This is a genomic window from Streptomyces sp. NPDC126497, from assembly GCF_040302425.1.
Lineage (GTDB): Bacteria > Actinomycetota > Actinomycetes > Streptomycetales > Streptomycetaceae > Streptomyces.
Window position 1 is genome coordinate 1 of record NZ_JBEORT010000018.1, and the last position, 56,576, is coordinate 56,576.

General features: G+C 73.9%; 49 protein-coding genes and 3 pseudogenes (1 of these 52 running past the window's edge). 25 read left to right on the forward strand and 27 right to left on the reverse strand.

From position 1 onward, the window contains the following. From ABTY20_RS11575 to ABTY20_RS11590, 4 genes are all read left to right on the forward strand, one after another. Positions 1-211: acyl-CoA-like ligand-binding transcription factor (locus tag ABTY20_RS11575; protein ID WP_502991793.1), on the forward strand; the 211-nt coding region annotated here is incomplete at its 5' end. A gap of 173 nt (positions 212-384) precedes the next feature. After that, positions 385-1,953: an MDR family MFS transporter gene (locus tag ABTY20_RS11580; RefSeq protein ID WP_351996843.1), complete on the forward strand. Its 1,569-nt coding sequence runs from the start codon at positions 385-387 to the stop codon at positions 1,951-1,953. A gap of 183 nt (positions 1,954-2,136) precedes the next feature. Beyond that, positions 2,137-3,204, forward strand: a complete 1,068-nt coding sequence (locus ABTY20_RS11585; RefSeq protein WP_351996779.1) for a right-handed parallel beta-helix repeat-containing protein — start codon at positions 2,137-2,139, stop codon at positions 3,202-3,204. 57 nt (positions 3,205-3,261) lie between these two features. After that, positions 3,262-4,290 (forward strand): methyltransferase, encoded by a 1,029-nt coding sequence (locus ABTY20_RS11590; RefSeq protein ID WP_351996780.1) that lies wholly within the window; start codon positions 3,262-3,264, stop codon positions 4,288-4,290. Positions 4,291-4,372: 82 nt separating this feature from the next. Here ABTY20_RS11590 and ABTY20_RS11595 read toward each other — a convergent pair whose 3' ends face one another. The 7 genes from ABTY20_RS11595 to ABTY20_RS11625 form a co-directional block, all read right to left on the reverse strand. Then, positions 4,373-4,708 (reverse strand): TcmI family type II polyketide cyclase, encoded by a 336-nt coding sequence (locus ABTY20_RS11595; RefSeq protein WP_351996781.1) that lies wholly within the window; start codon positions 4,706-4,708, stop codon positions 4,373-4,375. 25 nt (positions 4,709-4,733) lie between these two features. Next, entirely contained in the window at positions 4,734-5,216 is a 483-nt protein-coding gene (locus ABTY20_RS11600) for an SRPBCC family protein (RefSeq protein WP_351996782.1), read from the reverse strand. A gap of 2 nt (positions 5,217-5,218) precedes the next feature. Next, entirely contained in the window at positions 5,219-5,479 is a 261-nt protein-coding gene (locus ABTY20_RS11605) for an acyl carrier protein (RefSeq protein ID WP_351996783.1), read from the reverse strand. A gap of 27 nt (positions 5,480-5,506) precedes the next feature. Continuing rightward, positions 5,507-6,751, reverse strand: coding sequence for a ketosynthase chain-length factor (locus ABTY20_RS11610; protein WP_351996784.1), 1,245 nt, complete (start codon positions 6,749-6,751; stop codon positions 5,507-5,509). Continuing rightward, a complete protein-coding gene (locus ABTY20_RS11615) occupies positions 6,748-8,016 on the reverse strand; it encodes a beta-ketoacyl-[acyl-carrier-protein] synthase family protein (protein ID WP_351996785.1) in 1,269 nt (422 codons plus the stop codon). Before ABTY20_RS11615 ends, ABTY20_RS11610 begins: the two co-directional genes overlap by 4 nt. Continuing rightward, positions 8,013-8,480, reverse strand: coding sequence for a cupin domain-containing protein (locus tag ABTY20_RS11620; RefSeq protein ID WP_351996786.1), 468 nt, complete (start codon positions 8,478-8,480; stop codon positions 8,013-8,015). Before ABTY20_RS11620 ends, ABTY20_RS11615 begins: the two co-directional genes overlap by 4 nt. 71 nt (positions 8,481-8,551) lie before the next feature. After that, positions 8,552-9,676 carry a SchA/CurD-like domain-containing protein gene (locus ABTY20_RS11625; protein WP_351996787.1) on the reverse strand — a complete coding sequence of 375 codons (1,125 nt, stop codon included), beginning with the start codon at positions 9,674-9,676 and terminating at the stop codon, positions 8,552-8,554. A gap of 232 nt (positions 9,677-9,908) precedes the next feature. Here ABTY20_RS11625 and ABTY20_RS11630 point away from each other — a divergent pair, with 232 nt between their 5' ends. After that, complete coding sequence (locus ABTY20_RS11630; RefSeq protein ID WP_351996788.1) at positions 9,909-11,663, forward strand: FAD-dependent oxidoreductase; 1,755 nt, start codon at positions 9,909-9,911, stop codon at positions 11,661-11,663. A gap of 24 nt (positions 11,664-11,687) precedes the next feature. Here the strand turns inward: ABTY20_RS11630 and ABTY20_RS11635 are convergent, their stop codons facing one another. Beyond that, complete coding sequence (locus ABTY20_RS11635) at positions 11,688-12,656, reverse strand: hypothetical protein (protein ID WP_351996789.1); 969 nt, start codon at positions 12,654-12,656, stop codon at positions 11,688-11,690. A gap of 155 nt (positions 12,657-12,811) precedes the next feature. Further along, on the reverse strand, positions 12,812-14,257 hold the full coding sequence (locus ABTY20_RS11640; RefSeq protein ID WP_351996790.1) for a glyceraldehyde-3-phosphate dehydrogenase: 1,446 nt from the start codon (positions 14,255-14,257) through the stop codon (positions 12,812-12,814). 199 nt (positions 14,258-14,456) lie between these two features. On the opposite strand from ABTY20_RS11640, the gene ABTY20_RS11645 reads away from it, so the two are divergent. Next, positions 14,457-14,858, forward strand: a complete 402-nt coding sequence (locus ABTY20_RS11645; protein ID WP_351996791.1) for an SseB family protein — start codon at positions 14,457-14,459, stop codon at positions 14,856-14,858. Between the two features lie 18 nt (positions 14,859-14,876). Here the strand turns inward: ABTY20_RS11645 and ABTY20_RS11650 are convergent, their stop codons facing one another. The 5 genes from ABTY20_RS11650 to ABTY20_RS11670 form a co-directional block, all read right to left on the reverse strand. Further along, the gene (locus ABTY20_RS11650) at positions 14,877-15,266 is read right to left on the reverse strand and encodes a MarR family winged helix-turn-helix transcriptional regulator (RefSeq protein WP_351996792.1); all 390 of its coding nucleotides are present in this window, start codon (positions 15,264-15,266) and stop codon (positions 14,877-14,879) included. A 261-nt stretch (positions 15,267-15,527) separates the two neighbouring features. After that, positions 15,528-16,559, reverse strand: a complete 1,032-nt coding sequence (locus ABTY20_RS11655) for a LacI family DNA-binding transcriptional regulator (RefSeq protein WP_351996793.1) — start codon at positions 16,557-16,559, stop codon at positions 15,528-15,530. Continuing rightward, on the reverse strand, positions 16,556-17,449 hold the full coding sequence (locus tag ABTY20_RS11660; protein WP_351996794.1) for a carbohydrate ABC transporter permease: 894 nt from the start codon (positions 17,447-17,449) through the stop codon (positions 16,556-16,558). Before ABTY20_RS11660 ends, ABTY20_RS11655 begins: the two co-directional genes overlap by 4 nt. Further along, the gene (locus ABTY20_RS11665; RefSeq protein ID WP_351996795.1) at positions 17,446-18,372 is read right to left on the reverse strand and encodes a carbohydrate ABC transporter permease; all 927 of its coding nucleotides are present in this window, start codon (positions 18,370-18,372) and stop codon (positions 17,446-17,448) included. Before ABTY20_RS11665 ends, ABTY20_RS11660 begins: the two co-directional genes overlap by 4 nt. After that, entirely contained in the window at positions 18,369-19,688 is a 1,320-nt protein-coding gene (locus tag ABTY20_RS11670) for an ABC transporter substrate-binding protein (protein WP_351996796.1), read from the reverse strand. Before ABTY20_RS11670 ends, ABTY20_RS11665 begins: the two co-directional genes overlap by 4 nt. A 184-nt stretch (positions 19,689-19,872) precedes the next feature. Between ABTY20_RS11670 and ABTY20_RS11675 the strand changes: the two genes are divergently transcribed. The 8 genes from ABTY20_RS11675 (at position 19,873) to ABTY20_RS11710 (ending at position 27,241) form a co-directional block, all read left to right on the forward strand. Further along, positions 19,873-21,894: a beta-galactosidase gene (locus tag ABTY20_RS11675; protein WP_351996797.1), complete on the forward strand. Its 2,022-nt coding sequence runs from the start codon at positions 19,873-19,875 to the stop codon at positions 21,892-21,894. Between the two features lie 114 nt (positions 21,895-22,008). Continuing rightward, entirely contained in the window at positions 22,009-23,568 is a 1,560-nt protein-coding gene (locus ABTY20_RS11680) for a glycoside hydrolase family 53 protein (RefSeq protein WP_351996798.1), read from the forward strand. A 165-nt stretch (positions 23,569-23,733) separates the two neighbouring features. After that, positions 23,734-23,991, forward strand: coding sequence for a helix-turn-helix domain-containing protein (locus tag ABTY20_RS11685; RefSeq protein ID WP_351996799.1), 258 nt, complete (start codon positions 23,734-23,736; stop codon positions 23,989-23,991). Positions 23,992-24,061: 70 nt separating this feature from the next. Further along, a complete protein-coding gene (crcB, locus tag ABTY20_RS11690) occupies positions 24,062-24,505 on the forward strand; it encodes a fluoride efflux transporter CrcB (RefSeq protein WP_351996800.1) in 444 nt (147 codons plus the stop codon). Next, positions 24,502-24,882, forward strand: a complete 381-nt coding sequence (locus ABTY20_RS11695) for a DUF190 domain-containing protein (RefSeq protein ID WP_351996801.1) — start codon at positions 24,502-24,504, stop codon at positions 24,880-24,882. The genes crcB (ABTY20_RS11690) and ABTY20_RS11695 overlap by 4 nt, the downstream gene beginning before the upstream one ends. Beyond that, the gene (crcB, locus tag ABTY20_RS11700) at positions 24,879-25,253 is read left to right on the forward strand and encodes a fluoride efflux transporter CrcB (RefSeq protein WP_351996802.1); all 375 of its coding nucleotides are present in this window, start codon (positions 24,879-24,881) and stop codon (positions 25,251-25,253) included. Before ABTY20_RS11695 ends, crcB (ABTY20_RS11700) begins: the two co-directional genes overlap by 4 nt. A gap of 243 nt (positions 25,254-25,496) precedes the next feature. Next, the gene (locus ABTY20_RS11705; RefSeq protein ID WP_351996803.1) at positions 25,497-26,225 is read left to right on the forward strand and encodes a FadR/GntR family transcriptional regulator; all 729 of its coding nucleotides are present in this window, start codon (positions 25,497-25,499) and stop codon (positions 26,223-26,225) included. After that, the gene (locus tag ABTY20_RS11710) at positions 26,225-27,241 is read left to right on the forward strand and encodes an asparaginase (RefSeq protein WP_351996804.1); all 1,017 of its coding nucleotides are present in this window, start codon (positions 26,225-26,227) and stop codon (positions 27,239-27,241) included. The genes ABTY20_RS11705 and ABTY20_RS11710 overlap by 1 nt, the downstream gene beginning before the upstream one ends. Positions 27,242-27,295: 54 nt before the next feature. On the opposite strand, the gene ABTY20_RS11715 is transcribed toward ABTY20_RS11710, so the two are convergent. Beyond that, positions 27,296-28,453 carry a D-alanyl-D-alanine carboxypeptidase family protein gene (locus ABTY20_RS11715; protein ID WP_351996805.1) on the reverse strand — a complete coding sequence of 386 codons (1,158 nt, stop codon included), beginning with the start codon at positions 28,451-28,453 and terminating at the stop codon, positions 27,296-27,298. A gap of 304 nt (positions 28,454-28,757) precedes the next feature. Here ABTY20_RS11715 and ABTY20_RS11720 point away from each other — a divergent pair, with 304 nt between their 5' ends. Beyond that, positions 28,758-29,528 carry a class I SAM-dependent methyltransferase gene (locus ABTY20_RS11720; protein ID WP_351996806.1) on the forward strand — a complete coding sequence of 257 codons (771 nt, stop codon included), beginning with the start codon at positions 28,758-28,760 and terminating at the stop codon, positions 29,526-29,528. On the opposite strand, the gene ABTY20_RS11725 is transcribed toward ABTY20_RS11720, so the two are convergent. Both ABTY20_RS11725 and ABTY20_RS11730 read right to left on the reverse strand, forming a co-directional pair. Further along, the gene (locus ABTY20_RS11725; protein ID WP_351996807.1) at positions 29,506-30,249 is read right to left on the reverse strand and encodes a GntR family transcriptional regulator; all 744 of its coding nucleotides are present in this window, start codon (positions 30,247-30,249) and stop codon (positions 29,506-29,508) included. The two genes, ABTY20_RS11720 and ABTY20_RS11725, sit on opposite strands and share 23 nt — an antisense overlap. Positions 30,250-30,370: 121 nt before the next feature. Beyond that, positions 30,371-31,339 carry an acetylxylan esterase gene (locus ABTY20_RS11730; RefSeq protein WP_351996808.1) on the reverse strand — a complete coding sequence of 323 codons (969 nt, stop codon included), beginning with the start codon at positions 31,337-31,339 and terminating at the stop codon, positions 30,371-30,373. 101 nt (positions 31,340-31,440) lie between these two features. On the opposite strand from ABTY20_RS11730, the pseudogene ABTY20_RS11735 reads away from it, so the two are divergent. Beyond that, positions 31,441-32,031 (forward strand): annotated as a pseudogene (locus tag ABTY20_RS11735) (rhodanese-like domain-containing protein); the annotation flags it as partial. Positions 32,032-32,142: 111 nt separating this feature from the next. Here the strand turns inward: ABTY20_RS11735 and ABTY20_RS11740 are convergent. Both ABTY20_RS11740 and ABTY20_RS11745 read right to left on the reverse strand, forming a co-directional pair. Beyond that, entirely contained in the window at positions 32,143-32,862 is a 720-nt protein-coding gene (locus ABTY20_RS11740) for a ferredoxin reductase (RefSeq protein WP_351996844.1), read from the reverse strand. A gap of 70 nt (positions 32,863-32,932) precedes the next feature. Beyond that, complete coding sequence (locus ABTY20_RS11745) at positions 32,933-33,538, reverse strand: sulfite oxidase-like oxidoreductase (protein ID WP_351996809.1); 606 nt, start codon at positions 33,536-33,538, stop codon at positions 32,933-32,935. Between the two features lie 772 nt (positions 33,539-34,310). Between ABTY20_RS11745 and ABTY20_RS11750 the strand changes: the two genes are divergently transcribed. Beyond that, entirely contained in the window at positions 34,311-35,123 is an 813-nt protein-coding gene (locus tag ABTY20_RS11750; protein WP_351996810.1) for a putative protein N(5)-glutamine methyltransferase, read from the forward strand. Positions 35,124-35,129: 6 nt separating this feature from the next. Here the strand turns inward: ABTY20_RS11750 and ABTY20_RS11755 are convergent, their stop codons facing one another. After that, positions 35,130-37,196, reverse strand: a complete 2,067-nt coding sequence (locus ABTY20_RS11755) for a SpoIIE family protein phosphatase (RefSeq protein ID WP_351996811.1) — start codon at positions 37,194-37,196, stop codon at positions 35,130-35,132. Between the two features lie 238 nt (positions 37,197-37,434). On the opposite strand from ABTY20_RS11755, the gene ABTY20_RS11760 reads away from it, so the two are divergent. The 3 genes from ABTY20_RS11760 (at position 37,435) to ABTY20_RS11770 (ending at position 40,531) form a co-directional block, all read left to right on the forward strand. Next, positions 37,435-37,806 (forward strand): hypothetical protein, encoded by a 372-nt coding sequence (locus ABTY20_RS11760; protein WP_351996812.1) that lies wholly within the window; start codon positions 37,435-37,437, stop codon positions 37,804-37,806. A 102-nt stretch (positions 37,807-37,908) separates the two neighbouring features. Beyond that, positions 37,909-39,924 carry an oxidoreductase gene (locus ABTY20_RS11765; protein WP_351996813.1) on the forward strand — a complete coding sequence of 672 codons (2,016 nt, stop codon included), beginning with the start codon at positions 37,909-37,911 and terminating at the stop codon, positions 39,922-39,924. Positions 39,925-39,955: 31 nt separating this feature from the next. Beyond that, entirely contained in the window at positions 39,956-40,531 is a 576-nt protein-coding gene (locus ABTY20_RS11770) for a PadR family transcriptional regulator (RefSeq protein ID WP_351996814.1), read from the forward strand. Between the two features lie 67 nt (positions 40,532-40,598). Here the strand turns inward: ABTY20_RS11770 and ABTY20_RS11775 are convergent, their stop codons facing one another. Then, on the reverse strand, positions 40,599-41,135 hold the full coding sequence (locus tag ABTY20_RS11775) for a hypothetical protein (protein WP_351996815.1): 537 nt from the start codon (positions 41,133-41,135) through the stop codon (positions 40,599-40,601). Between the two features lie 168 nt (positions 41,136-41,303). Continuing rightward, positions 41,304-42,302, reverse strand: a complete 999-nt coding sequence (locus ABTY20_RS11780) for a fibronectin type III domain-containing protein (protein ID WP_502991795.1) — start codon at positions 42,300-42,302, stop codon at positions 41,304-41,306. A gap of 387 nt (positions 42,303-42,689) precedes the next feature. Here ABTY20_RS11780 and ABTY20_RS11785 point away from each other — a divergent pair, with 387 nt between their 5' ends. Further along, positions 42,690-43,520, forward strand: coding sequence for a glycoside hydrolase family 75 protein (locus tag ABTY20_RS11785; RefSeq protein WP_351996845.1), 831 nt, complete (start codon positions 42,690-42,692; stop codon positions 43,518-43,520). A 24-nt stretch (positions 43,521-43,544) separates the two neighbouring features. On the opposite strand, the gene ABTY20_RS11790 is transcribed toward ABTY20_RS11785, so the two are convergent. Genes ABTY20_RS11790 through dhaK form a run of 3 tightly spaced genes read right to left on the reverse strand, consistent with a single transcriptional unit; the run spans position 43,545 to position 45,607 of the window. Next, complete coding sequence (locus ABTY20_RS11790) at positions 43,545-43,955, reverse strand: PTS-dependent dihydroxyacetone kinase phosphotransferase subunit DhaM (RefSeq protein ID WP_351996817.1); 411 nt, start codon at positions 43,953-43,955, stop codon at positions 43,545-43,547. Continuing rightward, complete coding sequence (gene dhaL / locus ABTY20_RS11795; RefSeq protein ID WP_351996818.1) at positions 43,948-44,565, reverse strand: dihydroxyacetone kinase subunit DhaL; 618 nt, start codon at positions 44,563-44,565, stop codon at positions 43,948-43,950. Before dhaL ends, ABTY20_RS11790 begins: the two co-directional genes overlap by 8 nt. Positions 44,566-44,614: 49 nt before the next feature. Then, positions 44,615-45,607 (reverse strand): dihydroxyacetone kinase subunit DhaK, encoded by a 993-nt coding sequence (gene dhaK, locus ABTY20_RS11800; RefSeq protein ID WP_351996819.1) that lies wholly within the window; start codon positions 45,605-45,607, stop codon positions 44,615-44,617. A 407-nt stretch (positions 45,608-46,014) separates the two neighbouring features. Between dhaK and ABTY20_RS11805 the strand changes: the two are divergent. Then, positions 46,015-46,267 (forward strand): annotated as a pseudogene (locus tag ABTY20_RS11805) (Y4yA family PLP-dependent enzyme); the annotation flags it as partial. Between the two features lie 16 nt (positions 46,268-46,283). Here the strand turns inward: ABTY20_RS11805 and ABTY20_RS11810 are convergent. Continuing rightward, a complete protein-coding gene (locus ABTY20_RS11810; RefSeq protein ID WP_351996848.1) occupies positions 46,284-46,541 on the reverse strand; it encodes a hypothetical protein in 258 nt (85 codons plus the stop codon). A gap of 2 nt (positions 46,542-46,543) precedes the next feature. After that, positions 46,544-46,746 (reverse strand): annotated as a pseudogene (locus ABTY20_RS11815) (permease); the annotation flags it as partial. Between the two features lie 417 nt (positions 46,747-47,163). Between ABTY20_RS11815 and ABTY20_RS11820 the strand changes: the two are divergent. The 3 genes from ABTY20_RS11820 to ABTY20_RS11830 form a co-directional block, all read left to right on the forward strand. Continuing rightward, positions 47,164-47,916, forward strand: a complete 753-nt coding sequence (locus ABTY20_RS11820; protein ID WP_351996820.1) for a class I SAM-dependent methyltransferase — start codon at positions 47,164-47,166, stop codon at positions 47,914-47,916. A gap of 98 nt (positions 47,917-48,014) precedes the next feature. Next, the gene (locus ABTY20_RS11825) at positions 48,015-52,076 is read left to right on the forward strand and encodes a non-ribosomal peptide synthetase (protein ID WP_351996821.1); all 4,062 of its coding nucleotides are present in this window, start codon (positions 48,015-48,017) and stop codon (positions 52,074-52,076) included. Then, a protein-coding gene (locus ABTY20_RS11830) for an SDR family NAD(P)-dependent oxidoreductase (RefSeq protein WP_351996822.1) crosses the window boundary here: on the forward strand, positions 52,073-56,576 show its 5' portion. 2,264 nt of this gene lie beyond the right edge of the window; the window shows 4,504 of its 6,768 coding nt (coding positions 1-4,504); its start codon is at positions 52,073-52,075; the stop codon falls past the right edge of the window. The genes ABTY20_RS11825 and ABTY20_RS11830 overlap by 4 nt, the downstream gene beginning before the upstream one ends.

The following is a 56,576-nucleotide window of genomic DNA, read 5'->3' on the forward strand; positions in this document are numbered from 1 at the left end:
GGCCGCCGGGCCCCCGCCCGCCTCCGCGACCGACGAGGAACGGCGCGGCGCGCTCGACCTCTACCCGCGGCTGCTGGCCGCGGTGGCGGGCACGGCGGTGCGCGTCAGCGTGGAGCACTGGTACGCCCGGCAGGAGGAAGCCGCCTTCCCCGACGTCTTCCGGGAGGTGTTCGCCCTCCTCGCCGCCGGCCTCCCCGCACCTTCCGCGTAGGCCCCGCCCCGGCCGCCCGGCCCCCGGCCGCGGCAGCCGCCCCCGCTGTCCGTTCCGCGCCCGTGAGCGCGCCGGCACCCGCCGGCGTCCGCCCGCGCGTGACCGTTCGACCATCACCCGAAAGAGATCCCGTGAGCTCACCCCCGGCGCCCGCCGCCGTGTCCGAAACCTCCATGAACCACCGGCAGATACTCCAGGCCATGTCCGGCCTGATGGCCGGCATGTTCGTCGCGATCCTGGCCGGCACCGTCGTGGCCAACGCGCTCCCCACGATCATCGCCGACCTGGGCGCCAGCCAGTCCTCGTACACCTGGGTCGTCACCTCCGAACTGCTGGCCATGACGGCGACGGTGCCCCTGTGGGGCAAGCTGTCCGACCTCTTCAACAAGAAGTTGCTGCTCCAGCTCTCGCTGGGCATGTTCGTCATCGGCTCGCTGCTGGCGGGCTTCTCCCACGGCGTCGGCCTGCTGATCTTCAGCCGGGTCGTGCAGGGCATCGGCGCCGGCGGTCTGACCGCCCTCGCGCAGGTCGTGATGGCCTCCATCATCCCGCCCCGCCAACTGGGCAAGTACGCCGGCATCTTCGGCGCCGTCTTCGCGGTGGGCACCGTGGCCGGACCGCTGGTCGGCGGTGTGCTGGTCGACACCTCCTGGCTGGGCTGGCGCTGGTGCTTCTTCATCGGCGTGCCCTTCGCCCTGCTCGCCATCGCCCTGCTCCAGCGCACCCTGCGGCTGCCCACCACCCGGCGTGAGGCGCGGATCGACTGGCTCGGCGCCTTCCTGATCGTCGCCGGCGTCTGCGCGCTGCTCATCTGGGTGTCGCTGGCGGGCAACGACTTCGACTGGGTGTCCTGGCAGACCGCCGCGCTCGTGGGCGGCGGCGTGCTGGTGCTGGCCGCCGCGGTCGTCGTCGAGACCCGCGCCCCCGAGCCGGTCATCCCGCTCGGCATCTTCCGCAACCGCACGGTGACGCTGACCACCGTCGCCAGCCTCCTGGTCGGTGTCGCCATGTTCGGCGGGACCGTCTTCCTCTCGCAGTACTTCCAGGTCTCCCTGGGCAAGTCGCCGACCGTCGCCGGTCTGATGAGCCTGCCGATGATCCTGGGCCTGCTGGTGTCGTCCACCGTCGCCGGACAGGTGATCAGCAGCACCGGCAAGTGGAAGCGGTACCTGGTGGCGGGCGCGGTCGTCATGACCGTCGGGCTCGCGCTGCTCTCCACGATCGGCGTCGACACCCCCTTCGCCCTGCTCAGCCTCTACATGGCGGTGCTCGGCGTCGGCGTCGGCATGCTGATGCAGAACCTGGTGCTCGCCGCCCAGAACGACGTGCCCGCCGCCGAACTGGGCGCCGCGACCTCCGTGCTGTCCTTCTTCCGCAGCATGGGCGGCACCATCGGCACCAGCGTGCTCGGCGCGATCCTCGCCAACCGGGTCACCAGCGAGATGACCGAGGGCCTCAAGGACGCGGGCGTCACCGTGCCGGCCGGCGAGGGCTCGGGCGAGAGCAGCGTGCCGGACATGTCCGCCCTGCCCGAGCCGATGCGGGCCGTCGTCGAGCACGCCTACGGCGTCGCCACGGCCGACCTGTTCCTCATCGCCACGCCGTTCGCCTTCCTCGCCCTGATCGCCGTCGTGTTCCTGAAGGAGAAGCCGCTGAAGACCACCAGCGGCATGGAACGCCTCGCCGAGGAGTCCGCCGCCGACGACGCGCCGGACAAGGACCGGGCGACCCCGGTCGCCTGAGCCGCGACCCGGCCGGCAGGACCCGGGAGCAAGGGACGGGGCCGCCCGCCGCACGACGGCGGGCGGCCCCGTCCGGCGTTCCGGAGGACGGGCCCGACGGGTGATCACCCGTCGGGCGGGGGCCCCGGCCCACCTGGGTGATCACCGGTGGCGGGGCCCAACCCCCGCTCATAGCTTCGGCTCATGAACAAACGACACATCGCCCTTCTCGCCTGCACCGCCGCCGCCGTGGCCGCGGGGCTGGGCGCCGCACCGTCGGTCCACCACCCGACCGTGCACCGGGTACAGCCCGGCCAGTCGATCCAGAAGGCCGTGGACGCCGCGGAGCCGGGGGACACCGTCCTCCTGGCCCCCGGCACCTACCGGCAGAGCGTCGTCGTCAAGGTTCCGGACCTGACCCTGCGCGGCCACGGCGCCGGCCGCACCGTGCTGGTGCCCGCCGCGAACGCCGCCGGGAGCAAGAACGCCTGCGCCAGGGCCGGCCACGGCATCTGTGTCACCGGCACCGACAAGAAACCCCTCAAGGACGTCACCGTACGGTCGCTGACGGTACGCGGGTTCGCCAAGAACGGGCTGTGGGCCACCGGCACCGACGGGCTCGAGGTCCGGTACGTGATGGCGGAGAAGAACGGCCAGTGGGGCATCGCCGAGGAACGCTCCGTGCACAGCGTGCTCAGTCACAACGTCGCCCGGAAGAACGGCGACGCCGGACTGTTCGTCGCCAACACCGTGGACACCGAGGAAGGCGCCCGGGACGCGGGGAGGACCGTGATCCGCTACAACCGGACGGCCGACAACCGCGTCGGCGTCACCGTCCGCCGGCTGCGGAACCTGGTCGTCGACCGCAACGAGGCCACCGGCAACTGCGCCGCCGTGTTCGTGGTCGGCGACGAGACCAAGCCGCGCGCCGGCGCCCTGAGCGTCACCCGCAACTACGTCCACGCCAACAACAAGTACTGCCCCAAGACGCCCCGGCTGCCCTTCCTGCAGGGCTCGGGCATCGTCCTCACCGGCGCCGAGAAGACGCTGGTCGCCTACAACCGGGTCGAGGACAACACGGGCACGTCCCCGCTCTCCGGCGGCATCGTGCTCTTCACGAGCCTCGTCGGCGCCCCCAACGAGCGCAACGAGATCCGCGACAACCTGCTCACCGGCAACAGCCCGGCCGACCTGGCCGACCGGGACACCACCGGGAACAACACGTTCAGCCGCAACACCTGCACGCTCTCCGAGCCCGCGGGCATGTGCTGACCCCCCCGCACCACCTCACCCCCCACCGACTGCACGACAGCAGAAGCGAGGCAACGGATGACCACCGTTGATCAGGCTCCCCCGCCGCCCATGCGGCTGCGGGAGCTCGTTTTCGGGGCGGCGTGTGCCGCCGCCGTACGCGCGGCCGTCCGCCTGGGCGTGGCGGACGCGCTGGACGACGCCCCCATGACCGTCGACGACTTGGCGACGGCGGTGAAGACCCAGCCGCACACCCTGCGGCGGCTGCTGCGCGCCCTGTCCTGCCAGGGCGTCTTCACCGAGAACCCCGACGGCACCTTCGAGCACACCGAGATGTCCCGGCTGCTGCGTGAGGACGACCCGCACAGCCTGCGGTACATCGCCCTGTGGTGCACCGAACCGTGGACCTGGAACGTCTGGCCGCACCTCGACGAGGCGGTGCGCTCCGGCCGGAGCGTCTTCGAGGACGTGTACGACCAGGAGTTCTTCACCTACCTCAACGAGTCGGCCCCCGAGTCCGCCCACGTGTTCAACCGGGCCATGACGACCTCCAGCGAGCAGTCCGCACGGGACGTGGCCCGGCTGCTCGACCTGGACGACGCCTCCTCGGTGGCGGACATCGGGGGCGGCCAGGGCCACGTCCTGGCCGGCCTCCTGGAGAAGCACCCCCACCTCCACGGCACCCTGCTCGACCTGCCGGGCGTCGTCGAGAACGCCGACCCCCGGCTGCGCGAGGGCGGCGCGCTCGCCGACCGGGTCGAGACCGTGGCCCGGGACTGCCGAGAGGAGGTCCCCGTCCGGGCGGACGTGTACATCATCAAGAACGTCCTGGAGTGGGACGACGACAGCACCCGCAGGGTGCTCGGCAACGTCCGCGCGGTGGCACGGCCCGGAGCCCGCGTCGTCGTCATCGAGAACCTCGTCGACGACACCCCCTCGATGCGGTTCACCACCGCCATGGACCTGCTGCTGCTCCTCAACGTCGGCGGCGCCAAGCACACCCGGCAGAGCATGGTCGACCGGCTGACCGACGCGGGCCTGGTCATCGACGCCGTCCACCCGGTCAACGCCTATCTGCACGCCTTCGAGTGCACCGTCCCCGGCTGACCGAAGACGCCGACAACCCCGAGGCCGCCGGCTCCGCGACTGACGCGGGACCGGCGGCCTCGGGGTTTCGGGGGCCGCCCGCTCAGGAGCCGGCGCTCCGCTCCCAGCGGTAGAAGCACTGCGCCATGGCGTCCTTCGGACTCCGCCACGTGGCCGGGTCGTACGGGCTGACGTACGCCTCCAGCCGCTCGCTGATCCTGCGGAACTCGGGGTGTCCCGCCACCTTCGCGATCGCCGGCGCGGGGTCCTGCTCGGACTCGATGAGGTGCAGGTACACGTCGTCGCCGAACTGGAAGAGGCTGCGCCGGCCGACACCGACCAGGTGGGGGAGCTCACCCCGGTCGGAGGCGGCGAACACGTCGGCGATGTGCGGCGCGGAACCGGGCTTCATCCGGGCGACGATGAGGGCGTGGTGCATCGGGTGTCCTTCCCTGGACCGGTGCTCAGCGCGAGGACGCGACGGACGCGCTCTCGCTGTCGCGGGCGGCCTGCTCGATCCGGTCCCGGATGAGGGCCATCTGCGTACGGGAGTTGCGGTTGATGTTCTCCGTCATCCAGTCGTCGTCGACCGGGGCGTCGGGCTTCATCGCGAAGTCCTGCGTCCAGCGCATCCGGACACCGCCCGGCAGCTCCGCGTAGTCCCACACGATGTCCATGTGGGCGAACGGGCCCGTCTCGACCCGGCGGGCGCGGACGGTCCGCCTCTCGCGGTCCGGGGTGCGCTCCGACACCCAGCTCCACACCTTGCCGTTCTCGTCCGGGTGCATGGTCAGCCGGAACCTCGTCGTGGCGCCCTCACGGGAGAGGATCTCCACGGACGCGTACTCGCTGAACAGCCGCGGCCAGTTCTCCAGGTCGTTGGTCATCTCCCACACGAGGTCGAAGGGAGCGTCGATGGTGATGCTGTTCTCGGTGTGTCCGGCCACGTTCAGGCTCCAGCCGTGAGGGTGCTGTTGACGAGGTCCAGGAACTCCCGGGGCGTGCGGCAGCGCTCCGAGTCGGGGGGGAGCGACTGGCCGTACCGGTTCTCCAGCTCGCCGACGATGCCGAGCAGGCCGAGCGAGTCGAGACCGAAGACGTCGAAGGGGGACTCCGCCGAGCGCTTCAGTTCCTGGGGGTCGACGGTGATGCCGGCCGCCTGCTTCATCAGCGAGGCCAGCTCGTCGAAGGTCACTTCGGAGGTGATCATGGGTGTCTGCTCCTTCCCCGCCCGGTCCTAACGGGCGGAATCGTCACCGCGGCGCACGACCAGCGCCGCGTTGGAGCCCATCAGTCCCCTGCTGAGGACCAGGGCGGTGCGCAGCTCGGCGGGACGAGCGCGCGACGTCACCAGGTCGAGGTCGTGGCAGATGTCGAACACGTTGGGCGTCGGGGGCACCTGACCGTGTTCCATGGCGAGCACCGCGGCCACCGTGTCCAGCACGGGCGCCGCACAGTAGGCACGGCCGATGCCCGTCTTGGGCGCCGTGACCGGCACGCGGGTGCCGTGCGCGCCCAGGGCGTCGGAGATCGCCAGCGCCTCGGCGCGGTCGGCCTCGGGGACGCCCATGGCGTCGGCGAACACGACGTCGATCTCCTCCGGGGCGCAGTCCGCCTCGTCCAGGGCACCGCGGATCGCGCGGGCCAGGCCCTCCCGGGACTCCGCCCAGCGGGAGGCCCCGGTGAACGTGGCGGAGTGGCCGGCCACGACGGCCCGCACCGGCACCCCGCGGGTCCGGGCCCGCTCCTCGTCCTCGACGATGAGCAGCGCGCCGCCCTCGGCGGGCACGAAGCCGCACGCCTTCTCGGTGAACGGACGGTAGGCGCGGTCGGGGTCGTCGAGGGTGCTGAGCTCGGGGTAGCCGAGCTGGCAGACCATCGAGTACGGGGCCAGCGGCGCCTCCGCGGCCCCCACGACCATGACGTCGGTGCCGCGCCGCACCGCCCGGCTCGCGTGCGCGAGGGAGTCCAGACCGCCCGCCTCGTCGCTCGCCACCACCCCGCACGGCCCCTTGAGGCCGCCGCGGATGGATATCTGGCCGGTGCTCGCGGCGTAGAACCAGGCGATCGACTGGTAGGGACCGACGAACTTGGAACCCTTGCCCCACAGTTTCTGCAGCTCGCGCTGGCCGAACTCGCCGCCGCCCGATCCCGCGGCGGTGACCACGCCGATCGAGAACGGCTCCGCGGGATCACCGCCGAGGCCGGCGTCGTCCAGGGCGAGGGCGGCCGCGGCCATCGCGAAGTGGCTGAACCGGTCGGTCTGCACCAGGAACCGGTCCTCGATGAGGGCCGCCGGGTCGAAGGCCCGGACCTCGCCCGCCACCCGCAGCGGCAGGTGGGCACAGCCCTCCCGGCCGATCAGGTCCAGCACGGAGAGGCCCTCGCTCACGGACTTCCAGTAGGCGTCGGTCCGCAGTCCGTTGGGCGCGATCACACCGATACCGGTGACGGCCGCGCGCCGGGAACGCCGATTGCTCATCGTGTCCTCCCGCCCGGCCCGGACAGCAGCACCGCGGACTGGAAGCCGCCGAACCCGCTGCCGACGGAGAGCACATGGTTCAGCTTCCGCGGGCGTGCGGTGCGCGGCACGTAGTCCAGGTCGCACTCCGGGTCGGGGGTCTCGTAGTTCGCCGTGGGCGGCACCACCTGGTGCTTCAGCGCGAGGACGCAGGCGACCACCTCGATCGCGCCGATCGCGCCCAGCGAGTGCCCCACCATCGACTTGATGGAGCTCATGGGCGTGTCGTAGGCGTGCGCCCCCAGGGACCGCTTCACGGCGGCCGTCTCGTGCCGGTCGTTCTGCCGCGTGCCGGAGCCGTGCGCGTTGACGTAGTCGACCAGTGTGGGGTCGATGCGGGCCTGGTCGAGCGTGGTGTCGATCGCCCGGGCCATCTCCAGCCCCTCACTGGTCAGACCGGTCATGTGGTAGGCGTTGCCGTAGGTGGCGTAGCCGCTGATCTCGCAGAGGATCTCCGCGCCGCGGGCCCGCGCGTGCTCGTACTCCTCGAGCACGAGCACGGCCGCGCCCTCGCCCATCACGAAGCCGTCGCGATGGGCGTCGAACGGCCGGGAGGCGTGCTCGGGGTCGTCGTTGTGGGGCGACGTCGCCTTGATGGCGTCGAAGCAGGCCATCGTGATCGGGGAGATCGGCGAGTCCGACGCCCCCGCTATGCAGACGTCGGCCCGGCCCTCCGCGATGGTGTGGAAGGCGTAGCCGACCGCGTCGAGCCCGGAGGTGCAGCCGGTGGAGACGGTCTGCACCGGGCCCCGGGCGTCGAACCGCTCGGCGACGACCGAGGCGAGGGTGCTCGGCTGGAACGCCGTGTGCAGCTGGGGCCCGGCCTTCTCGTGGTCCACGTCCCACCGCCGGCCGCCTTCGCTGACCAGCACGTAGTCGTGTTCCAGCCGGGTGGTGCCGCCGACCGCGCTGCCCAGCGAGACCGCCGTGCGCCAGGGGTCGCCGGCGCCGGTGTCGAGTCCGGAGTCGCGGACCGCCTCCGCGGCGGCGACCACGGCGAACTGGACGTAACGGTCGGCACGTTGGCACAGCTCCGCGTCCAGGCCGTGTTCGAACGGGTCGAAGTCGCACTCGGCGGCGATGCGCGAGCGCAGGCCCGCCGGGTCGAACAGGGAGATGCCGCGGGTCGCGGTGCGGCCGGCCGACAGAAGATCCCAGAACGCCGTCGCTCCGATGCCGCCGGGAGCGACCACACCGGTGCCGGTGACGGCCACCCGGCGGGTCATTTTATGGCCCCACTGGGCTCGGTGGCCTGGCCCTGCGGTGGCCCGCCGACCGTCAGCTGCGGCCCGGCCGCGGCCCCTTCGGTCTCCTCCGTGTCGACGTGACCGAGACTCGGGTGCGGGGCGAGCGGCCCCAGGTGGAACACCATCCGGGCCTCCTGGTCGCCGACGTTGCGGAAGCGGTGCCGCATGTCGACGGGGATCATCAGACCCTGGTCGGCGCGGAGCGCGAACGGCTCGCCGTCCAGGTCCACTTCGAGCGCGCCGCTGACGACGTACACGAACTCCTCGGAGTAAGGGTGGTAGTGCTCCCCGATGCGCTCGCCGGGCTTGACGATGGCCAGGCCCATGAAGCCGCTGGTGGAGCCCACGGTGGCCGGCGTGAGCAGGGTCCTGAGGTCACCTCCGCGCCGTCGGTTGGGCTCCGTCTCGCTCAGGTCCACGATGCGTGGATGCTGTTTGGACATAAGGGTGTTACCTCCGGGTGTGCCGGTGACGTCCGGGCGGGCACCGCCGCGGACGTCACCGCGGTCGGCCTTCAGGAATCCGCACAGGTGCGGTCGGTGACGGGCACCATGTCGGCGTGCGCCAGGAGCCGGTGCAGGGTGCGCTCCGAGTCCAGGGAGCCCTCGACGCCGATGGCGGCGCCGTCCAGGAGACGCTCCAGCTCGGCCGCCCTGCCCGCGCCCTTGACGCCGAGGGCGGAGAGCGGGTCGAGATCGAGTTCGTCCGTGACGTCGATCATGCGGGTCACGATGTCGTCGCGCTGGAAGACGGTGCTCGCGTACACCGGGCTGTCCGGGTCGCTCGCCGCGGCCTCGTCCTGACGGGCGAGGAACCGGGCCAGCTCCAGGCCGCGGCCCGTCACGGCCGGGTAGTACAGCATGTGCCGCCGCAGATGGTCGGGTTCCGGGCGAGCGGCCGCCACGTGCTGCATGGCGGGAAGGGCCGCCCGGGTGAAGAACACCCGGGCGGAGTCGGAGTCGCTCAGGTCCCGGTCCTGCTCCAGGTAGGGGTTGATGGCCTCTTCCACGGCCTGCACCTGGGGCTGACTGGCCACGTGGCACAGGGTGGCCAGCAGGTCGCCCTCCACCTCCACGGCCCGTACGACGCGGTTGCCGTGCATGAAGAGCGAGGTGCGGTGCAGGCGCGTGGTGCCGTTGACCCGCGCCTCGGGCGCCTCGTAGTTGGCCAGGATGTCCACGACCTTGGACTCGGATCCGGGTTTCACGGTGAAGGTGATGGCGTGGCGGGTCACCCCGGTGCCCACGCGGGCCGCCTTCTGCAGGCCCGCCCGTGCGGCCTCGGTGGTGAGCGGCTGGTCCGGGTGGGTCTCGCGCAGGATGCTGTAGCGCATCGACCGGGTGTCCCGGACGCAGCTGTGCATCGGCCGGACGATCTCGATGTGCTCCTCGCTGTTCACCCACGCGAGGAACGGCAGGGCGCTCTCCCACTCGCTGGTGATGAGCCACTGCGAGGGGTTCTCGATCGACTGGCACAGTTGGTCACTGATGTGGCCGGGAACGGACGCGACCTTGTTGCGCATGTGCTCGTACGCGTCGAGGAACTGCTCCTGGGCCCCCTCGTACAGGTCGAGCAGCAGGATCACCCGCAGCCTCGAGCCGTCGAACGCCGACTGCGATACGCGTGCCGACATGGTCATCCGGCGCACCTCTCCTCTTCGTCGGAAGGTCGGGAACGACCGCCGTGTCCGAAGGGCCGGGGTCGCCATGAGCCGATCGTTGCCGCGACTTTCCGCTGTGCGCGAGCGATACGGGGCAGGCGGGTGAACCGCGTGCCATCCGGGTGCCGCCGGGACGAGGACCGGCCCGCACCGGGCATGAAAGGTGCGTCCTGTCCCACAGCCCGTCGAGGGCGATGCTGGAGGCGTTTCAATGAATCGATCGGATACGGCCGGCCGGGCGGATCACCGCACGCCGGTCCTCATCGTCGGCGGCTCTCTGGTGGGCCTGTCCATGTCGCTGTTCCTGGGGCGCCTCGGCGTGCCGCACACGCTCGTCGAACGCCACACGGGCACCTCGATCCACCCGCGCGGGCGGGGGAACAACGTACGCACCATGGAGCTGTTCCGGACGGCCGGGCTCGAGCAGCGCATCGGCCGGGCCGCATCGGTCCTGGCGGACAACCACGGCATCCTGCAGACCCCGAGCCTGGTGGGCGACGAGGGCGAGTGGCTGCTCCAGGAGATCGACCCCGGCGGCGGGATCGCCCGCTTCAGCCCCAGCGGGTGGTGCCTGTGCAGCCAGAACGACCTGGAGCCGGTGCTCCTCGAGGGGGCCCGCGAACTCGGCGGGGACCTGCGCTTCGGGACGGAGATGATGTCCTTCGACCAGGACGCCGAGGGTGTGACGGTGCTGGTCAAGAGCCGGGAGACCGGCGAGCACACCAGGATCCGGGCGGACTACCTCGTCGCCGCCGACGGCCCGCGCAGCCCCGTCCGCGAGGCGCTGGGCATCGGGCAGAACGGCCCGGGCGACCTGTTCCACAACGTGAGCCTCACGTTCACCTCCCGTGACCTCGCCGGTGTCGTCGGGGACCGGCGGTTCATCGTCTGCTACCTGACCAACCCGGAGGCCGACGGAGCCCTGCTGCCGGTCGACAACCGGGAGCACTGGGTGTTCCACGCCCCCTGGCACCCCGAACACGGCGAAACCCTCGAGGAGTTCACCGACGAGCGGTGCGTCGCCCACATCCGGAAGGCCGTCGGCGTGCCGGACCTCGACGTGGAGATCACCGGCCGGGCGGCCTGGCACGCCGCCGAGCGGGTCGCCGAACGGTACGCGGACGGCCGGGTGTTCCTGGCCGGCGACTCCGCCCACGAGATGTCGCCCACCGGGGCGTTCGGCTCCAACACCGGCATCCAGGACGCCCACAACCTCGCCTGGAAGCTGGCCGCCGTGCTCGGCGGCTGGGCCGCGCCCGGTCTGCTGGAGTCCTACGACGCCGAACGCCGGCCCGTCGCGGAGGCGACCAGCTCCCGTGCCTCCTCCCGTTCGAGCGAGCACAGTCACCCCGGGTACACGCCCGCCCCGGGCGCTCCCGCCCTCGGCGCCCCCGCCCCCGGCGGTCCCGGAGCCGGTGGTCCCGGCGGTCCCGGTGGTCCCGGAGCCGGTGGTCCCGGCGGTCCCGGAGCCGGCGGTCCCGGCATGAAGGGGGGCGGCATCCTCAACGTGGCGCTCTGCTACCGCTATCCGCGCGGCGCGGTCCTGGGCACCGACCCGGCGGCACCGGTCATCCCCGACGGGGTGATGCTGACCGGCGAACCCGGCAGCCGCGCCCCGCACGTGTGGCTGGACCGCTCCGGCACCCGGATTTCCACGCTCGACCTCTACGAGCGGTCGTGCGTGCTGCTGAGCGCCGCGAACGGCGCCTGCGACTGGCACACCGCGGCGGCGAAGGCCGCGAAGGACCTGTCCGTGCCGCTCGACGCGTACCGGGTGGGCGAAGGACCCGACGCGGAACTGACTCCCGAGGGCGGTGCCGACTGGGCCCGGGCACACGGGATCACCGCGGACGGTGCGGTACTGGTCCGTCCCGACGGCTTCGTCGCCTGGCGCTCCGAAGGACCCGTGCCGGACCCGTCGGCGGTGCTGCGGGAGGCCCTCGCCACCGTCCTGGCGCGGGACTGACAGGGGAACGGCGGCCGGTGGACGTCACGCTCCGCCGACGCCGCCCTGCCGTCCCCGCTCCGCCTTGGCCTGGTGCTGCTCGAACCGCTGGACGGCGGGTCCGTCGGTGTTCCACGGCCAGGGCGTGACCATGCCCTGCAGCGTCTGGAAGACGTGATGCGCGTCGGCGGCCCGGCCGGCCGCGCACAGCGCGTACGCCAGCACGTTGAGGTCGGCCTGCGCCGCCGCGTGCTGGAAGAAACCCGGCTTCGCCCACAGCGCGGCCGCCTGCTCCAGCGCGGCCGCGACCTGCCCGCCCTCCCACAGCTGACCGGCGGTCATGGCCCGCACCCCGCCCTGCGCCAGCAGTCCCTGGTACTGCCGTACGGCCGCGGTCACCTCGACCGCGGCACACGGCGCGTTGGCCGGGATGCGGGTGCGCACCACATCGACGAAGTCGAGGACGGCCGCACTGGAACCCCCCTCCTCCGGCGACAGGTACGCGAGCATCTGCAGATACGCCTCACGGTGCCAGCGGTCGCGCCCGGTGGCCTCTCGCCAGAGGGCGTTGACGTCGTTCTGGCCGTAGCGCTCGATCCGCGACACACCGAGCAGGACCACCCACGGCAGCGGATCCTCCGGTCGTCGCTCGGCGGCCTGGTGACACCGGGCGACCACCTGTGCGGCGTCCTCCAGGTGTCCGTCCTGCAGCCCGCGCGCCAGCGCGGACCAGGAGTGGAGGACCAGGGCGTCCGCGTTCTGCGGTTCCCTGTCCAGCCACGCCGCCGCGAGCCCCGTGCCGGCCGTCGACCCGGCCAGTACGGACACCCGGTGGCCGCGGCGGTCCCAGTCGTCCCCGGTCTCCTCCAGCAAGGAGGACACGAGGGCGACGTCGGCGGCCCTGCCGCCCCCGTTCCGCTTGCTCAGCCGTCCCAGGACGCGCGCCAGTTCGGCGTCGTCCAGGGCGGGGACGATACGGGGACGTCTGCTGGTACGACTGTTGAAGAGGGCCATGCGGGAAGACTAGGAATTCCACGGGCCTCGGCAACCCGGACGGGATGATCGTTACCGATCTGCCCCTTACCGCCGGTACTGCGGGCAGGCCGGGGCGGGGCCGGGCATCCAGCCCGCCCCGCCGTCGGGTACGTTCCGCTTGCCGGCTTGCCCCGTCAGACCGCCGGGGCCGGGTACGTCGGGTACTCCACCCCGGAGACGTACTGGACGACCCGGACGACCTGGCAGGAGTAGCCGAACTCGTTGTCGTACCAGAGGTAGAGGATCGCGTTGTCGCCCTCGACCTTCAGCGCGCCGGCGTCGACGATCGAGGCGTGGCGCGAGCCGATGAAGTCGCTGGAGACCGCGTCGGGCGCGCTGATGAAGTCGATCTGGCGCTTGAGCGGCGAGGTCAGCGACACCTTGCGCAGGTGGTCGAGGACCTCCTGGCGGTTGGTGGGGCGGGCCAGCTGGAGGTTGAGGATCGCGATCGAGACGTCCGGCACGGGCACCCGGATCGAGCTGCCGGTGATGGTCGCGCCGAGGTCGGGCAGCGCCTTGGCGACGGCCGAGGCGGCACCCGTCTCGGTGATCACCATGTTCAGCGGCGCCGAACGGCCGCGGCGCTCCGACTTGTGGTAGTTGTCCAGCAGGTTCTGGTCGTTGGTGAACGAGTGCACCGTCTCCACGTGCCCGCGCAGCACGCCGTACTCGTCCGCCATCGCCTTCAGCGGCGGGACGATCGCGTTGGTGGTGCAGGAGGCGCAGGACAGGATCCGCTCGTCCGGCTTGAGGGTGTCGTGGTTGACGCCGTGCACGATGTTGGGCACGTCGCCCTTGCCGGGCGCGGTCAGCACCACCTTGTCGATGCCGGGACGCAGGTGCAGCGAGAGCCCTTCGCGGTCGCGCCACTTGCCGGTGTTGTCGATGAGGATGGCGTTCTTGATGCCGTACGCCGTGTAGTCGATCTCCGTCGGGTCGCCCGCGTAGATCACCTTGACGGTGTTGCCGTTGGCGGTGATCGTGCTGTTCGCCTCGTCGACGGTGATGGTGCCCTGGAACTGGCCGTGCACGGAGTCGCGGCGCAGCAGCGAGGCCCGCTTGACGATGTCCTGCTCGCCGCCCCGGCGGACCACGATCGCGCGCAGGCGCAGCCCGTTGCCGGACCCCGACTTCTCGATGAGCAGCCGGGCCAGGAGGCGGCCGATGCGGCCGAAGCCGTAGAGGACGACGTCGCGCGGCTCGCGGCGGTCGGCCGTGGCGGCGCCGATCGCGCCGGCCACGGCCTCGGCGGTGAACTCGGCCACCGACTGCCCCCGGTCGTCGGCGCGGTAGGCCTCGGCGAGCAGGCCGATGTCGATCTGGGACGGGCCGAGGTCGAGCGTGGTGAGCGCCTGCAGGAAGGGCAGCGTCTCGGTGACCGAGAGCTCCTCGCCGGCGATCTGCCGGGCGAAGCGGTGGGTCTTGAGGATGCTGACCACCGACTTGTTCACCAAGGAGCGGCTGTGCAGCAGGACGGTCACGTCCCGCTCGCGGTGCAGCTTCCCGATGATCGGGATCATCGACTCCGCGATCTCCTCGCGGTGCTTCCAATGGGTGAACGAGTCTTCGTTGACAGTCACGGATCCATCTTTCGAGCTAGAGGGTGCTCATATGATAGCCATGTGGGCCGCCGGGTCCGGAGGGGGTGCCGGAAGGCTCGTGAGCACGCCGGGATCCGCAGGGTTGCGCGCCGTGCGAACGGGTACGCGTGCAGCGTTGTGCCCGGGCCGGATCCCGTCCCGGGCGGGCCGCACCACCGCCGCTAGCAGGGAATCTGCCATGGAGACACCCGCGCACGAGAACAACGCCCCCACTCCCGCGCAGCGGGCCCTGGGCGTCCTGTCGGAGAACACCGAGGACACGAGGGCGCTGGACGCCCTCGCCAACAGCGACGTGCTGATCCCGGTACCGGACGACGCGGGGGAGGAGGCCGCCGACCCCGGCACGGTCGCCCTGCCGGTGCTGGAGCAGCCGGGCGGCACCCAGGTGGTGCCCGTGTTCACGTCCGAACTGGAGATGGCCGGCCTGCTGCCGTTCGTCTCCCGCTACCGGCTCGTCCCGCTCGGCGCGCTCGCCGCGCAGTGGCCGGCCGAGGACCTCTCGCTCACCATCGACGGCAGCTCCGAGCACCGCCTCACGCTCACCTCGGAGGGGGTGCGCACGCTGCTGGCCCGTCCGTGAGCCCGCCGGGCCCGCGGACTACTCGCCCAGCGCGCGGGCCAGGGCGGCGCGCTGCACCGGCAGCGCCTCGGCGTGCAGTTCGCACCCCTTCGGGGTGATCCGCACGTACACCCCGCGCCGGTCCTCCAGGCACATGGAACGTTCCACCAGGCCGTCCTTCTCCAGGCGGGCGATGAGGCGGGACAGCGCGCTCTGGCTGAGGTGGACCCGGCCCGCCAGGTTCTGCACCCGGCACTGCTCGGGGTCCCGGGACGCCGCGGTCACGAGCAGGTCGAGCACCTCGAAGTCGGAGGCGACCAGACCGTACGGACGCAGCGCGCGGTCGATCTCGCCGAGGGTGCGGGCGTGCACCGCGAGGATGTCACGCCACCGTTCCTCGAGTCCTGCGCCGGCCGTCTCCGCTCCCATACTCGAACGGTAGCACTCGTCCGACATTCAATGAACGTGCACGGGCGTCCCCCGCGGCAGGCCGGGCGGGCACGCCCGGGAACGGGCCGACGGGGCCGCCGTCCCGGCCCGCAGGGAGGCGGCCGGCGCGCCGCCGACGTCCCGCGCGGCCTGCACGGGCTCCGCCCCTCCAGTCCGTCGGTCGTGACCGGCTCCCCGTCGAGCGGGACCGGGGAGCGGCGCACGGCTTCTCCGGCCCGGCCGTCCGGCCCCTGCCGGGGCCTACGTCGAGTCCCGCCTCACCAGCTCCGTCGGCAGGATCACCGCCGCCGGGTCCTCGCCGCCGATCTGGGCCAGCAGCACCCGCACCATCTCCGTGCTGATGCGGTCCCAGGGCTGGCGGATCGTGGTGAGCCCGGGGCTGGCGGCGACGGCCGCGGGGGAGTCGTCGAAACCGCCGACCGCGACGTCCTGGGGCACCCGGCGCCCCGCCCGGTGCAGCGCGGCGAGCACGCCCTGGGCCATCAGGTCGGAGGCGACGAACACCGCGTCCACGTCCGGGGCCCGCGCCAGCAGCCGCTCGGCGCCGGCCTCGCCGCTGGCCCGGCTGTAGTCGCCGGAGACGACCAGCCGCTCGTCGGCCTCGATCCCCGCCTCCGCGAGCACCTCCCGGTATCCGGCCAGTCGCTCCACGCCGCCGGGGGTGTCCAGCGGGCCGGTCACCACGCCGATCCGGCGCCGCCCCCGCGCCAGCAGGTGCCGCACCATGTCCCGCGCGCCGTCCCGGTCGTCGGCGGCCACGTAACTCACCTTCGAGCCCAGCCCGATCGGCTTCCCGCACGCGACCAGCGGCACGCCCGCCGCCCGCAGCTCCTCCGCCACCGGGTCACCGGAATGGCTGGACACCAGCAGCACCCCGTCGACGTGCCCGGCGGTGATGTACCGCGTGATGCGCCGCCGTTCGTCGTCCGTGCCCGCGAGCATCAGCAGCAGCGGCACGTCGTGCGCGGCCAGCGCCTGTGTGCAACCACGCAGCAGGACGTTGAAGTTGGGGTCCTCGAAGAACCGCTCCTGGGGCTCCGTGAGCAGGAAGCCCACCGAGTCGGAGCGGCCGGTGATCAGCGAGCGGGCGTGCCGGTTGACGACGTAACCCGTCTTGCGGATCGCGGCGTTGACCGCGTCCGCGGCGGCGGGACTGACGTAGTGGCCGCCGTTGAGCACCCGTGAGACGGTGCCGCGCGAGACACCGGCCTCGCGCGCCACGTCGTGGATCGTCGGCGGCTTGCGCCTGCCCCCCGTGTTGCCCATGGTCATGACTTTACGGCCCCGGAGAGCAGATCCAGGCTCCAGAACCGCTGGACGACCAGGAACAGCGCGACCAGCGGGAACACCGCGAGGAACGCGCCCGTGATCACCAGGGTGTACAGCGCCGGGGTGTTGGCGCCCTGTTCGAGCAGGGTGTGCAGACCGAGGGTGATCGGGAACTTCTCGTCGTCGCTGAGCATGATGTACGGCAGCAGGAAGTTGTTCCAGACCGCCACGAACTGGAACAGGAAGACCGTCACCAGGCCGGGCACCATCATCGGCAGCGCGACCCGGGTGAAGATCCGCCACTCGCCCGCGCCGTCCATCCGCCCGGCCTCCACCACGTCGGCCGGCACCGCGGCCGCGGCGTAGATCCGCGCGAGGTAGACGCCGTACGGGGAGAGGATCTGCGGCAGCAGCACCGACAGGTGGGAGTCGGTGAGGTCCGCCTCGGCCAGCAGCAGGTACTGGGGGACGGCGAGGATCACCGGAGGCATCAGCACACCCGCGAGCAGCACGTTGAACAGCGTCTCGCGGCCCCGGAAGCGGTAGACCGCCAGCGCGTAGCCGCTGAGCGCCGACACGCACGTCGACAGCAGCGCGCCCAGACCGGCGTACAGGGCGGAGTTGCCCATCCACCGCCAGTAGACGCCGTCGCGGTAGGCGCTCAGGTCGGAGAGGTTGTCGGCGAGGCCGGTGCCCGGCCAGAACGTGAAGGTGGAGAACAGTTCCGAGCCGGACTTGGTGGACGCGATGACCACCCAGGCGACCGGCAGCAGGCAGTACAGCGCGCCGAGCAGCAGCGTCACGGTCGGGACCAGCGCGATCCGGCGGGGGCGCGCCGGGCCCCGGGCGGTGCCGGCCGCGGGCTCGGCCTTGTGCAGGGCGAGGGAGCTCATCGTGCGGCCTCCTGCTGGTTGCGTCGGTTCGTCGCCCGCAGGAAGCCGAAGGACAGCACCAGGGTGGCGAGCGCGATGAGGGTCGCCTGGGCGGCGGCCGCGTGGATGTCGCCGTTGCCGAAGGCGTCCTGGTACACCTTCATCAGCGGGCTCCAGGTGGTGGAGACGGAGTTGGTGAGCGGCTTGAGGACGGTCGGTTCGCTGAACACCTGGAGCGTCGCGATGATCGAGAAGAAGAAGGTCAGCACCAGCGAGGGGGCCACCATCGGGATCTTGATCCGCAGTGCGATCTGCAGCGGCGTGGCGCCGTCCAGCCTGGCCGCCTCGTACACCTCGGCCGGGATGGCCCGCAGCGCGGTGTAGATGACGATCATGTTGAAGCCGGTGCCGCCCCAGACCGCGATGTTCGACAGCGCCAGGTACAGCGGCCCGCCGTCCAGCAGGTCCGGCTGCGGCAGACCGAGCCGGTCGAGCACGAAGTGGAACGGGCTCACGTCCGGCAGGTAGAGGAAGCCCCACAGCAGGGCCGCCACCACGCCGGGGACGGCGTACGGCAGGAAGATCGCGAGCCGGGTGAAGGGGGCGAGCCGCACCTTCTCGGAGTCGAGCATCAGCGCGAACAGCAGCGCGAGGCCCAGCATGACCGGCACCACGATGCAGCCGTAACCGAGCACGCGCAGCGCGCCGTCGAGCAGCTCGCTGTCGGACAGGGCGCCGGTGTAGTTCTCCGCACCGGCCCAGACCTCCTCGCGGGCGCCGGCCCCCAGCCCGAGGCCGGAGACGCGCACCTTGCGGAAGCTGAGCCAGACGGCGTACCCGATGGGCAGCGCGAAGAACAGGAGGAACAGGAAGGTCGCGGGGATCAGGAACGCGTACGGGGCCCCCTTGACCCCGTACGACGTCCGGCGGGCCGGGGACTTCACTCCGCGACCCCGAAGCCCTGCTTCTTCAGGTCGGCGACCGTGTCCTGCTGCATGGTGTCCAGGGCGGCGGTGAAGTCCGACTTGTTCTTCGCGGCGGCGCCGAAGGCGTCCTTGAACGTCGTGTAGGCGACGTTGACGTTCGGTCCCCAGGCGGACGGCGCGGTGGTCTTCGCGATCTCGGCGGCCTTCTCGTAGAAGTCGGGCTGGTTGGAGAAGTACTCCGGCGGGTCGGCGAAGGCGCCGCTGAGCTGGGCGGAGGTGGAGGCCGGGTAGATGCCGCTCTCCTTCGCCAGCGCGTTCAGCGCGTCGGCGTCGGTGTTCAGCCAGGCGGCGAACTTCGCGGCGGCCTCCTTGTGCTCGGAGTCGGTGGTGACACCGGTGGAGGAGCCGCCCCAGCTGCCGGTGCTGCTCTCGCCCTCGTCCCACTGGGGGAGCGGGGCCATCGCCCACTTGCCCTTGGTGTCGGGCGCGGCCGTGGTCAGCGTGCCCGGCGCCCACACCGCGCTCACCCACGCGATCTGCTTGCCGGTGTTGAGCGCCTTGTTCCAGGCCGGGGTGTACATCGGCTGGTCGTCGACGGCGCCCTCCTCGACCAGACCGCCCCAGAACTCGGCGACCTTCCTGGTGGCGTCGTCGTTGATGCCGACCTTCCACTTGTCGCCCGAGGTGGTCCACCACTTCGCGCCGGCCTGCTGGGCGAGGCCCGCGAAGAGTCCGGAGTCGTTGGCGGAGAAGGTGGTGAGGTCCTTGTCGGGGGCCGCCTTCTTCAGCTTGCGCGCGGTCTCGGCGAACTCCTCCCAGGTGGCCGGGACGGAGAGCCCGTACTTCTCGAACAGGTCCTCGCGGTAGTAGAACATCATCGGCCCGATGTCCTGCGGGACCGCGTAGACGGCGTCCGTGCCGAGCGTGGTCTGCTGCCAGACGCCCTCGGCGAAGCTGCTCTTCGCGTCGCCCACGCCGTCCGCTATGTCGGCGAGCGCGTCATTGCTGACCAGGGTGGGCAGCGCCTGGTACTCGGCCTGCACCAGATCGGGCGCCTTGCCGGCCTTGTGCGCGGTGAGGATCTTGGTGACCAGCGTGTCGCCGGACGCCTGCTTCTTCACCGTGACGGTGATCCGCTCCTTCTTGCCCGGCCCCTCGTTCCACAGGTCCACGACCTTGTCCATGCCGGGGGCCCAGGTCCAGTACGTCAGTGAGACCGGGCCCGACTGCGCCCCGCCGTCGTCGGACGACGAGCCGCAGGCGGCGAGTGCGGTGGCGCCGAGCGCGACGGCGACGGCGGAACTCACGAGGCGACGGCGCTTCGTGTACGGCATGGAACTCTCCCCTGACCTGGGGTCCTCGCCTGCTGCGAGAACCTGCCATGCTTCTGTGAGCGTTCACAGTAGAGAAACATCCCGGACACTTGTCAATGGTTGTTGCTCTGCGGTTATGTTGGTCCCGCACCGCCGAAAACGTGTGTGCACGTTCCCAAGAATCGAACACATCGGGAGAGAATCCATGCCGGAGACCACCCCCAGGGGCCTCACCGGGCTCGCCTTCGGCGGGGACTACAACCCCGAGCAGTGGCCGGAAAGCGTCTGGGACGAGGACGTCCGGCTGATGCGGGAGGCCGGCGTCACCATGGTGAGCGTCGGTATCTTCTCCTGGGCCCTGCTGGAGCCCTCGCCCGGCGTGTACGACTTCGGCTGGCTCGACCGCAACCTGGACCTGCTGCACGAAGGCGGCGTCCGCGTCGACCTCGGCACGCCCACCGTGGTGCCGCCCGCCTGGTTCTACCGCGCCCACCCCGACGCGCTGCCGGTCACCGCGGACGGCGTGCGCCTGGAGTTCGGCTCCCGCGGCGCCGTCTGCCACAGCAACGCCGACTACCGGGCCGCCGCCGCGAACATCACCACCCGGCTCGCCGAGCGCTACGGCGACCACCCCGCGCTCGCGATGTGGCACGTCCACAACGAGTACGGCGTCCCCGTCTCCGCCTGCTACTGCGACTCCTGCGCCGCGCACTTCCGCCGCTGGCTGGCGACGGTGTACGGCACCGTCGAGGCCGTCAACGAGGCCTGGGGAACCGCCTTCTGGGGCCAGCGCTACGCCTCGTTCGAGGAGATCAACCCGCCGCGCGCGACCCCCACGGTCGGCAACCCGGCCCAGGCGCTGGACTACCGGCGGTTCGCCGACGCCACGATGCGCGAGAACTTCACCGCCGAACGGGACATCCTGCACCGCCTCTCGCCCGGCGTCCCGGTCACCACCAACTTCATGACCGCCCTCAGCCAGTGCGACTCCGTCGACTACTGGGCCTGGGGACGCGAGGTGGACCTCGTCACCAACGACCACTACCTCATCACCGACGGCCGCCGCACCCACGTCAACCTCGCCATGGCCGCCGACCTCACCCGCTCCGTCGCAGGCGGCGCCCCCTGGCTGCTGCTCGAGCACTCCACCTCGGGCGTCAACTGGCAGCCCCGCAACCCCGCCAAGGCCCCCGGCCAGATGGCCCGCAACTCCCTCGCCCACGTGGCCCGCGGCTCCGAGGGCGCGATGTTCTTCCAGTGGCGCCAGTCCCGGCGCGGCGCCGAGAAGTTCCACTCCGCGATGCTGCCGCACGGCGGCACCGGGACCCGCGTCTTCCGCGAGGTGACCGAACTCGGAGCGTCCGTCCAGTCGTTGGCGTCGATCCGGGGCACCCGCACCGAGGCCGACGTCGCCGTGCTGTGGGACTGGCAGTCCTGGTGGGCGCAGAACCTCGACTGGCGCCCCAGCGAGGACCACGACGCCCGCGAGCGCGCCGACGCCTGGTACGAGGCCCTCTACGACCACCACCTCACCGTCGACTTCGCCCACCCCGAAGCCGACCTGTCGAGGTATCCCCTCGTCGTCGTACCGGCCCTGTACCTGATGACGGAGCGGGCCGGGAACAACCTCAGGCAGTACGTCGAGAACGGCGGCACCCTCGTGGTGTCGTACTTCTCCGGCATCGTCGACGAGTACGACGCCGTGCACGAGGGCCCCTACCCGGGCGCCCTGCGCGACGTCCTCGGCCTGACCGTCGAGGAGTTCTCCCCCCTCCTCCAGGGCGAGCGGGTGCGCCTGACCGGCCCCGACGGCGCGGAACTCGACGCCGACGTGTGGACGGAGTTCGTGGTGCCGCGGGGCGCCGAGACGGTGTGGACCTACGCCGACGGCCTGACCGGGGGGCGTCCGGCCGTCACCCGGCACCGTCTCGGTGAGGGCACCGCCTGGTACGTCTCCACCCGGCTCGGCGCCGAGGGCCTCGCCGCCCTGGTCGGCCGGGCCGCCGAGGACGCCCGCATCGCCCCGCGCGCCGACCTGCCCCGCGACGTCGAAGTGGTGCGCCGCGCGGGCGAGTCGGGCACCTTCCTGTTCGCGATCAACCACACCGCCACCGACGCCAAGGTGCCGCTGGACACCCCCGGCACCGAGCTGCTGACCGGTGAACGCGCCGCGGGCCGCCTCGCGGTCCCGGCCGGAGCCGTCCGGGTCGTCCGACTCGACGGCTGAGCCGCGACTCCCCTCCGCCCGCGTGAGCACACCGGCCGCGGGCGGAGGGGCCCTCACCCGCGCCCTTCCGGGCGCGGGGCATCCCCCCCCACGTCGAAGGGACGACGAACGCCCATGTTCCATCCCAGACGCACCCTCCGCGCCCTGCTGCCGCCGCTCGTGGCCGGGCTCGCCCTCACCGCCCTGCCCGCCCAGACCGCGACGGCCGCGAGCACCCTCACCAACGCAGGCTTCGAGACCGGCGGTTCGGGCGCCGCCACCCCGGCCGGCTGGTCCGAGTACGGCGACACGGCCGCCTCGTACACGGAGGCCGGCGGCCGCGGCGGCGGTCACCGCCTGTCCCACTGGTCGTCCTCCGCCTACCGGGTGGAGACCTACCAGCACCTGTCCGGTCTGGCGGGCGGCGACTACCGGCTCACCGCCTGGGTCCGCTCCGGCGGCGGCCAGAACGCCGCGTACCTCGCCCTGAAGAACTGCGGCGGCGCCGAGCAGCGCACCGACCTGCCGGTCTCCGACTCCGGATGGATACGGATCGTCGTGCCGGTCAGGGTGACGAACGGCCAGTGCACGATCAGCGTCCACAGCGACGCCAACGCGGGCAACTGGATCAACGTCGACGACCTGACCTTCACCCGCGGCACCTCGGGCCTGCCGGTCAAGGGCGCCGACATCTCCTCCCTGCCCAAGAGCGAGGCCAGGGGCGGGGTCTACCGGACCGCGTCCGGCGCCGCCGGCGACCCGGTCGCGATCCTGAGGTCGGCCGGCATGAACTACGCCCGCCTGAAGGTCTGGGTGAACCCGGCCGACGGCTACAACGACAAGGCGCACGTCCTCGCCCTGGCCAAGCGGATCAAGGCGCGGGGCATGAAGCTGCTGGTCGACTTCCACTACTCGGACGCCTGGGCCGACCCGGGCAAGCAGACCAAGCCCGCCGCCTGGGCCGGACACGGCTACGAGCAGCTGAAGAAGGACGTCTACGACCACACGTACGACGTCCTCGACGCCCTCAGGAAGCAGGGCACCACCGCCGACATGGTGCAGGTGGGCAACGAGATCAACGGCGGCATGCTCTGGAACGAGGGCTCCACGGCCGACTGGACCCGGCTCGCCGGACTGCTCAACTCCGGCTACGACGCGGTCAAGGCGGTCAGCCCCGCCACGGTGGCCGCCCTGCACCTCGCCGAGGGCGGTGACCTCGACGGCACCCGCTGGTGGTTCGACAACGCGGTCTCCCACGGAGTGAAGTTCGACGCCATCGGCCTGTCGTACTACGGCTACTGGCACGGCACGCTGCACGACTTCCAGACGACCCTGGACGACGCGGCCGGCCGCTACGGCAAGCCCGTCTTCGTCGCCGAGACGGCCTACCCGTTCCGTCTCGACAGCGAGGACGGACTCGAGAACATCATCGACCTCGAGGGTGAACTCGTCCCCGGCTACCCGGCGACCACCACCGGCCAGACCCGCTGGATGAACGACGTGGCGAGCATCGTGGAGGCCGTCCCGAACGGCCGGGGCCTCGGCGTCTTCTACTGGGAGGCCACCTGGACCGCCCGCAGCGGCAACGGCTGGGACCCCGCCGACCCGTCCTCCGGCAACGGCTGGGAGAACCAGGCGCTGTTCGGCTACGACGACCGCGTGCTGCCCGCGACGGAGTGGTTCCGCCACCGGTGAGCCCGCCGGCCCCGTACCGCCGGCCGGCGGTACGGGACCGAACGGTCCTCGCGCACAGGCCGGTCGGGCCCCGGACAAGGCACCCGGGGCCCGGGACACGGAGCCCTCGCGCACGGCAGAGTGGAAGGGCTCCGGAGCACGAGGCCCGGCGCGGAGGTGTACGAGATGCTGAGGACCCCCGTCGACGGGACGCGACTGCGCATCCTGACGCTGCTGAGGGAACAGGACGCGGCGGCCGACGGCCTGCCCGGGGAGACCGTCGCCGCCCGGCTCGGTCTGCCCCGCCCGGCGGTCCTCGCCCACCTGCGGCTGCTCACGGCCCTCGGCCTGCTGCGCACCGGCCGCTCCGCCGGGGGTGTGCGCTACCGGCGCGACGAGGTGCGGATCGCCGAGGTGACGCAGCTGTTCGAGAAGGGCTGGTAGTCCTTGGGGCCGCGACCCGCCCCGCCCGGGGGCGTTACGCTGGTCCCGAGCGAGGAGGAGACGTACGACGGTGACAGTCCCGGAGACCGGGGGCCCGCGGGTCCGCGCCGCCCTCCGGGCCCGGACGCCCGTCGTCGCCGCGGTCGCGCTCGGCGGGGGAGCGGGGGCGGTGGCCCGGTACGCGGCGTCCCTGTGGTGGCCGGCACCGGCGCACGGGTTCCCCTGGACGATCCTCTGGGTCAACGTCGCCGGCTGCGCCGTCATCGGCGTGTTCATGGTGATCACCACCGAGGTCCGCACCGCCCACCCCCTCGTCCGCCCGTTCTTCGGCACCGGCGTCCTCGGCGGCTTCACCACCTTCTCGACGTACGCCGTCGACGTCCGGAACCTGCTCGACGGCGGCGAGGCGGCCACCGGGCTCGGGTACCTCGCGGCGACCCCGCTCGCGGCCCTCGCCGCCGTGTGGGCGGCCGCCGCGGCGACCCGCCGCGTCCTGACCGGGAGGCGGCCGTGACACGGCTGACCGGCACCGTCCTCCGTCTGACCGTGTACGTCGGCGAGAACGACACGTGGCACCACCGGCCCCTCTCCTCGGAGATCGTCCACCGGGCCCGTGCCGCCGGACTGGCGGGGGCGAGCGTCTTCCGCGGCGTGGAGGGCTTCGGCGCCTCCTCCGTCGTCCACACCTCCCGGCTGCTGTCCCTGAGCGAGGACCTCCCGGTGGCGGTGGTCGTGGTCGACACCGAGGAGCGCGTGCGGGCCTTCCTGCCGGAACTCGACACCCTCGTCACCGACGGCCTGGTCCTCCTCGACCGCTGCGAGGCGGTCCGGTACGCGGGCCGCGGCGGGGGCACCGGCGCCACGGACCGGAGGGGCGGGGCGCCGCGGTGAACTGGCTGTACGTGATGCTGGGCGGCATGATCGGCGCCCCGCTGCGCTACCTCACCGACCGCGCGGTGCAGTCCCGGCACGACTCGGTGTTCCCCTGGGGGACCTTCACGGTCAACGTCACCGGCAGCCTGCTCCTCGGCCTGCTCACCGGTGCGGCGGCCGCGGGAGCGGCGGACCCCCGCCTCCAGCTCCTGCTCGGAACGGGCCTGTGCGGCGCCCTGACCACCTACTCCACCTTCTCCTACGAGACCCTCCGGCTGGCCGGGACCGGTGCCCGCGGCCACGCCGCGGTGAACGTCGTGGCGAGCGTGGCGGCCGGCCTGGGCGCGGCCTTCGCGGGCGCGGCCCTCGCCCGCGCCGTGTGGGGGTAGGGCCTGTCCGGCGGATCGTGCCGGAGACGCCGGGCCCGGCACGCCCGTCCGCGGTGTTGTCGTCGGCTGCCGACGCCCCGTCGCCCTCCTCCGCCTCGCGGCCGGACGCACCGGGCCCCGCCCACCCGGGCTGGGGGGCGCCGTCGGTCTCCTCCGCCTCGATCCGCCGGACGGACCCTGGCGCCCCCCGCGCAGCGGTTCCCCGCTTGACAGCGCCCGGGCCGCCCCCGCACCATCGGGCCCGTGAACCTGTCAGACAGCCAGACAGGTGGTGTGGGCCCGCGGCGCGTCAGCGCGATGGAAGCGGTGCTCGCCCACCTCCGCGGCGCCATCGAGCGCGGCGCGTACGCGATCGGCGACAAGCTGCCCTCCGAGGCCGAGCTGTGCCGCACCCTCGAGGTCTCCCGGCCCGTGCTCCGCGAGGCGCTGCGGGCCCTGCAGACCATGGGGCTGACCGTCTCCAGGGCCGGCAGGGGCACCTTCGTCGTCGCCGACGCCGTCGAGGACCCCACCTTCGGGGACTACGCGGCCGGCGACCTCCTCGAGGTGCGCCGGCACGTCGAGATCCCGGTCGCCGGATACGCCGCCGTGCGCCGCACCCCGGAGGACCTGGACCGGCTGACCCGTCTGCTGGACCGGATGGAGCGGGAGACCGACACCGCGGTGTGGGCCGCGATGGACACCCTCTTCCACCTCGCCGTGGCCGAGGCGGCCCGGAACCCGGTGTTCCGTCGGGTCATCGAGGAGATCCGGGACGCGCTGGCCCGCCAGTCCGCCTTCCTCAACGAACTCGGCGGACGCCGCGAGCAGTCCGACCGGGAGCACCGGGCGATCGTCGAGGCGATCGCCGAGGGCTCCGAACAGGGGGCGGTCGACGCCATGACCCACCACCTCGAGCGCGTCGAGACGACCCTCACCGCCATCGTGCGCCCCGCGCGCACGTCGACCCACGACTCCCCCCGGGCAGTGTGATGCACAGCAGTCTCCCCGCGGACGCACCCCTGATCCGCGAGCCCCTCCACGTCCCCGTCGCCCACCTGATACGCGGCGGGGTCGTCGAAGGCGTCCACCACGGCTCCGTCGTCGTCCTCGGCCCCGACGGCGAGGTCGGCCTGCGGCTCGGCGACATCGAGGCCGCCTGCTATCCGCGCTCCGCGCTCAAGCCCGTCCAGGCGGTGGCGATGGTCCGCGCGGGACTCCCGCTCGAGGGCGAGCTGCTGTCGCTCGCCGCGGCCAGCCACTCAGGCGAGGAGCGCCACCTCGCCGGCGTCCGGCGCGTCCTGGAACTCGCCGGACTGACGGAGGACGACCTCCGCAACGTCCCCGACCTGCCGTTGGACCCGGCCGTCCGGGACGCCTGGGTGCGCGAGGACCGCCCGCCGTCCCGGCTCGCCCAGAACTGCTCCGGCAAGCACGCCGCCATGCTGTACACGGCCAGGCTGAACGGCTGGTCCCTCGACGACTACCTCGACCCCGCCCACCCCCTCCAGCAGGCGATCGCCGAGATCGTCGAGGACCTCACCGGGCAGCGCGTCGCCACGGTCACCGCCGACGGCTGCGGGGCGCCCCTGTTCGCCGTCTCCCTGCACGGGCTGGCCCGCGCCGCCGCGCGGATCACCACCGCCGTGCCCGGCACCCCCGAGGCGCGCGTCGCCGACGCGATGCGCGGCCACGCCGAGATGGCCTCCGGATCCGGCCGGGACGTGGCCGCGCTGATGCGGGCCGTGCCCGGGCTGCTCGCCAAGGACGGCTTCGAGGGCGTCCAGGTCGCCGCGCTGCCCGACGGCCGTGCCGTCGCGGTGAAGATCGCCGACGGCGCGTCCCGGGCGCGCGTCCCGGTGGCCGCGGCGGCGCTCGCGCGCGCCGGAGTGGACCCCTCGCTGCTCGGGGAATTCGCGGGGGAGCCGCTGCTGGGGGGCGGGCGGCCGGTCGGCGAGGTGCGGCCGGTGCCGGCGCTCGATCCGGTGCTCGCACCGGCGTGCCTCTGATCGTCCACGGAGCGGCGCACCGCCGGGTCCGCGGCTCCGGCCCCGCACCACCGGTCAGTCCGCCGGCACCGGGCCCCACCGAAGACGCAGGAGCAGTGCCGTCCCCGCGCCGCCCAGCAGTGCGGCGCCCGCGATCGTCCAGGACGGCGGCCGCCCCGGGCCGCCGTCCCGCCGTGTCACCGGCACCGCCGCGGACTCCGCCTCCGGACCCGGCAGCGGCTCGTCGCGCAGGGCGTCCAGCGAGCCCACCGGGTCGACCCGTCCGGCCGCCCCGAACCCCCAGTCCAGGAGCGAGCGCGCCTCCTCGTACACCGCGTGCCCGTCGCCCGAGCGGGGGTTCATGACCGACACCACGAGGGTGCGGCCGCCCCGGCGCGCGGCCGCCACGAGAGTGTTCCCGGCGTCGCTGGTGTAGCCGTTCTTGATCCCGATCAGGCCCCGGTAGGGTGCGACGCCGTCCGCGCCGGTGAGCAGCCGGTTGGTGTTCACGATCCCGTAGGAGCCGCCGTCGCGGCCCGGGAAGAACGCCTCCTTCCTGGCGCAGTACCGCGCGAACTCGGGGTTGCGCAGCCCGGCCCGGCCGAACACCGCCAGGTCGAACGCGGACGACACCTGGCCGGGCGCGTCGTAGCCGTCGGGCGACTTCACCCGCGTGTCGCGGGCGCCCAGCGCGCGTGCTTCGGCCTGCATCCGCTCGGTCGTGGCCCGCAGGCCGCCGGTCAGCGCGGTCAGCACGTGCACCGCGTCGTTGCCGGAGCTGAGGAAGACGCCGTTCCACAGGTCGGCCACCCGGTACGTACGGTTCTCGGCGACCCCGACGAGGCTGCTGCCCGGGCCGACGCCCTCCAGTTCCCTCGCGTCGACCCGGTGCCGGATGCCGGCCGGCAGGGCCGGCAGCACGGTGAGGGCGAACAAGGTCTTGAGCGTGCTGGCGGGCGGCAGCCTGCGGTGCGCGTCGTGCGCCGCCAGCACATCGCCGGTGCGGACGTCGGCGACCAGCCACGAGCGGGCGGACGGATCCGGGAGCCCGGGAGCCCCGGGACGCGGACGGACATGCGTGCCGGGCCGGTACAGCAGCGACGGGGCCGCGGCCGTCGCCCGGGGCCCGGGATCCACGCCGCCGATCGCCACGGCGGGCGCGGTCGCCAGCAGATGCGCCGTGCAGAGCACCCAGGTCGACACGGCAGCCCGCGAAGCAAATCCGATAGTCATACCGCAAACGTAGGAATGGCCCCCCGGATCACCGTGCTGCCCCGGCCGGGGGCCGTCCGCGAGCACCCGGATGCCGCACGCCGGCGCCGCGTCAGCCGCCCGGCCCTCGAGGCGGGTGGCCTCGGTCGGGCCGCCCCGGTCGCCGCACACGCCCTCCACGAGGTCGCCCCTGCGCAGGCCGTGGCGGCGCGGCGGTGCGGGGGAGGCGGACGGGGTGCACGGCGGGGATGCCGATCGTGCTGTGCCACCCGGTGGAGGGTGTGGGGAGCCGCCCTGGGGCCGGGGTCTCCTCTGGGCTGATCCGATGTTCAGCCCCGAAGGCCCCCGCCTGCGTGAACTCCTCGCTCAGGCGCTGTCGTCCGTCGAGCACGGCTACGACCTCCTCGCGCCGAAGTTCGACCACACCCCCTTCCGCACGCCCGACTCGGTGCTCGACGCCACCGCCTCCGCACTGCGGCGGACGGGCCCCTTCGACACCGGCCTCGACCTGTGCTGCGGCACCGGAGCGGGCGTCGAGGTGCTGAGCCGGGTGTGCCGGGGGAGCGTCACCGGGGTCGACTTCAGCGCCGGCATGCTCTCCGTCGCGCGGCGGCGCGCGCGGCCGCCGGGTCCGCCGGTGCGCTGGGTGCGGGCGGACGCGCGGGCGCTGCCGTTCGGGCCGGTGTTCGACCTCGTGGTCAGCTTCGGCGCGTTCGGGCACTTCCTGCCCCGTGAGGTGCCGGTGCTGTTCGCGCAGGTCCGCTCGGTGCTGCGACCGGGCGGACGCTTCGTCTTCCCCGTGGTCGCGCCGCCCCGGCCGGGCTCCCCCACCTCCGTGATGCTGCTGGGGTTCGACACCGTGATGCGGGTGCGCAACGCGGTCCGGCGCCCGCCGTTCGTCATGTACTACCGCACCTTCCGCCTCGGCGACGTACGGCGCGAACTGACCCGCGCCGGATTCCGGGTGGAGCTGTGGCCGCTGCCCGAGTTCGGGCGGCGCCGGGACGGCAGCCCGAAGGTCCGGCTGGTGGTCGCCGGGGCGCAGGAGGCCGCCGCGCCGCCCCCGGAGCCGGTCAGCGGGCGGCCGGCACCGTGAACTCGTAGACCAGGGCGTCCTCCTGGGCGTCCATGACGAGTTCGGTGATCTCCAGGGGGCGGGCGTACTGGTCGTGCACCCGCCGGGTGACCCGGACCGACGACGTCCCCGCGACCGGCGTGATGGTGTCCCGGTGATGCAGGGTCAGGCCCGCCCGGCGCATCCAGTCGTAGGCCCGCCGCAGCTCCGCCGCACCGGTGCCGTCGGCCCGGTCGCGGTAGCGGGCCAGCTCCTCGACCTCCGCGAGCGCCACCGCGGAAAACGATGTCACCGCCGCCCGCAGTTCCCGCCCGTCGGCCGACGCGGACCAGTAGCGGTGCACCAGCGTCGGCCGGGCCGGGGCCGCTCCCAGGACCTCGGCGTGCCCGGGCGGCGGGGTTTCCCAGGCCACGGTGGCCCTGGCCACCGCGCCCCGGCCGGCGCACCGCGCGCCGAGCGGGAAGCCGGCCGACGCGGGCGTCTCCACCGGAGGGCCGGGCAGTGTGGCGTGGCTGCCCCGCCGGTCGGTGGCGACCAGTCCGTCACGGCGCAGCACCTCCAGCGCCTGCCGTACGGTCTCCCTGCTGACCTCGAAGTGCTCGGCCAGCCGCCGCTCGCCGGGGAGGCGTTCGCCCGGCGGAACCGTGCCGTCGCGCAGTTCGCCGAGCAGCTCCGTCGCGATCCTCCGGTAGATCGGCTGTCCTTCGGTGAGCGGGTGGTCGTGCGGGGTGGTGCGGGCCATGCCGCGCCTCCTGTTGATGACGGTCCGTAGCCGCGCGGGCTCGTTGCGCCACCACATCTAGCATTGGTCTACACCACCAGGGAAGGGCGGTCCGGCAGTTCGGCCGGAACCGTACGGTCCCTCAGGTGTACGAGCGCATCCAGCGCAGCTTGGCCGCCTCCTGGAACGGGCCCCCGCCCTCGTGGTCGTTGAAGTCGTACACCTCGATCGCCTTGTCGTCGTGCGCCCAGGCGTTGAAGGCCCCGAACACCGTCGAGGGCGGGCAGGTCTGGTCCTCCAGGGCCGCCGAGAACAGCGCGGGCGCGCTGCCGCGGGCGGCGAAGTGCACGCCGTCGAAGTAGGACAGCGTGCGCAGCACGTCCTCGAAGCGGCCGCGGTGCGTCTTGAGGTAGGAGCCGATCTCCCGGTACGGCTGCCGGTCGGTGAGCGTGGTCGCGCGCGGGAAGTCGCAGAGGAACGGCACGTCCGGCGCGATGCCGGCCAGGTCCGGGACCAGGCCGCCGACCGCGATGGCGATGCCCCCGCCCTGGCTGGCGCCCACGGCGACCGTGCGGCTCGCGTCGGTCAGCGGGTGCGACCGCGCAGCCTCCACCGCCCGTACGGCGTCGGTGAACACCCGGCGGTAGTAGTAGTTCTCGGGGGCGTCGATGCCGCGCGTCATGAAACCGGGGTAGGCGGGAGCGCCGCCCACCGGATCCGCCGTGCCGCCGCCGGCGCCCCAGGCGCTGCCCTGGCCCCGGGTGTCCATCACGAAGTGGGCCCGGCCCGTGGACGCCCACAGCAGGTGCTCGTGCGGCAGTCCGCGGCCACCGCCGTACCCGATGAACTCCACCACCAGCGGCAGCGGGGCCCCGGCGTCGGCGGGCAGGGTCAGCCAGCCCTTGACGGGGTGACCGCCGAACCCGGCGAACGTCACGTCGAGGACCCGCACCGTCGACAGGCCCGTGTCGACCGGCTCGAAACGGGCGTCCAGGTCGTACGCGCGCGCCTCCTCGAGCGTCTTGGACCAGAACGCGTCGAAGTCCTCGGGCGCGGTGGACGCGCTGCGGTACTCGCGCAGTTCGTCGAGGGGGAGGTCGAACAGGGCCATCAGGGACCGCCTTCGTGAAGAGACAGTGCGAAGCGGTGACACCGTACGCGGATCACTGGCGCAATCGCCAGAGGTTCCGGGGAAAGTCCCAGGTGGTGGGCATGGAAAGCGATTGCCGTCGCGGGTGGGTGCGGCGGTGCGGGAAGGCGCGGCCGGGCTCCTCGCCGGAGCCGGGGCGCGGGGGCCGGACGAGCGCGCACCCCCTCGTCGGTATTACCCCCTCCGGCCACCTCCCCGGGGCCCACAGCGTCCCCCTCGGCCGGCTGGACGCGGCCCTGCCCGCCCTGAGGACCGCCGCCGGCCGCGGCGACCTCCTCGTGGTGTGCGCCTCCGGCGCCCGCTCCGCCACCGCCTGCCGGCGCCTGGCCGGGCAGGGCATTCCCGCCGCCGCCCTCACCGGCGGCACCACCGCGTGGGCCGGGCCGGGCCACGACACCCACCGCCCCGCCGGCGCCCGCGCCCCCTGGGCCGTGGACCGCCAGGTCCGCCTCGCCGCCGGAACCCTCGTCCTGGCCGGACTGCTGGCCGGACGCCGCCGGAGCGCGGCGCGCCTGCTGTCCGCGGGTGCCGCCGGCGGCCCGGTCCTCTCCGCCCCGACCGACACCTGCGGCATGGCCGGGATCCCCGCCGGGCTCCCCCACGACCGGCCCGCGGCCACCGATCCGGACGCCACCCTCGCCGCCCTGACCGGTTGGCCCCGGGGTGACGAAGGGGCCCGGCCGCGGCGCCACGACGGGCCTTCGGCCGGGGCGGGCCGGAACCGCCGTCGCGGCGTGCGCGGCCGGTCCTCCGCGGCGGACCGGTCAGCCGAAGCGCTCGATGCGGATCCGCTCCACCGGCTGACCCGCCGCCACGAGCAGCCTGGAGGCGTGTTCCGCGAAGGAGTTGGAGCCGCACACATAGGCCTCCCACCCACCGGGCGGCTGCTCGGCCAGGAGCGGCGCCACATGTGCGGCCGTCATACGTCCCACGGGCACACCTTCCGGGGCGCTCCGTGTGAACACCCGAGTCGTCTCCGCGCCGAACTCCCGTGCGTAGATCAGTTCCTCGGGGCTGCGGGCCGACACCACCAGCCGCAGCGGCAGTCCCATGGCCCGGGCCCGGTGGTGCCGCACCATCGACATCAGCGGGACCACGCCGGAGCCGGCGCCCACCAGCAGCGCGGGCCGGTCGCCCGGCCAGGCGAAGAACCCGCTGAGCGGGCCGCGCACCTCGACGCGGTCACCGGGGCGGGCCACCGTGTGGAACCAGCCCGAGACCTCGCCGCCCTCGACGCGGTCCAGGGTCAGCTCGATGTGCCCGTCGTCGTCCGGCGCCGACGCGATCGAGTAGTGGCGCTGGGCCACATAGCCGTCCTCGGCGGTCAGCCGCAGCAGCAGATGCTGCCCGGGCAGGTGCCCCGGCCAGCCGGGGACGGCGAACCGGAAGGTCGCCGCCCGAGCGGTCTCGCGGCGGACCCCGGTCAGGGTCGCCGTCCGCCACACGGACGCGGTCTGCTCGCTCACACCGATCCGCCCGGGCACCGCGAACCGCGTCGGCGGGACGAAGCGCTCCGGCGCGTCCCGCGGCGTCCGCCTCACCGGCGTCGTCGGCTCAGTCACCGGAGTACCTCTGCTCCTCCCAGGGGTTGCCGCGCGCATGGTAGCCGTTGCCCTCCCAGAAGCCCGGCTCGTCGTGGTCGAGGAGCCGCAGCCCCGCGATCCACTTGGCGCTCTTCCAGAAGTACAGGTGCGGCACGACCAGCCGCGCCGGTCCGCCGTGCTCGGGGGGCAGCGGCCGCCCGTCGTACTCCCAGGCGATCCAGGCCCGGCCGCCGGTCACGTCCGCGAGCGGCAGGCTGGTGGTGTAGCCGGTGTGCGCATAGGCGACCACATGTGTGGCCGACCCATGGGGCCGGACCACGTCGAGAAAAGCGTCCAGGGAGACGCCCCCGAACCGCACCCCGAACTTCGACCAGCTCGTCACGCAGTGGATGGCGCCCTCGTACGCCGAGGGCGGCAGCGCGTGCGCCTGCTCCCAGTCCCAGGTGCGGGGCTCCGCGACCAGCCCGTCGATCCGGAAGGTCCAGTCGGCGGGCGCGAGGTCGGGCGTGACCTCGGCGGACAGGACGGGCCACTCGTCACCCGCGTCGTACTGGCCCGGCGGCAGTCCGGGATTGTGCACGCGGGGGCGGCCGGTGAAGCCTCGGGTGATGTTCACGTGATCGGCGATTCCGTTGCGACTGGTGCTCAAGTGTTTCCGTGTTCAACGGTACGGGGTGCTCGCGCCCGGCGCGGTACGGGCCCCGCCGGGGACACGGCCGGGCGGACGGCCCCGCCGGGGGCCGGACCGGGCGTTGTGGCGCTCCGGCACATCCGGCGGACCGGCGCAGGTCCTCCTCCGGTCGGTCCGCGGGCCGCTCCCCGAAGGCCGCGCGGCGGCTCCCGGTCACCCGGGCCGGGAGGCGCCGGCCGGCCGTCAGCCGCACCACCTGCACCCGGTGGTCCTCCGGGGCCGGGCGCCGCTCGACGGGGCCGGACCGCTCCGGTGCCGTCACCCGGCGGCTCACCGTCGACTCGTCCGGCGCGCGGCGGGCGGCCGGGCCGGTCGCCCGGCGGCCGCCGCTCGTCTCCGGACGCCCGGGCAGCGTGTACGACACCGGCGACAGTTCGGGGTGCGCGCCCGGCCGACGCGCGGGCACGGCGGGCGGGACCGTCATCGCGCGCCGGACGGTCTCCACCGCCTCGGCTGCGTCCATCCGTGCGCACCTTCCTTTGCGACACCGGTCCCGGGAGCGCCGTACAGCGGCGGTGATCGTCGGGTAGGGTTGCCGTCCGGCTGCGGACCGCCCCAGCCGGGGACGCCGAGGAGGTGAGACCCATTACCGCTGTGTCAGGCCGGGTGCTCTTGCCTCGAAGCGACGCGGACCACCGGGAGTAGGTGGCCGCGGGAGCGCCCTTCGGTTCTCGAAAGGTCCACGCTCTTGTCGCACATGCCGTCCCACCCGTCCCCCTCTCCCCGCGCCGTCCCGCCGGCCTCCTCCCGGGCCGCCGTCGTGGCCGCGCTCCGCGCCGCCGGCTGCGTCTTCGCCGAGGACGAGGCCGAGTTGATCATCGCCGCCGCGCCCACCCCCCAGGACGTCGTCTCGATGGCCGAGCGCCGCGCGGCCGGACTTCCCCTCGAACTCGTCGTCGGCTGGGCCGAGTTCCACGGCCGCCGCATCACCGTGGAACCCGGCGTCTTCGTGCCCCGCCGCCGCACCGAGTTCCTCGTCGAGCAGGCGCTCGCCCAGGCGCCCGGCGCGTCCGTCGTCGTGGACCTGTGCTGCGGCTCCGGCGCCGTCGGCGCGGCCCTGGCCGCCGCGCTCGGCACGGTCGAACTGCACGCCGCCGACATCGACCCGGCCGCCGTGCGCTGCGCCCGCCGCAACGTCGCCGCACTCGGCGGACGGGTCCACACCGGCGACCTGTTCGCGGCACTCCCCGGCGAGCTGCGGGGCCGCGTCGACATCCTCGCGGCCAACGTGCCGTACGTGCCCAGTGACGAGATCGGTCTGCTGCCCCCGGAGGCCCGCGACCACGAGCCGCTGGTCGCGCTCGACGGCGGCGCGGACGGCCTCGACGTGCTGCGCAGGGTCGCCGCCGGGGCACCCGGGTGGCTCGCGCCGGGCGGCTGTCTCCTGGTGGAGACCAGCAGCCGGCAGGCCCCCGCCGCCGTGGGCGTCCTCACCGGCGCCGGTCTGCGGACCCGTCTGGCCGCCTCCGACGAGCGGTACGCCCATGTGGTGATCGGCGTGAGGCCGTAGGACCGCTCAGGGGGCCGGCGTCGTCGCGCGGGCGATGAGCAGGGCCACGTCGTCGACGTTGTCGGGTTCGTGCAGGGTGCGCAGGAGGAGGTCGCAGACCTCCTCCAGGGAGTGGCCGGGGTGGTCCAGCAGGGCCAGCAGCCGGTCCAGGCGCTCGTCCAGCGGATCCCGGCGCGTCTCGACGAGACCGTCGGTGTAGAGCACCAGCAGGTCGCCCGGTTCCAGCGTGACGGCGGTCGTGGAGAAGGCGACCCCGCCCACCCCCAGCGGCACCCCGGTGGGCAGGTCGAGCAGCTCGGCGGCGTGGCCGGCCCGCACCCGGGCCGGCGGCAGGTGCCCGGCGTTGGCGACGACGCACCGCCGCTCACGGGGATCGTGGACGGCGTAGACGCAGGTGGCGATCGCCTGGTCCAGGCCGGCGGTGATCCGGTCCAGGTGCTCCAGGAGGACGGCCGGATCGAGGCCGAGGGAGGCGAGGGTGTGGGTCGCGGTGCGCAGCCGGCCCATGGTGGCCGCCGCGGAGATGCCGCTGCCCATCACGTCGCCGACGACGAGGGCCGTCCTGCCGTCCTCCAGCGGGATCACGTCGAACCAGTCACCGCCCACCTCGCTGGTGGCGCCCGCCGGCTGGTAGCGGGAGGCGACCTCGAGGCCGCCCGTGACGGGCGGATGGCTCGGCAGCAGGCTGCGCTGCAGGGTGAGGGCGGTGTCCCGGGCGTTCTGGTACCAGCGGGCGTTGTCGATCTGCACGGCCGCGCGGGAGGCCAGCTCCCGCGCGAGCAGCAGATCGTCCTCGCCGAACGGCGCGGGATTGCGCATGCGCATGAGGTCGAGGGCGCCCAGCACCTCGCCGCGCGCGATCAGCGGCACGGCCAGGTACGAGTGGACACCCGCCCGCGCCAGCAGCGCCGCCGCCTCCGGGGAGCGGGCGATCCGCGCCAGGTCCTCGTCCTTCGTCCGCGGCACCATCACCGGCAGTCCGGTGCGCACGCACTCGGTGATCAGCCGGTCCGGCGCGTAGCGGGTCACCCGGCCCGGCGGATCGGCCGCCGCCAGCACCTCGGCCGCGTCCACCCCGCGCACCGCCAGCGCCCGGATCTCCGCGGACTCGGTGGGGCCGAGGGTGCTGCGACGGCCCCGTACCACCGCGTCCAGCAGATCCACCGCCGCCGCGTCGGCCAGCTCCGGCACGGCCACGTCGGCGAGCTCACCGGCCGTACGCTCCAGGTCCAGGGTGGTGCCGATGCGGGCGGTGGCGTCGGCGATCAGCACGAGCCGCCGCCGCGCGGTCTCGGCCTCGACGTTCGCCCGGTGCTGCTCGGTGACGTCCACCACCGACACGGCCACGCCCAGCACCGTGCCGAGCGCGTTCTCCAGGCGGTACAGCGAGACCGACCAGACGTGGTCCTCGTCCGGATCGGCCGGGGTACGGCCGGTCGTGGGCCGGTCGACGACCGGCCGGCCGGTGCCGAGGACCCCGCGCGCGGCGGCCTCGAGCGCCTCGGCGTCCGCCAGCGGCAGCACGTCCCGGATCCTGCGGCCCAGGTGCTCCTCGACCGGGACGCCGTTGATCCGCTCCAGCGCCGGATTCACCGAGACGTAGCGCAGGTCGGTGTCCAGCACGGCCAGGCCCAGGGGGGACTGGGTGACGATCCGGGTGGACAGGGCCACCTCCTGCTCCAGCCGGCGCGCCGTCGACTGGTCCACCGCGAGACCGAGGGCGTAGACGTCCCCCCGGTCGTCCAGCAGCCGCATGTTGCGGAACTCCACCAACCGGGTGCCGCCGTCCTTGCGTCGGATGGGGAAGGCCCCGGCCCAGCTCCGTCCGGTGCGCATGACGTCGGCGAACAGCTTCACCACGAGGTCCAGGTGCTGCTCGTGCACCATGATCCGGGCGGCGTACTGGCCCAGCGCCTCCCGCGCGCCGTACCCGAACAGCTCCTCGGCCTGGGGGCTCCACAGCACGATCCGCCCCTCGGCGTCCAGCACCACCGAGGCCACCCGCAGCACGTCGAGCAGCCCGCTGGGGCGCGCCGGCCCGTCGTCGGCCGGGGGTGACCCCGCTGCACTCATCGCACGCCCCGCCTTCACCGATTCCCACGGCACGTCCGCACCGTGCCGACACCCCTTGTTCTACCGCGCGCGGGGCCGATCCTCCGCCGCTCCCGCCGTCCGGTTCCAGCTTCTCCCACCAACGCGCCGGGCGCCCCGCGAAGCCGTCGCCGCGGCGGCGCGGGTAGTGCTCTTCGCCGGGTGGTGCTTTGCTGGGTGAGGGGCGGGGGGCGCGTGGGCCACGAGAGGAGCGATCACGATGGGCAGTGAGCGACCGCACCCGGAGTCCGTCTCGGTCGAGATCAGCGGATGCAGCAAGGACGACGCCCGGATCGTGTTCGACACGCTGTGCGCGTGCTTCGCGTCCGACCGGTGCTCCGACGACGTGCCGGTGGAGCTCTCCGAGAGCCGTCCGACGGTCTGGCTCGGCACCTTCGACGTCGCCGACGCGCACGAGGGCGCCCGGCCCGGGGTCCGGCTGGCCTCGTCGGTCGACGCCGACGCACACGGCGGCTACTGGGCGATCGACCGGTTCCGCACGACCCTGGACTCGCTGTTCACGGTGCACGACCTGAGCACGGTCCCCGGCGACCAGGAGAAGGAGCTGCACGTACGCCTCGAAAGCCGGTGACGCTCCCGGACCGATGTGCCCTCCGTCTCTTATGCAACTAGTTGCATAAGGCGGTGCGCGTGCCTTACAACTACAGGCACGACACCGCGCACGGAGGGCCCGATGAGCCGTTACCCCCACCTGCTGACCCCCCTCGACCTGGGCTTCACCACCCTGCCCAACCGGGTCCTCATGGGTTCCATGCACGTCGGCCTGGAGGAGGCCGAGGGCGGTTTCTCCCGCATGGCCGAGTTCTACGCCGCCCGCGCCCGCGGGGGAGTGGGGCTCATCGTCACCGGCGGCATCGCCCCCAACGACGAGGGGCGGCCCTACGAGGGCGGCGCGAAGCTCACCACCGAGGCGGAGGCCGACCGGCACAAGGTCGTCACCGAGGCGGTGCACCGCGAGGGCGGGCGCATCGCGATGCAGATCCTGCACTTCGGCCGGTACGCCTACCACCGGGACCTGGTCGCCCCCAGCCCCCTCCAGGCGCCGATCAGCCCCTTCCCGCCCCGCGAGCTGACCGACGCCGAGGTCGAGCGCACCGTCGACGACTACGCCCGCGCCGCCCGCCTCGCCCGGCAGGCCGGCTACGACGGCGTCGAGATCATGGGTTCCGAGGGCTACCTGATCAACGAGTTCACCGCCGCGGGGACCAACCACCGCACCGACCGCTGGGGCGGCTCCTACGAGAACCGCACGCGCTTCCCCGTCGAGATCGTCCGCCGGGTGCGCGAGGCGGTCGGCGAGGACTTCATCGTCGTCTACCGGCTCTCCATGCTCGACCTGGTGCCCGGCGGCTCCACCCTGGACGAGGTGATCACCCTCGCCAGGGCCGTCGAGGCGGCCGGAGCGACGATCATCAACACCGGCATCGGCTGGCACGAGGCCCGCATCCCCACCATCGCCACCTCCGTGCCCCGTGGCGCGTACACCTGGGTGACCAAGCGGCTGATGGGTGAGGTGTCGGTGCCGCTGGTCACCACCAACCGCATCAACACCCCCGACCTCGCCGAGCGGCTGCTCGCCGAGGGCTGCGCGGACATGGTGTCGATGGCCCGCCCGATGCTCGCCGACCCCGACTTCGTCGCCAAGGCAGCCGACGGCCGCCCGGAGGCGATCAACACCTGCATCGGCTGCAACCAGGCCTGCCTCGACCACACCTTCAGCGGGCAGATCACCTCCTGCCTGGTCAACCCGCGCGCCTGCCACGAGACCGAACTCGTGCTGTCCCCGACCCGCCGCCGCAAGCGCGTCGCCGTCGTCGGCGCCGGCCCGGCCGGCCTCGCCTGCGCGGTGAGCGCCGCCGAACGCGGCCACCACGTCACCCTGTTCGACGCCGCGAGCGAGATCGGCGGCCAGCTCAACGTGGCCCGCAGGGTCCCCGGCAAGCAGGAGTTCGACGAGACCCTGCGCTACTTCCGCACCCGGCTCGCCGAACTGGCCGTCGACGTACGCCTGGACACCCGCGTCACCGCCGGCGACGTGGCCGGCCACGACGAGGTCGTCGTCGCCACCGGCGTCGTCCCGCGCGTCCCCGACATCCCCGGCGTCGACCACTCAAGCGTCCTCGGCTACCTCGACGTGCTGCGCGACGGCGCCCCCGTCGGCGACCGGGTCGCGATCCTCGGCGCGGGCGGCATCGGCTTCGACGTCGCCGAGTTCCTCACCGACGGCGGCGACAAGGCGCACGAGGACCCCGAGACGTACTTCCGGCAGTGGGGCGTCGACCTCGACTACCGCGCCCCCGGCGGCCTCGCCGCACCCGAGCGCCCCGCCCCGCCGCGCACCGTCCACCTGCTGCAGCGCAAGACCTCCAAGGTCGGCGCCGGCCTCGGCAGGACCACCGGCTGGATCCACCGCACCGAACTCAGGCACCGCGGCGTCACCATGGTCCCGGGCGTGCGCTACGACCGGATCGACGACGCCGGACTGCACGTCACCGTCGACGGCGAGAGCACCGTCCTGGAGGTCGACACCGTCGTCCTGTGCACCGGGCAGGAGCCGCGCCGCGACCTGTACGAGGAGCTGGTCGCCGCCGGACGGCCCGTCCACCTGATCGGCGGCGCCGACGTGGCCGCCGAGCTGGACGCCAAGCGCGCCATCAAGCAGGGCACCGAGCTGGCTGCTGCGCTGTAGGCCGGGCGCGGCCCGTCCCTAGGATGAGCCCATGTCACTCCCGCACGCGATCCTCACCGCCCTGCTCGAGAAGCCGTCGTCGGGACTGGAGCTGACCCGCCGGTTCGACCGGTCGATCGGCTACTTCTGGTCCGCGACGCACCAGCAGATCTATCGCGAGCTGGGGAGACTGGAGACCGAGGGCCTGATCCGGGTCCTCCCCTCCGAGCAGCCGGCCCGGGGGCAGAAGAAGGCGTACGAGGTCCTGCCGGCGGGGCGCGCGGAACTGGCCCGCTGGACCTCCGCGTCCCAGGACCCCAAGCCGCACCGCGACGCGCTGCTGCTGCGGCTGAGGGCGGCGGCCGTGGTCGGCACCGAGGGTCTGGCGGCCGATCTGCGGCGCCACCGGGAGCTGCACGAGCGCCAGCTGGCGGAGTACCGGGAGATCGAGCGGCGCGACTTCCCGCCGGGCAGGGACGGGCCGGAGGACCGGCTGCGGCACCTGGTGCTGCGGGCCGGCATCGACCTGGAGACCTTCTGGACCCAGTGGCTCGGCCACGCGCTGGCGGAGTTCGCCCGGCTGCCGGACGCCGGTGAACCGGGGCGTCCGGGCGCACCGGAGGCGTGACGCGCGACGGGTCGACGCCGGCCGCCCGACCGGAGCGCGTCGGACGTGGCGGCGGCCGGCGCCGGGTCTACAGGTGCTGCGGCCTGGTGCGGCGGCGCAGCAGGTACCAGGCCGTGGCGGCGATCCCGGTGCCGACCAGTGCGCCGCCCGCCGCCAGCGTGACCGTCCCGTAGTCGGTCGAGCCGCCGCCGAGGCCGCCCATCACCCCGCGGGACGGGGAGACCGTGGGGGAGGCCGTCGGGCTGGGGGAGGTGGAGACGACGACGGACTGCGTGCCCGCGGTGTTGCCGTTCGAGCACATCACGATCACCGTGTACGTGCCCGGACCGACGTTCGACCAGGCGGCGGACTGCCCCGAAGCGGTCCCGAACAGCGCCACCTGCCGGCCCTGGGAGAAGCTCGTCTGACCGCTGCCGAGCAGCGAGGCCGTGCCCCAGTGGCCGTTGACCTGGGTGCACGAACTGGTGCTCACCGAGACCGTCGACCCGGTGGTGCTGACGGAGATCCCGGCCGCGGCGGCCGGCCCGGCCGGGGTCAGCGCGAGCGCGGCGGCGGCCGCCGCGGCCGCCGGCCCGGAGCGAAGCAGGGGCTTCGAGTTGCGCATGTCGACTGCCTTCCGGCGGCACGGCCGGCGGTACATCCCTTGCGCCGCCGAGGTCGGGGAGCGCCCGTGCTGCCACGAGGCAAGCCAACGGGTCGCCGCACCGGCGCGCACTCCGGCGGCATCCGGGCAGGTGACGGCTTCCTCCGGGCGGCCGACCCGGGGGACGGGTCAGCGCCCGGCGCCCGTCGTCACCGTGCGCTCCGCCGAGAAACCGCCCCAGGTCCCGTCCGGCAGCATCGCCCGGATCCGCACCCGGTGGGTGACCCCGGCCTCCCGGCCGGCGTAGAAGCGGTGGGTCACCCGGTCGCGCGGCGCGTCACCGCCGTGGACGAGCGAGGTGGCCACGCGGCCGTCCAGGCGCACCTCGTACTCGGTGACCACCCCGTCGACGCGCGGCGGCACCCAGCTGAGGACGATGTGGTACGCGCCGTCGGACCGCTCACCGACGGCCCGGAAACCGGTGGGCGCGCCGGCCGGGCCCTCCGCGCCGCCCGCGGTGGTGAGGCGGACGGGCGGACCGGCCGGGGAGAGGTTGTCGGCCGCGTCCCGGGCCCGCACCGTGAAGGTGTAGCGGGTGCCCGGCCGCAGCCCCGTCACCACGGTGGCCGTCTGGTTCCCGCCCACATGGTGGATCTTCGTTCCGCCCTGGTAGACGGTGTACGACACCACACCCCGGTCGTCCTTCGCGGCGGCCCACGACAACCGGACCGCCCGGCTCCCGGCGGCCCGGCCGCGCAGCTCCGCCGGACGGGTGGGGGCGGTCTCGTCGGCCGGGGCCGCCCGGGGTGTCGTCGCCCGGACCTCCCGGCTGTGCGGCCCGAGCCGACCGTCCGCGTCCCGGGCCCGCACCGTGAAGACATGGGCGGTCGCGGGCCGGAGCCCGGTGACGTCCACCATGCGCGCGGTACCCGGCACTTCCCTGACCTTCGTGGTGCCCCGGTACACCTCGTAGCGACTCACCTCGGCGTCCCCGGAGGCCGCGTTCCACATGACGTGCACGCTGGTGGCGCTGCCCGCCTCGGCCGTCACGCCGGCCGGCGCTCCGGGCGGCCGCCCACCGCCGTCGCCGCCGTCCGGTCCGCCCCCGCGGCAGGAGACGGGCAGCACGAGGAGCAGGCCGAACGCGAGGAGGCGACGCGGGGACACGGCTGGAGGAACACCACGCACGACTCTGCCTCCCGGAGCGGCACGAGAACGCCCGGACAATGGTCCGTACCAATATGGCGCGGCCGGCGCGGGCGCATCAAGAGGTCGGAGGTGGGGGAGTGCCCGCGGGCCTTGCGTATGCTGACGTTCGAACGGCTCGAACCGCCTTCTGGAACAGGGGAGTTCGAGTCCGTGGCGCGGACCGCTGTCGTCGCAGATCCCGCGCCGGCGCGGGCGGCCGGACGCCCCGGGCGACATGGGCCCGGGCTCCGGCCCCCGTCGCGGCCGCTGGTGCGATCGTGCGCCGCCCGGCCCCGTCGGAGCCGTCGCGTCGCCACATCGGGACGAAATCGGGCAAAGTGCCCGTGAGTGTGTGCCCGTGTCCCCGACGAGAGGCCCCCCTTGATCGTGTCCCGTGTCCAGTCGCTCACCCTGGCCATGGCCGGTGTCGCCCTGCTGACCCCCTCGACGCCTCCGGCCCCCGCACCGCAGCCCCGCACCGAACCGGCCGCCCGGCGCACGGACCCCGCCCCCGCCCCGGTCCCCGCTGCCGGCCTGCCGGCCGACGGACGGGCCGGACGGGCCGGACGGCGCGCGGACCCCGCCGAGCCGCCGACGGAGGGCGGCGGCGCACCGGCCGCCCGGCGCGCGGACCCCGTCTCCGCCGCCGACCTGCTGGCCAGGGTGCGCACCTGCGCACGCGTCTCCCGCGGCCGCTACCGCGAGGACCACGGCGCCGAGGCCACCGTCCCGGTGTGCGGCGCCCGCGACGTCGTGTTCTGGAAGGCCGACATGGACATCGACTGCGACGGCCGCCCCGGCCGCCGCTGCAACGCCCGTACCGACCCGTACTTCTCCGCCTCCACGGCCTACGCCCGGTCCGACGGCCGTCCGCTGAGCGCCGAGGAGACCCCCTACGTGGTGGTGCCCGCGCCCAGTGCCGTGTGGAACCACCGGGCCCACGGCGTGCGCGGCGGATCGGTCGTGGCGGTGGTGTACCGCGACCGGGTGCGGTACGCGGTCGTCGGTGACACCGGCCCCGCGGACGTCATCGGCGAGGCGTCCCACGCCATGGCCGAGTCGCTCGGCATCGACCCCGACCCGCGCGGCGGCGGCACACCCTCCGGCGTCACCTACATCGCGTTCAGGGACAGCCGCGCGGTCCCCGTCGAGGACCACACGGCCGCGGTGACGGAGGGGGAGCGGCTGGCCCGGCGGTTCGTGGACGCCGACGGCTGAACCGGCCGGGCGCCGCCGCCCTCCTCACACCTTGCGGTACGCGTACGCCTCCGCGGCCGCCGCCTCCACCGCCGCCAGGTCCGCCCCCGTGGAGGCCGTGACCACCGCGGCGACCGCGCCCTCCACGAACGGCGCGTCCACCAGCCGGGTGCGCTCCGGCAGTTCGTCGCCCTCGGCGAGCAGCGCCTTCACGGTGAGCACCGCACTGCCCAGGTCGGTCAGCACGGCCACCCCCGCCCCGCGGTCGACGGACGCGGCCGCCGCGGCGATCAGCTCGGCGCTGGTGCCGAGCCCGCCGTCCTCGGTGCCGCCCGCCGGGGCCACGGGGACCGCCCCGCCGGCGCCCGCCAGACCCTGCGCCAGCTCCGCCACCGAGGCGGCCACCGCCGCGCTGTGCGACACCAGCACGATCCCCACCGGCTTCCCGTCACTCATCGCCGGCCTCCCCGTCCGCCGCGGCCTCCACGAGCCCGGCGATCAGCAGCGCCGCCGACGTGGCCCCCGGATCCTGGTGCCCGATGCTGCGCTCACCCAGATAACTGGCCCTGCCCTTGCGCGCCCGCAGCGGCGTCGTCGCCACGGCGCCCTCCTCGGCGGCGTCGCGGGCGGCGGCGAAGGAGTCGCCGAGGGCGTCCACCGCGGGCACCAGCGCGTCGATCATCGTCTTGTCGCCCGGTGCCGCACCGCCGAGCTGCCGCACCGCGTCCACCCCGGCGCCCAGCGCCTCGGCCAGTTGCCGCCCGTCCACCTCGGCGGCGTCCCCGAGCGCCTTGCCGGTGCGGCGCAGCAGCGTCCCGTACAGCGGGCCGGACGCGCCGCCCACCGTCGAGACGAGCAGCCGCCCGGCCTGGACCAGCACCGCCCCGGGCGTGGCCGGCGGCTCCTTCTCCAGCGCGTCCCTCACCGCCCGGAACCCGCGCTGGAGGTTACTGCCGTGGTCCGCGTCCCCGATCGGCGAGTCGAGGGCGGTGAGCCGCTCCGCCTCACGGTCCACGGACGCGGCGGCGGCCGTCATCCAGCGGCGGAAGAAATCGGCGTCGAGCACGGGAACTCCTTGCGTGGTAGGTACTCCTGAACCATGGACCCAGCCTCCCTCACATGCCCCAGCGCAGCCCCGGTGTCCGTACCGGCGCGTCCCACAGCCGCAGCAGCTCCTCGTCGATCTGGCACAGGGTGACCGAGGCGCCCGCCATGTCGAGGGAGGTGACGTAGTTGCCGACCAGGACGCGGGCCACGGGGACCCCGCGTTCGCCGAGCACCCGCTGGACCTCGGCGTTGAAGCCGTACAGCTCCAGCAGCGGGGTGGCGCCCATGCCGTTGACCAGCACCAGGACGGGATTGCGCGGTGCGAGGTCCGCCAGGACCGCGTCGAGGGCGACCTCGGCGATCTCCCCGGACGTCATCATCGGCCGCCGCTCCCGGCCCGGTTCGCCGTGGATGCCGATGCCCAGCTCCAGCTCACCGGGGGGCAGGTCGAAGGTGGGGGCGCCCTTGGCCGGCGTGGTGCAGGCGCCCAGCGCCACACCGAAGCTGCGGGAGTTCTCGTTCACCTGCCGGGCGACGGCCTCCACCCGCTCCAGCGGCTGCCCCTCCTCCGCCGCCGCACCCGCGATCTTCTCCACGAACAGGGTCGCCCCCGTGCCCCGCCGGCCGGCCGTGTAGAGGCTGTCGGTCACCGCCACGTCATCGTCGACCAGCACCTTCGCGACCTGGATGCCCTCGTCCTCGGCCAGTTCGGCGGCCATGTCGAAGTTGAGCACGTCACCGGTGTAGTTCTTCACGACGAACAGCACCCCGGCCCCGCTGTCCACGGCCGCCGCGGCCCGCACCATCTGGTCGGGCACGGGGGAGGTGAACACCTCGCCGGGACAGGCCGCCGACAGCATCCCCGGCCCCACGAACCCGCCGTGCAGCGGCTCGTGCCCCGACCCTCCGCCGGACACCAGCCCCACCTTCCCGGCCACGGGCGCGTCCTTGCGCACGATCACCCGGTTCTCCACGTCCACCGCCAGCTCGGGATGGGCCGCCGCCATCCCCCGCAACGCGTCCGCGACCACGGTCTCCGGGACGTTGATGAGCATCTTCACGGGTGCCTCCTAGAGGGCTCGGCAGGCGGGTTGTCTACCTGCGTTCTTGCTGGTCAGAGGGGATGTGAGCAGTTCTTGGTCTTGGCGGTTCGAGGCGGTCGGAAGCGGGCTGTGGTGGTACTGGTGCTGACGTCACGCTGACGTCGGTGACGGTTCGTCAGTTCTGCGAGCTGGTTCGTTGCCGGACGGCCGGGGGCGCCGCTACCGGCAGTATCGACCTTGCGGCGGTGAAGGTCACGTGGGCGAACCCTCAGGTCATGTCGGCCCTCCTCCCCCTGGCCGCGGCCCCGTGAGGCTCAGCGGCGTGCGTACCCGGGAACGACTACCCCCGAAAGGCTGTCGCGACGGGAGCCGGCCGAGGTGGGGAGGGGTCTTTCGTGGGTGTGCCCTTGTGCCTGAGGCCGGGAGTGGATCCACCGCTCGCCTCGCCGTTGGGGGCGCACCCTTCCCGCACTCGCTCGTCGACGCCCTCGGGTCCCCGCTCGGCGTCCTCCTCCCGAGGCCGTCGCCGGGAACGCCCACCGCTTCCGTTCCGTCTGCCGCCGCCACCGTCTCGCGGGCCGGGTGTACTTCGCGCACAAGGCGAACCGGTCCGGCGCCCCGGTACGGAGAACGGCGGCGGAGGACCCGGCCGCCGTCGGTGTCGACGTCGCCTCGCTGCCCCTGGCGACCGAGGTCAGCGCCTCCCATACGGATCCGACGGCTCCGCGATGCGTCGGACGGTCGCGGCGTCCAGCACCGGGGGCCGGGCCGCCGGTGATCCCAGCTCGCCTTCGGGGCGCCAGGCGCCTGTCCTGTAGGAACCGGGCGCGGGCGGCGGAAAGAGGAGCAGGGCGGCTGCGGGCAGTGCGAGCAGCCAGGTGACGCGCGGGCCGCCCGCGTGGAAGTGGACGTGGCCGTGTCCGTCCTCGGCCGGGTGCGCGCTCCGGTCCACGGAAGCGACGCCGCCACGAACGCGTCCGCCTCGCTGCACACGCACAGCACCACGGCGAGGAGGGCCAGCAGGAGCACCGACACCCAGGCGGACGCCGTGAAGACGTCCAGCAGCGAACGCGGCACCGCGATGTCGAAGGTCGCCGCTGCCGCCGACCCCACCACCAGGAAACCCCGGCGTGCAGGAAGTCGTGCCGCCAGGCGGCGGCGGGCGGAGTGCAGAGGTCGAGCGCGAGCATCGGCCCGAGGACTCCGGCGACCGTGGTGATCGTGACGAGTGCGGACCCGCCGGGGGAGATGTACACGACCGCCCGCACGACGAGGCGCACGACACCGGTGGGCCCGCCCCGCCTCTCGGCGTACTTCTGATCGCTCACATCACTCGCTTCGCCGCACGGCCCCACCGGCGCGCCGCCCGCGGGAAGCCGCCGAAGCGGCGACCGTGTGGTGCCGGACCGGGACACCTTGCCGAGGCGGCTTCCGCTGCCGCTCGCCAGGGCCTCGGGGGACCCGGCGGACCCGGCTGACGACGCGTCAACGCCTCCCGCATCTTTCTAGTAATGAAATTCATTTCTGATTACTGTACGGGGCGAACCGTGAGGCATCGAGTCTTTGGAGCAGTGATGAGCGACCCCTACGAGCGGTCCGCCGAGTACCTCGACATCCTGATCGCCGAGTCGTGGGAGTCGCTGGCTCCGGCGCTGGCGGACGTCCTGTCGCACGTCCGTGCCGGCACCGGGGCCGTGGTGGACCTCGGAGCCGGGTCCGGCCGGGGCGTGCGCGTCATCCGTGACGCGCTGCCGCGGGTTCCGGTGCTCGCCGTCGAGCCGTCCGCCGCGATGCGCGCCGTCCTGCTCGCCCGGGTCCACGAGGACGACGAACTGCGCGAGCGCGTCACGGTGGTTCCCGGTGACTGCGCGAGCGCCGACTGGCCCGACGGCGTGCGGGCCGTGGTGGCCCTGAACATGATCGGCCACCTGCCGCCCGGGCAGAGGCGCGCGCTGTGGAGCCGCGCCGCCCGGCAACTCGCCCCGGGCGGGGCGCTGGTGTTCAACCTCGCTCCGCCGTTCACCCCGGTGGAGGTGGAGCGGGTGCGAATGGCCCGGGTCGTCGTCGGCGAGTTGGAGTACGAGGGCTGGGCGAGCGCGCGTCCCACCGGAGCGGACGAGATCACCTGGCGCATGGACTACGGCGTCCTGCGTCGGGGCCGGCCCTTGGCGGGGACGTCGGTCGAGTACCGCTGGTGGGTCGCGACGGAGGATGCGCTGGCGACTGAAGTCGCCGAGGCGGGGCTGGTGTTGCGCCGGACCGGTGGTCCCGGTCCGGGGTTGTGCGTTCTCGAGCGCGCGAGTGATCTGACATCGCACGTTGGTTGATCTGATAATCATTTTCAACTAGGTTCATCGGTGTTCCGCTTCCCCCGGATCTCTCTGCGGGGGAGGCGTTGCCCTGCCCGCCTTTTGACGGAGACCGGATGGACCAGCCTGTGCCGAGCGACGACCTCCTTGCCCGCGTCATCGACTGCATCGCCGAAGTCCTCGGCACACCACCCCACGAGGTCGCACGGACGACTCCGCTCGCGGCCCTGGGGCTCGAATCGTTCACCGCGGTGCGGCTGAGGCGGAGGATCCGCGAACGCACCGGTCGGGACCTGCCGTTGACCGCCCTTCTGGGGGACGGTGCGACGGCCCGTGCGGTGGCGGACCGTCTGCTCGCCGGGCGCATGCCGGAGAAGGTCGGTGATCCCGAACCCCTCGGTGCCGAGGGCCGGGCGGGGGCGGGGCCCGGCGGCGTGCGGGACGGCGGGGAAGCGGAGGAGTGCTTCCCCCTGACGCCCATTCAGGCCTCCTACCTGGCCGGGCGGGCCGAGGGCATGCCGCTGGGTGGAGTGGCCACCTTCTACTACTACGAGTACGACCGCACGCCCGACGGCACGGACCCGCTCGTGGACGTGGCCCGGCTGGAAGCCGCCTGGAACCGACTGGTCGATCACCACCCGATGCTGCGCATGACGGTGGACGACCGGGGCCGCCAGCGCATCGCGGCCACTCCCGGCCCCTACCGGATCGGTGTCACCGATCTACGGGGCGAGTCCGCCGAACAGGTGAGGGAAACGTTGTCCGCCCAGCGGTGGGAGCGCTCTCACCAGAACCGGCCCACGGAGTCGTGGCCGTTGTTCGACCTCCACGCCACACTGCTGCCCGACGGGCGGACCCGGCTGCACGTCGGCGTGGACGTGCTCCTGACCGACCTCACCGGCTGGATGCTGCTGATGCGTCAGTGGGGCCGCCTTGTCGCGGACCCCGACCACCGGCTCCCCGAGCCGGCAGCCCGGTTCGCCGACCTCCAGCGCGCCCGCTCGAAGGACCCGGAGTGGGCGGCCCGGCGCGCCCGCGACCACGCCTACTGGGCCGAACGGGCCCCCGAGCTGCCGCCGTCGCCGCGGCTGCCCCTGCTGCGCGATCCCGCCGACACCACCCCGCCCCGCTTCGTCCGCTCCGCCGCCGAACTCGACGCCGCGACCTGGGCGGAACTGCGCGCCCGATGTACGGAGCACGCCGTCACGCCGACCGCGGCCCTGCTCGCGGCCTTCGCCGTCGTCCTCGGCCGGTGGGGAGCCGGGGAACGGATCTGCCTCAACACCACCCTGTTCGACCGCCCGGAGGACGAGGGCGGAGCCGAGGGGGTGGTCGGCGACTTCACCACCACCGCCCTGGTCGGCACGCCACGTTTCAGCCCCGCCGACTGGAAGGGCTTCGCCGACTACGCCGCCGCCGTCAACCACCGCTTCTGGGAGGACCTGGACCACCGGTCCGTGTCCGGCGTCGAGGTGCTCAGGGAGCTGCGGGGACAGGAATCGTCGCCGGTGGGAGCACTCGGCCACCCGGTGGTGTTCACCAGCGGGGTGGGTCTGGCGGGCGCCGGGGAGCCTCCGGCGTCCTGGATCGGACAGGAGGTGTACGGCATCTCCCAGACCCCGCAGGTCCTGCTCGACCACATCGTGTGGGACGAGGGCGGACGCCTCCGCCTGGCCTGGGACGCCGTCGAGGGGGCGTTCCCCGACGGCTGGGTACCGGCCCTGCTCGACGCCTTCGTACGCCTGCTCCACACCCTGACCAACCCCGACGCCTGGCACGACACCGCCCTGGGCTGGGACCCGTCCTTCCACCCCGAGGAGTCCCTGGACGCCGTGCCCTTCCCGAACGCGGGCCCGCTGCTGCACGATCCGGTCACCGACGCGGCCCGGCGGCACCCACGGCGGCCCGCCCTGCGCACCTCCTCCACCACCGTCACCCACGCCCGCCTCACGGACAACGCCGCCGCCACCGCGGCACTGCTGGCCGCACACGGGGTGGGGCCCGGCGACATGGTCGCCGTCGCCTGCGAGAAGGGCACCGCGCAGATCACCGCCGTACTCGGCGTCAGCCTGAGCGGAGCGGGCTACCTGCCGGTCGAACCCTCCTGGCCGGCCGCGCGGATCGCCGCCGTCTGCGAGCGGGCCGGGGTCCGGCACGCACTGACCGGCCGCGGTGTGAGGACCGACTGGCCCGACGGCGTCACCGTCCACCGCCTGACCGCCGCGGGGCGCCCCGCCCGCACCACCGCGGGCTCCGCCGGCCCCGCGGCACCGCTCACGGCCCCACGTCCCGAGGACATCGCCTACACCATCTTCACCTCGGGTTCCACCGGCAGCCCCAAGGGCGTGGAGATCGAGCACCGGGCCGCGCGCACGACCGTCGACGACATCGTCGACCGGTTCGCCATCGGCCCCGACGACCGGGTGCTGGCGCTGTCGGCGCTCAGCTTCGACCTGTCCGTGTTCGACATCTACGGCGTCCTCGGCGCCGGCGGCTGTCTGGTGCTGCCCGACCCCGCCCGGCAGCGCGACCCGCAGCACTGGCTCGAGCAGGCCGGCCGGCACGGCGTCACCGTGTGGAACACCGCGCCCGCCCTGCTCGAAATGCTCGTCGAGTACGCGGAGATGGAACCGGAGGAGGCCGGCGAGGCGCTGCGCACCCTGCGCCTGGTGATGCTCTCCGGGGACTGGATCCCCCTGACCCTGCCCGACCGGCTGCGCCGGCTCGCACCGCAGGCGGAGGTGATGAGCCTGGGCGGAGCCACGGAAGCGTCCATCTGGTCCATCACCTACCCGGTGGAGCACATCGATCCGGGGTGGCGCAGCATTCCCTACGGCCGGGCGCTGCGCGGCCAGAGCTTCTTCGTCCTCGACGAGGACGGCGCGCCCTGCCCGGTGGGCGAGGCGGGGGAGCTGTTCATCGGCGGCGACGGACTGGCCCGCGGCTACACCGCCGATCCGGTCCAGACCGCCGAGAGGTTCGCCGTCCACCCCGTGCTGGGCCGCCGGCTGTACCGCACCGGGGACCTCGGCCGGTGGACCGCCGAGGGCGCCATCGAGTTCCTCGGGCGCGTGGACCGGCAGGTGAAGATCCGCGGGCACCGCATCGAACTGGGCGAGGTGGAGGCGGTACTGGCCCGCCACCCGGCGGTCCGCCAGTGCGTGGTGTCGTCGGTACGCGGCCCCGACGGACGGCCACGACTGGTGGCGCACCTGTCGCCCCGGGGCGCGAGCGAACCGCCGACCGCCCAGGAACTGGCGGACGTCCTGCGCGAACGGCTGCCCGACTACATGGTGCCCAGCCGGTTCGTGGTCCTGGACCAGCTGCCGGTGACGGCCAACGGCAAGATCGACCACGCGGCGCTGACCGCCGCACCCACCGATGGCCGGACCACCGACGCCGACGGGCCGGCCCCGGTCGCCGCGGCGGAGGACGGGCCCACCGCGGCACCGCGTACGGTCCCGGCCGGATCCGCCGCCGAGTCCGCCCCGGGCGGGGACTGGGTCACAGCCGCGCTGGCCGAGGCGGCCGCCCTGGGCCTGGAGGCCGCCGTCGTGGTCCGGCCCGGCCGGCTCCGGCCGGACCAGGCGCTGGAGGCGTCGGCCCGATGGCTCCGGTACATGGCGCGGACCGCCGACGGCGAAGCCGCGGTTCCGCTCCTGGGACCCGGAGGACTGGCGGAGGTGGTCTGCCGTCCCCGGGCGGGGGACTCCCCGGCGCCCTCCCCGTCCACCGGTCCGGCGCCCGGCGCCCCGGCCCCGGAACGGTACGGCACCGGACCGGACCGGGCACCCCGGCCCCGCGGGCAGGGCCCGGCCGCGCCCGTGGCACCGGCCGTACTGGAGGCCCTGACCGACATCCTGGCCGACTTCACGGACGTGCCGGTGACGCCCGACAGCACCTTCAAGGAGCTGGGGGCCACCTCCCTCACCCTGGTCCTCACCCACCGCAGGCTCCGGGAGGGCATCGCGCCCCGGCTCGCGCTGGCGGACATGTTCGAGCACCCCACCGTCGCGGCCCTGGCCGCCCGCATCACCGTCCAGAGCGCCCCGGAGACCGACCGGGCCGCCACCGTCGCCGGCGCCGTCGGGCCCCCCGCCTCCCGGCGGTCCGAACGGCCCACGCGCAGAACGTCCCGCGTCGCCGCACGCGCCCTGGCCGAGGAGACCACCCGATGACCGAACCGACTTCCTCCCGGGGAGACACGCCGGAGACGCCCCGGCCCGACCACGAGGCCGGCGACGACCTGATCGCGGTCACCGCCCTGGACTGCCGGTTCCCCGGAGCCCCCGACACGGCGGCCTACTGGGACCTGCTCGTCGGCGGCCGCAGCGGACTGACCCGGCACGACGAGCGGGAACTGGCCGAACGCGGCGTCCCGGCGGGGCTGCTGGCCAACCCCGCCCACATACCCGTCAGCGGGATCATCGACGGACAGGACCGGTTCGATCCCGAGCCGTTCGGCCTGACCGACGCCGAAGCGGCCGTGATGGACCCCCAGCAGAGGCTCTTCCTCGAAGCGTGCCTGCGCGCCCTGGAGAGCGCCGGGCACGGCGGCGGTGTCGGCGCGGGCGCCGTGGGCGTCTTCGCCGGCGCCGCCCACAGCGACTACCTCGCCCGCAACCTCGCCGACCGGTACGCCGCCTCCGCCACCGATCCCGTCGGCAGCCTCCAGGCGGCCCTCGCGGGCGTGGCCGACTACCTCCCCCTGCACGTCGCGCACCGCCTCGCGCTCACCGGACCCGCCGTCGCGGTCGGCACCGCCTGCTCGACCTCGCTGGTGGCCGTGCACCTGGCGGCCCAGTCCCTGCTGGCGGGGGAGTGCGACACCGCCCTCGCCGGCGGCGCCTCCCTGATCGTCCCGCAGGGCAGGGGCTACCTCCACGTCCCCGACGGGATCTTCTCCGCCGACGGGCACGTACGGACCTTCTCCGCCGAGGGCACCGGCATCGTGCACACCCAGGGCGTCGGTGTGGCCGTACTGCGGCGGCTGCGCGACGCCCTCGCCGACGGCGACCCGGTGCTGGCCGTCCTGCACGGCTCCGCCGTCAACAACGACGGCGGCGACCGCACCGGCTTCACCGCCCCCTCGCCGCGCGGACAGGCCCGTGCGGTCTCCGAGGCGCTCGCCGTGGCCGGTCTCACGCCCGAGGACATCACCTACGTCGAGGCCCACGGCACCGCCACCCGTCTCGGCGACGTGGTGGAGGTCGCCGCGCTGCGCCGCGTGTTCGGCGACACCGGCCCGGCCTGGTGCGCCCTGGGTTCGGTCAAGAGCAACATCGGGCACGCCAACGCGGCCGCCGGCATCGCCGGTCTCGCCAAGACCGTCCTCGCCCTGCACCACGGCGTACTACCGCCCACCCTGGACGCCCTGCCCCTCAACCCCGACCTCGGGCTGGACGACTCGCCCTTCACCGTCGTCCACGAGGCCACGGACTGGACCGGCCCCCGGTACGCGGGCGTCAGCTCCTTCGGCATCGGCGGCACCAACTGCCACGTCGTCCTGGGCAGCGCCCCCGTCCGTCCGGAACCGCCCGTCGACCCGCGCCCGCAGCTCGCCCTGCTCAGCGCGCACCGTGACGACGCCCTCGCCCGCCTCACCGAGACCACCGCGACCGCCCTCCACACCACGCAGATCGCGCCCGCCGACGCGGCCCACACCCTGCACACCGGCCGCGCGACGCTGCCGTACCGCGCCGCCGCGGTGATCACCGGGGCGGCGGAGACCGACAGCCGCGCCCTGCGCGCCGCCCCGCGGCGCCGTCCCGGTCCCACCCCGCCCAGGATCGTGCTGGCCTTCCCCGGCGGGGGAGCGCAGTACGCGGGCATGGGGCGCGAACTGTGCGCAGAGGAGGAGGAGTTCGACCGCACCGTGCGCGAGTGCGCCGGTCTCTTCGACGACGGGACCGGTACCGGCCTCACCGCGCTGATCACCGCCGACCCGTCCGACGAGCACGCCCGCCGGCTGCTGCGCGACCCCGCCCACGGACTGCCCGCCCTGTTCACCGTCTCCCTGGCCGCCGCGCGCACGCTGCGCTCCTGGGGCGTCGAACCGGACGCGGTGGTCGGCCACAGCCTCGGCGAGTACGTGGCCGCCGTGCTGTCCGGCGCCCTGTCCCTGCCCGACGCCGCGGCACTGGTGGCGGTCCGCTCGCGCGGCATGTCCCGGGCGGCGGGCGGCGGGGTGATGCTGACGGTCCCGCTGACCGAACGGCAGACCCTGGCCCTGCTCGCCGACCACCCGGAACTGGATCTGGCCGCCGTCAACGGCCCGCGGTCCTGTGTGGTGTCCGGACCCGAACCGGCCGTGGCCGAAGTGGAGCGGGCCCTGACCGCACGCGGCGAGCGCACCGTACGGCTCTCCCTCGACGCGGCCGCGCACTCGCGCCTGGTCGATCCGGTCCTGCCCGAACTGCGCGCGGCCGCCAGGACCGTCCGGGCGCGTGTTCCCGGCATCCCGCTCGCCACCACCCTCACCGGGAAACTGCTGGACACCGCTCCCGACGCCGACCACTGGGTGGCGCACCTGCGCTCCACCGTGCGCTTCTCCGACGCCCTGGCCACCGCCCTGGGCGAAGGGCCGGCCGTCCTCGTCCAGGCGGGACCCGGCGGTGCACTGCTCCAACTGGCCCGTCAGCAGGGACACCGGCAGCTCCTGGCCACCCTGGCCGCCTTCCCCGACCGCGAGCGGCCCGACGGAGGACGTGCCGCGCTGCTGGCGGCCGCCGGAGAGCTGTGGACGCACGGGGTCCCCCTGGACGCCGCGGCCCTGCACCGCCCGGGGCGACGCCGTGTCGTCCTGCCGGGTCTGCCCATGGAGCGCCGCAGACTCTGGATCGACCCGCCGGCCGCCGCACAGGCCGGTACGGCGGCCGACCCCGGCCACGGCGCCGGGCAGGCCGCCCCCGACGAGTCCGAGCCCTTCCAACTGCCCGTCTGGCGGCGCACGCCTCCCGCCGAGGCGGTCCGGCCGGCGCTGCGGGGCCGCTGGCTCGTGGCCGGCCCTCCCGGCTCGCCCTCGGCCGAGCGGGTGCGCGCCGCACTCGCCGCCGCCGGAGCCGGCACCGTCACCCTCGACGAGGCGGTCCGGGACCCCGGCACCCCGTGCGAGGGCATCGTCGTGATCGGCCCGTCCGGGGACACCGGCGACGACCCGGCGGAAACCGTCAGCGCGTCGGTCCTGCACTACGCGGAGGTGGCGCGGGCCGCCGCCTCCTGGGCGCACCGCACCTGCCTGCTGCACCTCAGCCACAACGCCCAGCAGGTGGAGAGCACCGACCGGCCCGCCGCCCACGCCGCCGCCGGCCTCGCCGTGCCCCGCGTCCTCGCCCAGGAGTTCCCGGGCCTGCGCTGGCGCTCGGTGGACCTGCCGGCCGGCCCGCCGCACGCCGACGACGTCCGGACCGTGCCGGCGGAGGCCGCCGACCTGCTGGCGGGAGGCCCGAACGGCATCGAGTGCGCCCTGCGCGGCGGACACCGCTGGACACGCGGCATCACCCCCTGGCGGCCGTCCGCACCCGCGCCGGACCCGGACGGCCCGACCGCCACCGACGGCGGGACGGGTACGGCGGTGATCCTCGGCGGACTCGGGGACGTGGGCCTGGCCATGGCCGGGCACCTGGCCCGCTCCGGACGACGGGTCGTGGTGACCGGCCGCACCGGGCTCCACCCGGACCCCGCCCCCGGCAGCACCGAAGCCGAACGGGCGGAGACGATCCGTGCCCTGCGGGACTCCGGCGCCGACATCGAGGTCCGTACCGCGGACGCCGCGGACCCCGCCGCCACGACGGAACTGCTGCGGGAACTGACCGACCGCGACGGCCCGCTGGACCTGGTCGTGCACGCCGCCGGCGTGGTCGCCTCCGCAGCCGTCGCGCCGTTGCGGGCCACCGAGGAGCAGGCCGTGCGCGCGCACGCGCACGCCAAGGTCACCGCGGCCCTCGCGGTGCGCGACGCCGTGCGCGGCCTCCCGCCCGGCCGCCGCCCGGCCACCGTCCTGCTGATGTCCTCCGCCACGGCGTTCGTCGGAGGCCTCGGCCTCGCCCCGTACGCCGCCGTCAACCGCTACCTGGACGCCCTCGCCGAGCACGAGCACCACGCGGACCCGGACGCACCCCGCTGGATCAGCGTCGCCTGGGACGGCTGGCGCGTCGGGCCCGGCCGGAGCGAACGCACCGTCGCCTCCCGGCACTCGATCGGCCTGGCGGACGGCATGCGCACCGTGGACCGACTGCTGGCGCTCGCGGCCGACGGCCGTGCCCCGGCCTCCGTCGCCGTCTCGCCGGCCGACCTCGCGCCCCGCACCGCGGGCACGCCCACCGCCGTACCCGCCTCCGTCGCGCCGGCTCCCGGCGCACCCACGGCGGAGCCGCGGGCCGGTGCGGGGTTCACCACCGGTGCGGAGGCACTCCTGGCGGAGGTCTGGTCGGACCTGCTGGGCTTCCCCGTCACCGACCGCGACGCCGACTTCTTCGCCCTCGGCGGGCACTCCCTGCTGGCCACCCGGATGCTCGCCCGGCTGCGTGACGACCACGGTGCCGACCTGCGGCTGCAGGACCTGCTCGCCCGGCCCACCATCGCGGCCCTGGCCCCGACGCTGCCCGACGGGGAATCCCGGCGGGATCCCGCCGCGCCCCGGACCGCGGGCGGTCCCTCCTCGCAACCCGGGGACGGCC

Excerpts from the sequence above, each read along its gene's own strand:
- ABTY20_RS11605 (WP_351996783.1), bottom strand. The coding sequence starts at position 5,479 with ATGATCACCTCCGAAGTGACCTTCGACGAGCTGGCCTCGCTGATGAAG.
- ABTY20_RS11765 (WP_351996813.1), top strand. The coding sequence starts at position 37,909 with ATGAGCCGTTACCCCCACCTGCTGACCCCCCTCGACCTGGGCTTCACC.
- ABTY20_RS11595 (WP_351996781.1), bottom strand. The coding sequence starts at position 4,708 with ATGCACCACGCCCTCATCGTCGCCCGGATGAAGCCCGGTTCCGCGCCG.
- ABTY20_RS11585 (WP_351996779.1), top strand. The coding sequence starts at position 2,137 with ATGAACAAACGACACATCGCCCTTCTCGCCTGCACCGCCGCCGCCGTG.
- ABTY20_RS11625 (WP_351996787.1), bottom strand. The coding sequence starts at position 9,676 with ATGACCATGTCGGCACGCGTATCGCAGTCGGCGTTCGACGGCTCGAGG.
- ABTY20_RS11790 (WP_351996817.1), bottom strand. The coding sequence starts at position 43,955 with ATGAGTGACGGGAAGCCGGTGGGGATCGTGCTGGTGTCGCACAGCGCG.
- ABTY20_RS11685 (WP_351996799.1), top strand. The coding sequence starts at position 23,734 with ATGCTGAGGACCCCCGTCGACGGGACGCGACTGCGCATCCTGACGCTG.
- ABTY20_RS11680 (WP_351996798.1), top strand. The coding sequence starts at position 22,009 with ATGTTCCATCCCAGACGCACCCTCCGCGCCCTGCTGCCGCCGCTCGTG.
- ABTY20_RS11715 (WP_351996805.1), bottom strand. The coding sequence starts at position 28,453 with ATGACTATCGGATTTGCTTCGCGGGCTGCCGTGTCGACCTGGGTGCTC.
- ABTY20_RS11760 (WP_351996812.1), top strand. The coding sequence starts at position 37,435 with ATGGGCAGTGAGCGACCGCACCCGGAGTCCGTCTCGGTCGAGATCAGC.
- ABTY20_RS11660 (WP_351996794.1), bottom strand. The coding sequence starts at position 17,449 with ATGAGCTCCCTCGCCCTGCACAAGGCCGAGCCCGCGGCCGGCACCGCC.
- ABTY20_RS11620 (WP_351996786.1), bottom strand. The coding sequence starts at position 8,480 with ATGTCCAAACAGCATCCACGCATCGTGGACCTGAGCGAGACGGAGCCC.
- ABTY20_RS11645 (WP_351996791.1), top strand. The coding sequence starts at position 14,457 with ATGGAGACACCCGCGCACGAGAACAACGCCCCCACTCCCGCGCAGCGG.
- ABTY20_RS11820 (WP_351996820.1), top strand. The coding sequence starts at position 47,164 with ATGAGCGACCCCTACGAGCGGTCCGCCGAGTACCTCGACATCCTGATC.
- ABTY20_RS11635 (WP_351996789.1), bottom strand. The coding sequence starts at position 12,656 with ATGGCCCTCTTCAACAGTCGTACCAGCAGACGTCCCCGTATCGTCCCC.
- ABTY20_RS11710 (WP_351996804.1), top strand. The coding sequence starts at position 26,225 with ATGCACAGCAGTCTCCCCGCGGACGCACCCCTGATCCGCGAGCCCCTC.
- ABTY20_RS11750 (WP_351996810.1), top strand. The coding sequence starts at position 34,311 with ATGCCGTCCCACCCGTCCCCCTCTCCCCGCGCCGTCCCGCCGGCCTCC.
- ABTY20_RS11755 (WP_351996811.1), bottom strand. The coding sequence starts at position 37,196 with ATGAGTGCAGCGGGGTCACCCCCGGCCGACGACGGGCCGGCGCGCCCC.
- ABTY20_RS11610 (WP_351996784.1), bottom strand. The coding sequence starts at position 6,751 with ATGAGCAATCGGCGTTCCCGGCGCGCGGCCGTCACCGGTATCGGTGTG.
- ABTY20_RS11775 (WP_351996815.1), bottom strand. The coding sequence starts at position 41,135 with ATGCGCAACTCGAAGCCCCTGCTTCGCTCCGGGCCGGCGGCCGCGGCG.
- ABTY20_RS11650 (WP_351996792.1), bottom strand. The coding sequence starts at position 15,266 with ATGGGAGCGGAGACGGCCGGCGCAGGACTCGAGGAACGGTGGCGTGAC.
- ABTY20_RS11720 (WP_351996806.1), top strand. The coding sequence starts at position 28,758 with ATGTTCAGCCCCGAAGGCCCCCGCCTGCGTGAACTCCTCGCTCAGGCG.
- ABTY20_RS11730 (WP_351996808.1), bottom strand. The coding sequence starts at position 31,339 with ATGGCCCTGTTCGACCTCCCCCTCGACGAACTGCGCGAGTACCGCAGC.
- ABTY20_RS11630 (WP_351996788.1), top strand. The coding sequence starts at position 9,909 with ATGAATCGATCGGATACGGCCGGCCGGGCGGATCACCGCACGCCGGTC.
- ABTY20_RS11825 (WP_351996821.1), top strand. The coding sequence starts at position 48,015 with ATGGACCAGCCTGTGCCGAGCGACGACCTCCTTGCCCGCGTCATCGAC.
- ABTY20_RS11670 (WP_351996796.1), bottom strand. The coding sequence starts at position 19,688 with ATGCCGTACACGAAGCGCCGTCGCCTCGTGAGTTCCGCCGTCGCCGTC.
- ABTY20_RS11655 (WP_351996793.1), bottom strand. The coding sequence starts at position 16,559 with ATGACCATGGGCAACACGGGGGGCAGGCGCAAGCCGCCGACGATCCAC.
- ABTY20_RS11615 (WP_351996785.1), bottom strand. The coding sequence starts at position 8,016 with ATGACCCGCCGGGTGGCCGTCACCGGCACCGGTGTGGTCGCTCCCGGC.
- ABTY20_RS11590 (WP_351996780.1), top strand. The coding sequence starts at position 3,262 with ATGACCACCGTTGATCAGGCTCCCCCGCCGCCCATGCGGCTGCGGGAG.
- ABTY20_RS11770 (WP_351996814.1), top strand. The coding sequence starts at position 39,956 with ATGTCACTCCCGCACGCGATCCTCACCGCCCTGCTCGAGAAGCCGTCG.
- ABTY20_RS11580 (WP_351996843.1), top strand. The coding sequence starts at position 385 with ATGAACCACCGGCAGATACTCCAGGCCATGTCCGGCCTGATGGCCGGC.
- ABTY20_RS11675 (WP_351996797.1), top strand. The coding sequence starts at position 19,873 with ATGCCGGAGACCACCCCCAGGGGCCTCACCGGGCTCGCCTTCGGCGGG.
- ABTY20_RS11725 (WP_351996807.1), bottom strand. The coding sequence starts at position 30,249 with ATGGCCCGCACCACCCCGCACGACCACCCGCTCACCGAAGGACAGCCG.